The organism is Rhizobium sp. R693 (assembly GCF_002211315.1).
GTDB lineage: Bacteria > Pseudomonadota > Alphaproteobacteria > Rhizobiales > Rhizobiaceae > Rhizobium.
Genome location: NZ_LOKY01000003.1, coordinates 167040 through 224710, shown reverse-complemented (window position 1 = coordinate 224710; position 57671 = coordinate 167040). Strand labels below are relative to the sequence as shown.

Annotated in this window: 48 protein-coding genes and 3 pseudogenes (1 of these 51 only partly in view); 15 read left to right on the top strand and 36 right to left on the bottom strand. The window is 59.1% G+C overall.

Annotation, left to right across the window (positions count from 1 at the left end; all coding sequences use genetic code 11):
• Positions 1 to 56 precede the first annotated feature (56 nt).
• The 7 genes from ATY79_RS05195 to msuE form a co-directional block, all read right to left on the bottom strand.
• Positions 57 to 1388 carry an LLM class flavin-dependent oxidoreductase gene (locus tag ATY79_RS05195; RefSeq protein WP_088694939.1) on the bottom strand — a complete coding sequence of 444 codons (1332 nt, stop codon included), beginning with the start codon at positions 1386 to 1388 and terminating at the stop codon, positions 57 to 59.
• A 39-nt stretch (positions 1389 to 1427) separates the two neighbouring features.
• Positions 1428 to 2087 carry a peroxiredoxin gene (locus ATY79_RS05190; protein WP_088694938.1) on the bottom strand — a complete coding sequence of 220 codons (660 nt, stop codon included), beginning with the start codon at positions 2085 to 2087 and terminating at the stop codon, positions 1428 to 1430.
• A gap of 302 nt (positions 2088 to 2389) precedes the next feature.
• Complete coding sequence (locus tag ATY79_RS05185) at positions 2390 to 2989, bottom strand: alpha/beta hydrolase (RefSeq protein WP_088694971.1); 600 nt, start codon at positions 2987 to 2989, stop codon at positions 2390 to 2392.
• Between the two features lie 40 nt (positions 2990 to 3029).
• The gene (locus tag ATY79_RS31850; RefSeq protein WP_280950865.1) at positions 3030 to 3161 is read right to left on the bottom strand and encodes a hypothetical protein; all 132 of its coding nucleotides are present in this window, start codon (positions 3159 to 3161) and stop codon (positions 3030 to 3032) included.
• Between the two features lie 9 nt (positions 3162 to 3170).
• Positions 3171 to 3326 (bottom strand): hypothetical protein, encoded by a 156-nt coding sequence (locus ATY79_RS30750; RefSeq protein ID WP_189637959.1) that lies wholly within the window; start codon positions 3324 to 3326, stop codon positions 3171 to 3173.
• A gap of 17 nt (positions 3327 to 3343) precedes the next feature.
• A complete protein-coding gene (locus ATY79_RS30745) occupies positions 3344 to 3514 on the bottom strand; it encodes a hypothetical protein (protein WP_189637259.1) in 171 nt (56 codons plus the stop codon).
• A 19-nt stretch (positions 3515 to 3533) separates the two neighbouring features.
• A complete protein-coding gene (gene msuE, locus ATY79_RS05180; RefSeq protein WP_088694937.1) occupies positions 3534 to 4097 on the bottom strand; it encodes an FMN reductase in 564 nt (187 codons plus the stop codon).
• Between the two features lie 535 nt (positions 4098 to 4632).
• Between msuE and ATY79_RS05175 the strand changes: the two genes are divergently transcribed.
• The 4 genes from ATY79_RS05175 to ATY79_RS05160 all read left to right on the top strand — a co-directional run bounded on the left by ATY79_RS05175 (position 4633) and on the right by ATY79_RS05160 (position 6633).
• Positions 4633 to 4788, top strand: coding sequence for an entericidin (locus ATY79_RS05175; RefSeq protein ID WP_088703170.1), 156 nt, complete (start codon positions 4633 to 4635; stop codon positions 4786 to 4788).
• 202 nt (positions 4789 to 4990) lie between these two features.
• Positions 4991 to 5218: a hypothetical protein gene (locus tag ATY79_RS05170; RefSeq protein WP_088694970.1), complete on the top strand. Its 228-nt coding sequence runs from the start codon at positions 4991 to 4993 to the stop codon at positions 5216 to 5218.
• Positions 5219 to 5408: 190 nt separating this feature from the next.
• Positions 5409 to 5696, top strand: a complete 288-nt coding sequence (locus ATY79_RS05165; RefSeq protein ID WP_088694935.1) for a hypothetical protein — start codon at positions 5409 to 5411, stop codon at positions 5694 to 5696.
• 187 nt (positions 5697 to 5883) lie between these two features.
• Positions 5884 to 6633 (top strand): cytochrome c biogenesis CcdA family protein, encoded by a 750-nt coding sequence (locus ATY79_RS05160; protein WP_088694934.1) that lies wholly within the window; start codon positions 5884 to 5886, stop codon positions 6631 to 6633.
• A gap of 626 nt (positions 6634 to 7259) precedes the next feature.
• Here ATY79_RS05160 and ATY79_RS30740 read toward each other — a convergent pair.
• Positions 7260 to 7421 carry a hypothetical protein gene (locus tag ATY79_RS30740; protein WP_189637958.1) on the bottom strand — a complete coding sequence of 54 codons (162 nt, stop codon included), beginning with the start codon at positions 7419 to 7421 and terminating at the stop codon, positions 7260 to 7262.
• Positions 7422 to 8763: 1342 nt separating this feature from the next.
• Between ATY79_RS30740 and ATY79_RS05145 the strand changes: the two genes are divergently transcribed.
• Positions 8764 to 9240 (top strand): hypothetical protein, encoded by a 477-nt coding sequence (locus tag ATY79_RS05145; RefSeq protein ID WP_141105696.1) that lies wholly within the window; start codon positions 8764 to 8766, stop codon positions 9238 to 9240.
• 437 nt (positions 9241 to 9677) lie between these two features.
• Here the strand turns inward: ATY79_RS05145 and ATY79_RS05140 are convergent, their stop codons facing one another.
• Positions 9678 to 9989, bottom strand: coding sequence for a hypothetical protein (locus ATY79_RS05140; protein WP_088703166.1), 312 nt, complete (start codon positions 9987 to 9989; stop codon positions 9678 to 9680).
• Positions 9990 to 10105: 116 nt separating this feature from the next.
• Between ATY79_RS05140 and ATY79_RS05135 the strand changes: the two genes are divergently transcribed.
• A protein-coding gene (locus tag ATY79_RS05135; protein WP_348627561.1) for an IS5 family transposase occupies positions 10106 to 10872 on the top strand; the annotation gives its coding sequence in 2 pieces (ribosomal slippage) (positions 10106 to 10121 and positions 10121 to 10872; 768 coding nt in all).
• A gap of 2450 nt (positions 10873 to 13322) precedes the next feature.
• Positions 13323 to 13452 (top strand): annotated as a pseudogene (locus ATY79_RS30390) (IS3 family transposase); the annotation flags it as partial.
• A gap of 56 nt (positions 13453 to 13508) precedes the next feature.
• On the opposite strand, the gene ATY79_RS05115 reads toward ATY79_RS30390, so the two are convergent.
• From ATY79_RS05115 to ATY79_RS05080, 7 genes are all read right to left on the bottom strand, one after another.
• Positions 13509 to 13994 carry a hypothetical protein gene (locus tag ATY79_RS05115; RefSeq protein WP_088703162.1) on the bottom strand — a complete coding sequence of 162 codons (486 nt, stop codon included), beginning with the start codon at positions 13992 to 13994 and terminating at the stop codon, positions 13509 to 13511.
• A gap of 5 nt (positions 13995 to 13999) precedes the next feature.
• Positions 14000 to 22729, bottom strand: a complete 8730-nt coding sequence (locus tag ATY79_RS05110; RefSeq protein WP_245312315.1) for a hemagglutinin repeat-containing protein — start codon at positions 22727 to 22729, stop codon at positions 14000 to 14002.
• Between the two features lie 70 nt (positions 22730 to 22799).
• A complete protein-coding gene (locus ATY79_RS05100; protein ID WP_088703161.1) occupies positions 22800 to 23354 on the bottom strand; it encodes a hypothetical protein in 555 nt (184 codons plus the stop codon).
• A gap of 56 nt (positions 23355 to 23410) precedes the next feature.
• Positions 23411 to 25102: a ShlB/FhaC/HecB family hemolysin secretion/activation protein gene (locus ATY79_RS05095; protein ID WP_088703160.1), complete on the bottom strand. Its 1692-nt coding sequence runs from the start codon at positions 25100 to 25102 to the stop codon at positions 23411 to 23413.
• A 42-nt stretch (positions 25103 to 25144) separates the two neighbouring features.
• Positions 25145 to 25651 (bottom strand): invasion associated locus B family protein, encoded by a 507-nt coding sequence (locus ATY79_RS05090; RefSeq protein ID WP_245312314.1) that lies wholly within the window; start codon positions 25649 to 25651, stop codon positions 25145 to 25147.
• Between the two features lie 469 nt (positions 25652 to 26120).
• Positions 26121 to 26531, bottom strand: coding sequence for a helix-turn-helix transcriptional regulator (locus tag ATY79_RS05085; protein WP_088703175.1), 411 nt, complete (start codon positions 26529 to 26531; stop codon positions 26121 to 26123).
• 685 nt (positions 26532 to 27216) lie between these two features.
• Positions 27217 to 27597 (bottom strand): hypothetical protein, encoded by a 381-nt coding sequence (locus ATY79_RS05080; protein WP_088703158.1) that lies wholly within the window; start codon positions 27595 to 27597, stop codon positions 27217 to 27219.
• 152 nt (positions 27598 to 27749) lie between these two features.
• On the opposite strand from ATY79_RS05080, the gene dcm reads away from it, so the two are divergent.
• Entirely contained in the window at positions 27750 to 29690 is a 1941-nt protein-coding gene (gene dcm / locus ATY79_RS05075) for a DNA (cytosine-5-)-methyltransferase (RefSeq protein ID WP_088703157.1), read from the top strand.
• A gap of 244 nt (positions 29691 to 29934) precedes the next feature.
• On the opposite strand, the gene ATY79_RS05070 is transcribed toward dcm, so the two are convergent.
• Positions 29935 to 30708 (bottom strand): hypothetical protein, encoded by a 774-nt coding sequence (locus ATY79_RS05070; RefSeq protein WP_141105694.1) that lies wholly within the window; start codon positions 30706 to 30708, stop codon positions 29935 to 29937.
• Between the two features lie 640 nt (positions 30709 to 31348).
• Here ATY79_RS05070 and ATY79_RS05065 point away from each other — a divergent pair.
• From ATY79_RS05065 to ATY79_RS05055, 3 genes and pseudogenes are all read left to right on the top strand, one after another.
• A pseudogene (locus ATY79_RS05065) lies at positions 31349 to 31747 on the top strand (flagellin); the annotation flags it as partial.
• A 75-nt stretch (positions 31748 to 31822) separates the two neighbouring features.
• The gene (locus ATY79_RS05060; RefSeq protein WP_088703154.1) at positions 31823 to 33625 is read left to right on the top strand and encodes a TniQ family protein; all 1803 of its coding nucleotides are present in this window, start codon (positions 31823 to 31825) and stop codon (positions 33623 to 33625) included.
• A 207-nt stretch (positions 33626 to 33832) separates the two neighbouring features.
• Positions 33833 to 34758, top strand: a pseudogene (locus ATY79_RS05055) (AEC family transporter).
• On the opposite strand, the gene ATY79_RS05050 reads toward ATY79_RS05055, so the two are convergent.
• From ATY79_RS05050 to cysG, 5 genes are read right to left on the bottom strand one after another with little or no spacing between them, the layout of a single operon-like run.
• Complete coding sequence (locus tag ATY79_RS05050; RefSeq protein ID WP_088694933.1) at positions 34738 to 35949, bottom strand: UbiH/UbiF family hydroxylase; 1212 nt, start codon at positions 35947 to 35949, stop codon at positions 34738 to 34740. The pseudogene ATY79_RS05055 and the gene ATY79_RS05050 sit on opposite strands and share 21 nt — an antisense overlap.
• Positions 35950 to 35986: 37 nt before the next feature.
• Positions 35987 to 36499, bottom strand: coding sequence for a DUF934 domain-containing protein (locus ATY79_RS05045; protein WP_088694932.1), 513 nt, complete (start codon positions 36497 to 36499; stop codon positions 35987 to 35989).
• Positions 36500 to 36509: 10 nt separating this feature from the next.
• The gene (locus tag ATY79_RS05040; protein ID WP_088694931.1) at positions 36510 to 38180 is read right to left on the bottom strand and encodes a nitrite/sulfite reductase; all 1671 of its coding nucleotides are present in this window, start codon (positions 38178 to 38180) and stop codon (positions 36510 to 36512) included.
• A gap of 8 nt (positions 38181 to 38188) precedes the next feature.
• Positions 38189 to 38503, bottom strand: coding sequence for a DUF2849 domain-containing protein (locus ATY79_RS05035; RefSeq protein ID WP_016553863.1), 315 nt, complete (start codon positions 38501 to 38503; stop codon positions 38189 to 38191).
• A gap of 2 nt (positions 38504 to 38505) precedes the next feature.
• Complete coding sequence (gene cysG, locus ATY79_RS05030; RefSeq protein WP_088703153.1) at positions 38506 to 39942, bottom strand: siroheme synthase CysG; 1437 nt, start codon at positions 39940 to 39942, stop codon at positions 38506 to 38508.
• Between the two features lie 262 nt (positions 39943 to 40204).
• On the opposite strand from cysG, the gene ATY79_RS05025 reads away from it, so the two are divergent.
• Positions 40205 to 40792, top strand: coding sequence for a nucleoside deaminase (locus ATY79_RS05025; RefSeq protein WP_088694929.1), 588 nt, complete (start codon positions 40205 to 40207; stop codon positions 40790 to 40792).
• Positions 40793 to 40798: 6 nt separating this feature from the next.
• Positions 40799 to 41632 (top strand): nucleoside triphosphate pyrophosphohydrolase, encoded by an 834-nt coding sequence (gene mazG, locus ATY79_RS05020; RefSeq protein ID WP_088703152.1) that lies wholly within the window; start codon positions 40799 to 40801, stop codon positions 41630 to 41632.
• A 99-nt stretch (positions 41633 to 41731) separates the two neighbouring features.
• Here mazG and hflX read toward each other — a convergent pair whose 3' ends face one another.
• The 8 genes from hflX to dusB form a co-directional block, all read right to left on the bottom strand.
• Positions 41732 to 43066 (bottom strand): GTPase HflX, encoded by a 1335-nt coding sequence (gene hflX, locus ATY79_RS05015; protein ID WP_088703151.1) that lies wholly within the window; start codon positions 43064 to 43066, stop codon positions 41732 to 41734.
• 77 nt (positions 43067 to 43143) lie between these two features.
• Complete coding sequence (hfq, locus tag ATY79_RS05010) at positions 43144 to 43386, bottom strand: RNA chaperone Hfq (RefSeq protein WP_003539403.1); 243 nt, start codon at positions 43384 to 43386, stop codon at positions 43144 to 43146.
• 110 nt (positions 43387 to 43496) lie between these two features.
• Positions 43497 to 44360, bottom strand: coding sequence for a D-amino-acid transaminase (locus tag ATY79_RS05005; RefSeq protein ID WP_088694926.1), 864 nt, complete (start codon positions 44358 to 44360; stop codon positions 43497 to 43499).
• 65 nt (positions 44361 to 44425) lie between these two features.
• The gene (locus ATY79_RS05000; protein WP_088694925.1) at positions 44426 to 45790 is read right to left on the bottom strand and encodes a sigma-54 dependent transcriptional regulator; all 1365 of its coding nucleotides are present in this window, start codon (positions 45788 to 45790) and stop codon (positions 44426 to 44428) included.
• Positions 45780 to 48050 (bottom strand): PAS domain-containing sensor histidine kinase, encoded by a 2271-nt coding sequence (locus tag ATY79_RS04995; RefSeq protein ID WP_088694924.1) that lies wholly within the window; start codon positions 48048 to 48050, stop codon positions 45780 to 45782. The genes ATY79_RS05000 and ATY79_RS04995 overlap by 11 nt, the downstream gene beginning before the upstream one ends.
• 191 nt (positions 48051 to 48241) lie before the next feature.
• The gene (gene ntrC, locus ATY79_RS04990) at positions 48242 to 49693 is read right to left on the bottom strand and encodes a nitrogen regulation protein NR(I) (protein ID WP_088694923.1); all 1452 of its coding nucleotides are present in this window, start codon (positions 49691 to 49693) and stop codon (positions 48242 to 48244) included.
• Entirely contained in the window at positions 49690 to 50844 is a 1155-nt protein-coding gene (locus ATY79_RS04985) for a nitrogen regulation protein NR(II) (RefSeq protein WP_088694922.1), read from the bottom strand. Before ATY79_RS04985 ends, ntrC begins: the two co-directional genes overlap by 4 nt.
• Positions 50841 to 51842: a tRNA dihydrouridine synthase DusB gene (gene dusB, locus ATY79_RS04980; RefSeq protein ID WP_280950864.1), complete on the bottom strand. Its 1002-nt coding sequence runs from the start codon at positions 51840 to 51842 to the stop codon at positions 50841 to 50843. Before dusB ends, ATY79_RS04985 begins: the two co-directional genes overlap by 4 nt.
• A 160-nt stretch (positions 51843 to 52002) precedes the next feature.
• Between dusB and ATY79_RS04975 the strand changes: the two genes are divergently transcribed.
• Together ATY79_RS04975 and ATY79_RS04970 are read left to right on the top strand one after the other, a co-directional pair.
• Positions 52003 to 53214, top strand: coding sequence for a bifunctional 2-C-methyl-D-erythritol 4-phosphate cytidylyltransferase/2-C-methyl-D-erythritol 2,4-cyclodiphosphate synthase (locus ATY79_RS04975; RefSeq protein WP_088703149.1), 1212 nt, complete (start codon positions 52003 to 52005; stop codon positions 53212 to 53214).
• A gap of 1 nt (position 53215) precedes the next feature.
• The gene (locus ATY79_RS04970; protein WP_088694919.1) at positions 53216 to 53716 is read left to right on the top strand and encodes a CinA family protein; all 501 of its coding nucleotides are present in this window, start codon (positions 53216 to 53218) and stop codon (positions 53714 to 53716) included.
• Here the strand turns inward: ATY79_RS04970 and ATY79_RS04965 are convergent.
• The 6 genes from ATY79_RS04965 to lpdA form a co-directional block, all read right to left on the bottom strand.
• Positions 53707 to 54150, bottom strand: coding sequence for a type II toxin-antitoxin system RatA family toxin (locus ATY79_RS04965; protein ID WP_088694918.1), 444 nt, complete (start codon positions 54148 to 54150; stop codon positions 53707 to 53709). The two genes, ATY79_RS04970 and ATY79_RS04965, sit on opposite strands and share 10 nt — an antisense overlap.
• Before the next feature lie 9 nt (positions 54151 to 54159).
• On the bottom strand, positions 54160 to 54732 hold the full coding sequence (locus ATY79_RS04960; RefSeq protein ID WP_088694917.1) for an AAA family ATPase: 573 nt from the start codon (positions 54730 to 54732) through the stop codon (positions 54160 to 54162).
• A gap of 72 nt (positions 54733 to 54804) precedes the next feature.
• A complete protein-coding gene (gene lipA / locus ATY79_RS04955; RefSeq protein WP_088694916.1) occupies positions 54805 to 55776 on the bottom strand; it encodes a lipoyl synthase in 972 nt (323 codons plus the stop codon).
• A 42-nt stretch (positions 55777 to 55818) separates the two neighbouring features.
• Complete coding sequence (locus tag ATY79_RS04950) at positions 55819 to 56067, bottom strand: GlsB/YeaQ/YmgE family stress response membrane protein (RefSeq protein ID WP_088703148.1); 249 nt, start codon at positions 56065 to 56067, stop codon at positions 55819 to 55821.
• 75 nt (positions 56068 to 56142) lie between these two features.
• Positions 56143 to 56397 (bottom strand): GlsB/YeaQ/YmgE family stress response membrane protein, encoded by a 255-nt coding sequence (locus tag ATY79_RS04945; protein ID WP_007790427.1) that lies wholly within the window; start codon positions 56395 to 56397, stop codon positions 56143 to 56145.
• A gap of 55 nt (positions 56398 to 56452) precedes the next feature.
• Positions 56453 to 57671: the 3' portion of a dihydrolipoyl dehydrogenase gene (gene lpdA, locus ATY79_RS04940; RefSeq protein WP_088703147.1), read on the bottom strand. Its footprint extends 227 nt past the window's final position; only the last 1219 of its 1446 coding nucleotides appear in the window; its start codon lies beyond the right edge, outside the window; its stop codon occupies positions 56453 to 56455.

Genomic DNA, 57671 nt, shown 5'->3' with positions numbered 1-57671 from the left:
GAGACCTATGCGCGTAAATGCGGGCAAACAGAGTTCGAGGCTCCAGACATAGCGTCTCAGGGGCTGACAAAAAAACTGTTGGCGGGTCGAGCAAGGCCGAGGTGCTCACGGAGCGTCGTGCCCTCATAGTCCTGTCTGAAAATCCCGCGCCGTTGCAGCTCGGGTACGAGCTGGTTCACGACATCGTCGAGACCCTGGGGAAGATACGGGAATACGATGTTGAAACCGTCGCTGCCGCGCTCCCCCAGCCATTGCGCCATCTCATCGGCAATTGTTTCCGATGTCCCCACGAAGGCCAGGCCAGAATAACCGCCGTAGCGCTGCGCAAGCTGCCGAACGGTTAACTTCTCTTCTTCAGCGACCTTCACAACCTGGGCGCGGCCAGTCTTGCTGGCATTCGTCTCCGGTATGTCAGGCAGGGGTCCATCGGGATCGAAGCCAGAAGCATCATGACCAAGGGCAATCGAGAGCGAAGCGACGGCACTGTCATAATGAACGAGACTATCGAGCCGTGCCCGCTTCGCGCGCGCCTCCTCGACGCTGTTGCCGATGACGATGAAAGCGGCCGGCAGAATCTTGAGGTTATCGGGACCCCGTCCGATCGCGGACATGCGCCCCTTGATATCCGCATAGAGCCCCTGCGCTGCGCGTAGATCGCGCGGCGAGCAGAAGACAACTTCGGCCGTCTCGGCGGCAAGCTGGCGCCCTGGCTCGGACTGCCCTGCCTGCACGATCACAGGCCAACCTTGCGGCGGCCGAGCGATATTGAGTGGGCCGCGGACGCTGAGTTCTTCACCCTTATGATTGAGGACGTGCATTCTGGCCGGATCGAAGAACTGACCGCTCTCGACATCGCGCGTAAAAGCGTCGTCAGCAAAGCTGTCCCAGAGCCCTGTGACCACGTCGTAGAATTCGCGGGCGCGGTGATAGCGTTCGCCATGCTCGACATGCTCCTCGAGGCCGAAATTCAGCGCGGCATCGGGATTGGCCGTCGTCACGATGTTCCAGCCCGCCCGACCGGCGCTGATATGGTCGAGCGAGGCGAAGCGGCGAGCTACGTGGTAGGGCTCATCGAAGGTTGTCGAGGCAGTCGCAACGAGGCCGATCCGATCAGTGACGGCGGCAAGGGCAGACAGCAGTGTAAACGGCTCGAAAGAGGTTACCGTCTGGCTTCGCTTCAAAGCTTCCACCGGCATGTTGAGCACGGCGAGATGATCCGCCATGAAGAAGGCGTCGAACTTCGCCGCCTCCAGCTTTTGCGCGAACTCCTTCAAGTGCTTGAAGTTGAAGTTCGCGTCGGGATAGGCGCCCGGATAACGCCATGCCCCTGTATGCAGGCTGACGGGGCGCATGAAGGCGCCGAGATGCAATTGTCGCTCCAGTGCCATCAAGCGCTCCCGTCCAGTGCCTAGCCCCTGCCAAAGCGTTTAAGCCTGTGGCTGCTTGGTCTTGCGCAGGTACGGCAACACCGTGTCAAACGAACCGAAGCGGGTTACGGCATCCTCGTTGGAGACGGCGGCCGTAATGATGACGTCCTCGCCCTGCTGCCAATTTGCCGGCGTCGCAACCTGGTGCTTTGCCGTCAACTGGATGGAGTCTATCGCGCGGAGGATCTCGTTGAAGTTTCTGCCGGTCGTCATCGGATAGGTCAGGATCAGTTTGATCTTCTTGTCGGGACCAATGATGAATACGGAACGGACGGTCGCATTGTCTGCGGGCGTGCGGCCTTCGGACGTTTCTCCAGTTCCGGCCGGCAGCATGTCATAGAGCTTGGCAACCTTCAGGTCCTTGTCGCCGATCAACGGATAGTCGACATCGAAGCCGGTCGCCGTCTTGATGTCGCTCTTCCACTTGCTGTGGCTTTCGACCGGGTCGACGGAGATGCCGATAATCTTGGCGCCGCGCTTGCGGAACTCGGGTTCCAGCCCGGCCATCGCGCCAAGTTCGGTCGTGCAGACCGGCGTGAAGTTCTTCGGATGCGAGAAGAGAACAGCCCAGCCGTCACCGATCCAGTCGTGGAACTGGATGGAACCCTGTGTGGTGTCGGCGGTGAAATCCGGTGCAATATCGTTGATACGGAGGCTCATGAGCGGTGATCCTTGTTGGTAAATGGCGTTGGTTTCAATGAACGGCGATTGTGTAGCCGTTTTCTGCCGCTGTTCAAGCACTTGCGCCAAAATGCTGAACTGATGAATGGCCCAAAGCCGCCTGCTCGGCAGTTCAATTATACACATTTATTCTGTCTATGATTCTACAGAACCTCTTAATCCATGGCGCGTTGCACTTTCCGTGAAAGTCGCGCCCATGAAGGAGAACGTCTGCGAGACGAAATAGCTCGGCCGACCACCTTCGCGCGATATTGTCGACGACCGATTGCCAGCGACATTGATTACCACGCCGACGAAGCCGCTCTGCCGAGCGACGGCTTCCTCTGCGGTATCTTATCGAGATGATGAGTTCTTGCTTTCAGCTTCTCAAAGATACGGTAGCCGCCCGGCCAACGGCCGTAGCCGCTGGCGACATTGATGTGTCCGGCCAGACCGGCATTGCGCAACTCGCTGCCCCAGAGACGGGCAAAGAGCGTCAGGCGGTCGAGCGACATGTAATGATCGTTCAGGCTACCGACGATCGCGCTGGGAAACGGCAGTTCGGCCGTTGGCATCGTGCCAAAAGCAATCCGCCCTGGATGTAGTTTGTCGGTCGCCGGCAGGTCGCATGGCGCTACCAGCAAGGCTCCCCTCACCCGGCCCGCTGCGGGCCGCCCAGCGAGACTTGCAGCCAACAGGCATCCGAGGCTATGGGCAACGATGTAGGCGTCTCCGGCATCCTCGAGTGCGGCCTCGAGCCTCGCTCGCCAGGTATTCAGGTTCGGATGATCCCAGTTATCCTGCTGGACGAGACGACTTTCGGGATGATCCCGCAGCCAGGCGCTTTGCCAGTGTGCATCCTCTGATCCAAAGAGCCCGGGGAGAATAAGTACTGGCGTCATCATCAATCCTTATCGCGTCTTAAGAGCGAGCTGTCGGTTCCTAGAGAACGCCTAGCGTGATTGCGAACAGGAACGCGAAGGCGAGGATCGTAACCACGGGAGCGGCCGTATCTGCTGCTGCGCTCACTCGCCGGTCTCGCAGAGCGATGCGGCGATCATCGAAAACGACCATGTCGATCCCTCAGTACCAGGGGCCCGGAGATGGGTTCCAATAATAGATTTCATAGTCGCGGGCTGTCGGCTCGCCGTCCTGAGGCCACTCGATCCGCGCGGCCGCCGGTTGGGAAAGACTGATGCGGAGCACCGATCGGACCCACAGAAGAAGAGACTGCATCATCGTTTTCTCCTTACCCCTCAGATCAACTGGTTCCGCCTCGCATTCGAAAGCAGGTCCGTGGCACTGGCGACGGGACCGAACAGCATCAAGAGGCGATTTTGCTCCCGGATCGTCAGCCGATAGCGGCGAGCGAAGTCGAAGACGCTCCAAAGCTCGCTTCCCATCGCCACTTTCTCCGCACCGTCCATGTCATCATCCCTCCTGCGTTCACTCGGCGGCTTGAAGTGAAGCTCTTGTCGAGGGCACGAAGGAGAAGGCGGCCAGTTCATCGACAACAGCGCCAATACGGCCAGACAGCGCCTCCGAGGCGACTTTGTAGTCGACGAAATCGCGATCCGAAGCATAGATGGCCGTCGGCAGCGTGTGGGCCATGAAGAAGCCGAACAGAGGCCGCAACTGATGCTCTACAATCAGCGCGTGGCGATCCCCGCCACCGGTCGCTGAGATGATGATCGGCTTGGAGCGGAGTTCGTTCGGCTCGATCAGATCGATCAGATGCTTGAACAGACCGGGATACGACCCCTTGTAGGTCGGCGAGCCAATGACGAGAACGTCCGCCTTGACGATATCATCGAGAACCTGGGTCGCCTGGGCATCCAGCTCGCTGCGCCACAGGGCCGTACCAAGCGACGGGCCGACATCCTTGAGATCGTAAATCTTCGTGGAGAAGCCGTAGTTTTCAGCGGCAAGCCCAGCGATATGCTCGACAAGGGTATAGGTTTTTGACGGACGGTTGAAGCTACCGGCAATGCCCACCAATCGTAGCGACATGTATCTCTCCTTCTTTGTTGCATCAAATATTGTCTATAAAATTAGTGAACAAAAGAAATGAAGTTCCGTTGTGACGTGGAAGTTTGAAATTCGATCCCCTCTAACATGCCATCACAGCGGTCTGGCTTCCGCAACGCTAGCAAGCCTATTCAGCGCAAGTCCTTCAAAGCGGCCAGTAAGCCTGCCCCTGGCTGGCTGCATGTTGAAATACGCCCGGCGGCGCAGGCGCTGATGCCGGTCGTCCGCTCAAAATCGCATGGTCCGGCACAAACTTGATAGCGACCTACGCAACATTTGTGGGAACCTTTGCTGGCGTTGCCCGTTTCATAGTTGCAGCGTTTGAAATCCGCGCTGCCGGACCAGCATCGCCTATGTAGGTCCGCAAAAGGCCCGGTGGATTCTATCCCGCCGGGCTTTTTCTTGTGACACTCTCTTCCGTGAACAATCCTCGCATCAACTCAACGCAATTGTGGTTCATTTTGAACAACTTGCGGCCTCGCGCATTACCTATCGACTCCAACTGGGAGACGGGAAAATGACGATCACCGCGAAAGTTGCTGCTGCCTTGTGCGTGCTCATTACATTGAGTTCGTGCGCAAACACGATCAAGGGCTTTGGTCGCGATGCGGCCAATACCGTCAATGCGACGCAGAACGCTGGCAACCGCGTCGCTAACGCAGCGTCCCGCTAGTCTGTTGACGATCTCGCCGTTATTGAGCGCGCGCCCTATGCCTCCCCGCTGAACCCCGCCGAGGCTCATCTTTGGCGGATTCCAAACTGTGTTTCGGCATGCGGCGTCTCAAGCAGCGTCAAATCGCCCGAAATAGCCGGAGGGCCTTGAAATCGCATCGATGGGAGCAAAGATTCCGTTGGAATGCGATGGAGGCCAAGCCATGTCGAACTATAGAGAGGAACGGCGGTTTCGGTGTCAGAACGACGGAGGGAAGACCTACGTCGTCATTCAGCAGATCAGGATTTCCGGCCAGAACGCGGCTTCGCCCAAGACCGATTATATGACGGAGGACGGCGAGATCGTGAATCGTCTCGATGAAGATCATTTCCTCCTCTTGATCGACGGCCAGATACTACACATTCCCCATGTCTCTGACGCGGATCACTGAGCGATGGCGTTCGCCTCTGCGGGTGACTGTGACATACAGACTCGATCGAATCATGACCCTCTTGCGATCATCCGGCGCATGACTGGCAGATGAACGCCGGTTTCAGTGCGCATTCATGCGCCGCATCTAATCTGTCGAACCAACAGCGCTCCAAAGGCGTTAAGTCAGCAGATACAGATGGAGACCGATCATGAGAAAGCTTACTGTTGCAGCCGCCGGACTTGCGACGCTGCTCGTGAGCGCACCGGCTTTCGCGGACGGCGTATACTTCGAGCTCGGCTCCGGGCCGCAGTATTATGACGATCCGCCACCGCCACGCTACTACCGACACGAGCCACGTTATGTCTACGACGATGATGACGACGACAACTATTATCGTCCGCGTTACGCGCAACAGGTGTGCTGGGACCAGCCCTATCAGAAGAAGAGCCACCATCATTACATCACAAAATACAAAACCGTCTGCCGAGACCGCTAAAGTCGTGTGATGGTAGCTTCGGTTGCATGGCGATGGCACGCGATAGTCGCGCCATCGCCATTTTAATGCGGCTACAGAGTTACCCGGCCACCTCTACTTTCTCTTCAAAACGCAAAAAGGTGATTGGCTCGGATGGCTCCGTTACGATAGGACTTCGCACATGCGTGCCTGCCGCCGGAGTGCCTAAGTGTCGATTGCCGATATTTCCTTGTTGAGCGCCCTGTTTGCCGGCGCGCTGTCGTTTCTCTCGCCCTGCGTCCTGCCTCTCGTTCCGCCTTATCTCTGCTACATGGCCGGTATTTCCGTCGAGCAGTTCCGCGGCGGCAGCACGATTGCCGTTGCCCCGGACGCACGGCGCGGCGTGCTATTTTCAGCGCTTTTCTTCACGCTCGGCTTCGCCACCGTTTTCGTAGCACTTGGGGCTGGTGCCTCCAGCATCGGCATGGCGCTTCGCCAGCATCTCGATCTCCTGGCAAAGATCGGCGGCCTGATCATCATCATCATGGGCTTGAATTTTTTGGGAGTCTTCCGGATTGGAATTCTTGCCCGCGAGGCGCGCTTTCAAGGCAGCGGCAAGCCAGCGACGCTGACCGGTGCCTATGTGATGGGCTTGGCTTTCGCTTTCGGCTGGACCCCTTGTATTGGCCCGGTACTCGGCGCGATCCTCGGCGTCGCGGCTTCGCGAGAGACTGTCGGTTCGGGTGCCGGACTTCTGGCGGTCTATTCCCTCGGCCTTGCTATTCCGTTCTGGATTGCCGCCGGCTTCTCCGGTGCCTTCATGGGCTTTCTGATACGCTTCCGCCGGCATCTAGGAACGGTCGAAAAAGTCATGGGCATATTCCTGATCCTCACCGGCCTCGCTTTCATGTTCGGTTTCATCAGTGACGTCGCAATCTGGTTCCAACAGACCTTTCCAATCCTGATGAAAATCGGCTAAGCGCAAATCGCCCCGCCGAAATTTGCATTGGAATAGCTGGTGCGTGGGCGCGCCAGATATAGCACGGTGCCCACAATTCCATGCAAATTGCGCCGATAGAAATGTCAGACTTTCAGGGAAGCGGCCGACGTCGTTCCCCGCGCGGCGTAACGGCTTGCCTGATCGTTCATTCGATGCACCGGTTGTTTTGCGGGGATTGGAGCCAGATTGACAACGGGCGTAGAGGCTTATCGGGTCGGGCTTCTGGTTCTCGATCGTTCACGCTTGGTGTTACGCGCTCAGTCGGTTGCGACAGCACATAAGGCGCAAGATTGTGAAGCCCGGTTACGGTTGTAACGTTTTTGCAGAAACGTTACAACCGGCGGCGACGACCGGGACCGGCCCTCTCCCTCCCAGTTTCCTTGTTCGCAAGCGTGGGCGAGCGGCAGTGATCGCTAAATTACTCTTTAGCGTTCGAACAGACCGCCACCGGTTGAGCCGAAAGCCACATACCTCAACCGTTCAATTTTCCCGAGCCACCTCTTCCGTGCCGGTTTCGAAGTTTGTTGCGAAAATTGGATGAAGCTTGCGCTTTATGGACACTCAAAGGTTGCGCCTTCCATCTCCGCGTAAGCCACGATTCCTAGTCATGGCAGCGGCAGCATGATGCTGTCTGCGTCCTTGTCGCGGGATTGGCTGACTGTTGTCGCAGCGGCAATCCGGGCAAGGGGCACCCAATTGGAGAACAACATGATCAGAAGACAAATCGCCCAGGCAGGAATGTCATTGAGCCGTGAAGAAATCGACATCTGCCAGCGGGCTTTCTACAACGCCTGCGCTGAGAAGCGCATTAGGACCAGGTCCGCTCGGCAGGAACTGGCGCTATCGATAATTGCGCGTTTTCAGAGGCATGATGGAATGCCGCTTTCGGTCACTTACTGACGAGCAAGGTTGCCGAAGCATTTGGGCCACAGCATCCTGCTTGCTCTTCGCATATCGAGGGCGGAGGGGCGTTATGGGCTCTTCCGTATCAATCGAGGAACAGCTCTGTGCCGGATGGCTATAGATTCATGAAGAAGGCCGCAGCCGACCTGACCGCGGCGATGACCAAGCCTTACGTCCCTTCCGAGTGGGACAGGAAGCCAAGCAAGAAACATCGCTCCGTGTCGGATGGCGATAGGTTCATCAACAAAGCCGCTGCCGATCTAACCGCGGTAATGACTGCGCCTGACGTCGGCCCAAAAGCGCGGACGGATGTGCCAGGCCCTCCGCTCGGGTTCGAGAAAGACGATCAAGGATAGGGCCGCTCCTGATGATCGTCGCGTCTCTCTGCGCCCTTATGGTTGTCTGCGTCCTGCGTCACAGAAACAGCCTGCCTGTGATGCTGGCCAACCATATCAAGGCTCTGACTCCTTTTGGGTATCCCTCACCACGTCGATCGGCATGACTGCCCGGCAATGCTCCACCGTGTTGCCGGACGTCGCCGATCCGGCTCCCGCAGTGCAATAAACATCTTCTAAGGTATGACGTGGGCTACGGCTCAAGTGGCTTCTTGAATTGCGTTGTTTTGTGATTTTAACGACTTCGGTGACGAAACTGAAAACAGCGTTCCTGTAAGTTTGCGGCTTTGGAGCCGTGCGATTGATCACAACACGTCACTTCACCTATGCGGTAATTCTGCTCAGCCTCTTTGTCGGCTTGGCCGGGGCTTATTCGCTATGCGGTATGTCGTTCGAAGGAATGGATCGGAGCCGCTTCACCGTCGAGTTCAGGAACTGCTACTATCCGGGCTGTGACCGTAGGATAGTGCATGACAGATGGCTCGATGAAGCTCTAGCAAAAGCACACCGAAGCAGTCATTGATGATCAGGCGGGGCGCTATCGGGCCTGAAGCGTCCATGCGACCGGGATCGCAGCGCCGCCAAAGGCGCCACTGCTCGCGAGCTTGCATCAGACATCGATGCCTTAAATTGCAGAAGCTGGCAGCAAGTGACAGATTTGAGCGCTGTCAGAAGTTGACTATATGGCGACCTACGGACAGATTGTGGGCCCCTTCTGCCCACCGGTATCCTTATGCCCTCATTGCACATTTTATTCCGAACAATGGCATTTGCGTTTGCGCTCACATTTCCAGCAGCGATGGCGCATGCAATGGATGCGGACCTTTCCTGTCTCGACGTCAACAACGCCTATATTGCTGGCCGCAGTACGAACCGATTGAGCACAGAGCTATTTTTCGTCGAGCCTGACGGCGCGATGAAGTTGCTGCAAGAGGCCAAATTCGAAGGCGGGTGGGCTCTAAGCAAATTAGCTGGGTCAAAGGAATGGCAGGAAATTGGCGACGACTGGACATTGGATGGAGGTTCATACCGTAAATTCTCGTCGTGCAAATTATCGCAAGAGGGCGGCAACCCAGGCGACAAAGTGTACGACACCATATGGCAACATGACGAGTACATTGGGCGTGGCACAGTTTGGATTGCGGATGGCAGGCTGAAAAAGATCCGTGTAGTGCGACAGAGTGATGGATGGATGGTCCCACATGACGTTTTAGTAGTGGTGTGGCACTACGACCCGGCGAGAGCCACAATTCCACAAAATTGCCGACACGGATGCGTGGATAAGTGACTGTTCCGAGCGCGACGACGTACCCAACGAGCATAGCTGTAACTCTCCTCAGCAAAATCCTGCTGTCGGACAGTTTTACCGCGCGGGACATGGCCCCTTGTGACGCTGTGGACGGCTCCTCCGCCCGGCATCGCGATGTGCCACATTGCGGTGTTGTTTGGAGCCGCATGTGAGGAGGCCGTCCATAGAAGAGATTACCACGATTGGACTCGACATTCCGAAGTCGCTGTTCATCGACAATTGAAACGCCGCCCGGTCGTCCATTCTTTCGCGGCCCTGCTTGGTTGGCATGGAAGCCTGTGCGAGAATTCCTGACGTAGGCGGGATCGGGCACTGAGGGCTGGAAAGCCCCTCCTAGTTACCGCTTGTAACGGACCCGATGCCGATGGTTTTTGCTAGGCCGTGAACTCATAAAGTCGGCTTTGCCGTAGAGGTCGTTAGCCCGCGGCGCGTTCGAACTGGCTGGCGAACTTAACATTGTATGCGTGGAAATCGCCTTCTGGCGTGATCACCAACTCGGTGATGTTGGCGCGTTGGAAGGCATCCTCAGCGGTTTGATCGTCTATCTTCAGGCTGACGGTCAACGCGCCATCAACTGTATCGACCAGCTTGTAATCATAAGAGATTGTTTCGCCGAAGCAGATGATTTCACTGCCCTGGACTATCAACTCCGAATCTGAATCTTCCACGTCCGTCCACCGGCCCTGCATTTTGACAGGAAATGGTGCATCGCGTTCAAGCCGTTCCATGATTGACCTTTCGATACTGTTTCGTGCCATCCTGTCATTCCCCGATGGGGCGCAGCAATGGTTATTTTCGCGTATGGGGGCTTTCATAAAAGGCCGATTTCTGATTCAGCACCAGAATGAGCCGATATGATCTACCGACTTCGAGTGGAGCTTGATCGAACCCCTTCTACCCAATAAGCCGCGAGGTGTGCCACGCGTTGATGATCGCCGGGTGCTGAACGGCATCTTCTGGGTTCTTCGATCGGGAGCCCCTTGGCGTGATGTCCCTGACCGATATGGACCATATACGACTTGCTATAATCGTTTCAGGCGTTGGACGATGGCTGGAATTTGGGACAGCTTGATGGATGCCGTCACGCGCCCGTCGGATGATGGCATCACGATGATCGACGGCACTTCAGTTCGCGTTCATCATTTAGCGGCAACGCTCAGGGCAGAGCATCAGGATCGCTGCTTTGGGCGAAGTCGGGGTGGTCTTACCACGAAAATCCATGCTGTCACCGATGGAAACGGGCTGCCAATCAAGATTGCCATCACACCCGGTCACGCCCATGACCTAACGGCAGCGAACGAACTGCTCGAAGACCTTCCCTCGGGCGTTATGCTTCTTGCAGATAAAGCTTACGACGCCGATTGGCTCCGAGAAAAGTTGAGAACCAAACGCTCTTGGGCGAACATTCCACCAAAATCCAACCGGAAGAGACCGCTCGTTTTTAGCCCGTGGCTATATAAGAAACGCAATCTCATCGAACGATTCTTCAGTAAACTCAAATGCTTCCGACAAATTGCAACCCGTTATGACAAATTGGGCATGACTTTTCTGGCTATGACCAAACTGGCTTGTGTTCGTCTCACTCTCCGCCATAACGAGTCCACGGCCTAATACTACAGTTGCAATAGCATTCATTTCATGATTCCCTTCAAGTGGTTGTCGCAAACCGTCGTAAACGTTCCCGCTTACAGACGAACACCCTCGACTGGGGCTTTTTGCAACGTAACGGATGCGTCAAGCAGGGAATCTCGGTCGGATCTATTTTCATCCCATTCTTTCAAAAAGCGGTGACGGCTGGCGCTCGTGCATCATGGCCGAAGGCGCTTTGACAAATGGAATTGGCGCCGGGAGCCATGCTGTCCTCTAGCGTCTTGATCCGGGAGATTAGGCCCTCCTTTGTCGAGACCGCGATAACGCATCGTCTCACCTCGTCGTGTTCCGGCACGTAGTACGTCATGGTGACACCGCGCGTGGGGTATTGAGCCCAGTGACCCGGCGCTCGAGCCATGCGTTCATGCTGCCAGGTCAAGACATCCCCATCGGGAGATTCCTTGGTTTTAACTGGCGGACCAAACCTGCGACGGAACTCTGCGACCGGCGCACCACTCCATTGATCGTTGAGCTTGTTAAAGGGCAATGCAAAACTGGTGCTAATAGCCCTGTCTATGCCGATTTTCACGGAACTTGCTGCCGTGCACGCACTGAGTTGGGTGGAAGCGGCAACAATCAAACATAGGGCAGCGGTATTTGATCGCTGCAATGCGGTGCTCGAGTTCCGTTTCGAACGGCCGGTAGTCTTCGTGCTTCCAGAACATGTATCGCGCCACTTTGGTCGCAATCTCATTCCAAGTCTCCCTTCAGTATCAGCAATAGCGTGCCGAACAAGCGCTTCGAGCGCCTGCGGATTGTAGTGATCCATGAATATCCAGTGCCCGACGAAGGTCGGTTCATCCGTCCGATTTTTGGCGAACCGTCGAAACCTCAAAGGAGAAGATCTCTGCCCCTCCTGGCCAGCAATTCCAATCAAGACCTCAGTCGCCAGATAGAAATCATGGGGATCGCCGGGGCGGTAGCTGTTGAACTAGAGCAGCCCGTCATTGTACGGCGCCTCACTCAAGATTGCCTTGATTTCCAGCTCTCTTTTTTTTCTCCATTCGCTTGACGCGAGCGCCAACAACCTGAGCTGCTCTTGAAACATCGGCCTTCTGAAATCCACGCCCGATATTGAATGCGTCGCGGCATAGCTGGAAGCGATATCGTGCGTTATACTTGAAAACACAAAGTACAAGACGTCATCAATCGACGAGCATTTTATTCTCTTCAATTCGACGCCACGTTCTTCAATGACGTAATACATCTCGCCGTTGTCTTTGAGATCGACATATGGAGTTGCCATTCGATCCTGCTCGCAGCGTCGAGGGAATACTCCGCGAGTTCGACGACGTAGTCATTTTCGAGTAGATACTTCTTGGCGTCTTCGATCTCTTTGAGATGAATTTTCACGCATGCGATCGTCCGGCAATTGGCCAAGGCTTCGTCCTGGATATCATCGATCGCCTTGTATTTTTCAGCGACCTTGCCAATGCAGGATTGGTTCTCGTCACACGCAATCATCTCCTCCAGTTGCTTTTCCAACTGCCGATGCGTGAGGTAATTGTACTGGAAGGCATTGCCGGCATAGGCAGCGCCTTCGCTTCCGCCGATACCGGCGCCGATGCCTTCGACAATACCGCTGCTGATCGAATTGATCAGGAAGGTCCGCAGGGCCGGATCCGTGATATTGGCACTGTCGACGATCTCGGCCACGAGTTCGCGGATGTGCGGACCAAGCAAGGCCGAGGAAGCACCGCCAAGCGCGCCCCTGATCATGCCGGTGACATCGGTGACGCCGCCGAGCAGTCCGCCGGCGAGTGCGTGAAGCGCGGCACGCCCAACACCGCCTTCGGCCCAGTAAGCACGCTCCTCTGGCGTCGTTGCCGCCTGCTCGAGCTTCAGCGAGATGTCGCCGATCGCTTTGGAGGCCTTGGCCGCCGCATCCTGATAGAGTTCCTGCGTCTTCAACTGCTCACGCAGGATATTCTGCAGATCCGGAAGTCCGGGAAGCGACGTGTTGGTGTTATCAGTATCACGACGCAGCTCGTCGACGTTCTGGCTCTGGTTCGCCGGGTCGGTGATGATGATCTGACCGGGAGAGACGGCAGCAAGCGCCTTCCCGGTGGCGCTTTCGCCCTCGCTGAGATATGGGGCGAGCGACGGCCCGAGCAGCGACAGGCCGCCGCCATAAGTGTCGGCCTGCCACTTCGAATAGGTGTCGACATCCTGCCATTCGAGCGTGCCGGTCTGAAGCCAATTGTCGTTTGCCGGTGCCTGGCTGCTGATGACGCCGCCAATCAGCGCGGTGTTATTGCCGACGGTGATGTCGAAGCCACCGGAGCCAGCATGGATACCGGATTGCTCCGAGACAACCGCGGCATCGCCATTGGCCTTCTGGTAGCTGCCCGAGAGACCGAAGCCGTCCGAACTGAACCCGCCGCTCGCCGACAGTTGCCGGGGAAGCCGTCGGCCCTGAATACAGCAGCAAACCGATGGAAAAGGCCGAGACGCAGGGAATTGCCTTGAGCCGCATCCAGCCGGGAAAGCCGCAACGTTCATGTCGAATGCTACAAGCGCACCGTCCGACATGAACGGCTCGCCGCCGCCGACATCGCCCAAGGCACGTCCGAGCGCTGGGAAGACACCAACCTTGACTACGGCAGGATGTAGAGTCCCGCCGCGCTCGCTTCTTGGCGGACATGGTTAACCGCATCGATCGTCTTCGCAGCTATCGTATCGGTTCGATCATATCCGGCAATAAGGCGTACTTCGGGTTCGACAAAATACAGATCTGCCAAACGATGCTCTCGCAAGCTATCGATTAGAATCGATTCCAGTTTCTCATTGTAACCTTCGAAGGCAGTTAGCTTACCCGGCCTCCCGCATATCGCGCCACTTCGCGACAGAGAACGGTAGAACGCGAGATACTTCTTCTCACCAGAGAGGTAGCGATCAAGGTTCCCAGTCTTTATCGAGATTGAGTATGAAAGTTTAGTGGAGCGATCTGCCTCCTCCTCCGACAACCAGTGGTCGAAAATTGAGACATGCAACAAACTAAATCCCAGGGCCGGCAGCTCTTCTGCCTGGAACCCAAGTAAAATTGAGTAGGTTTTCAGCTTTTCGTCGAGTCGATTATTCACTGTAGTTATCCTCGGAGATAAACGCCGTCAGAGTTAAGTGTCCCAATGCGACCGCCCGAGCGATCTAGCAGCTTCCACGCACTGCCGCCGTGTGAATTGACGCCAGCCCTGTCCTTGACAATTTGGTATCCAGATTTCGGATCGACGTATCTCGTTTCACCCTCCACCTTAACGCGCTGACTAAACGCATCTAGGTCAATTTTGTCTCCCTTCTGTAGGGTATCATTCGGTCTTTTGTATTGATTATTATCATCATCGTCGGGGTCCGGAGATCCTGAAGATACATCTGAGGTAGTGGGAGAATTGGAGCTAGTGTCGCCTGTCCCACTCTTTTTGTTATAGACAACGCGAACTCCGCTTTCGCTCGAAATCTGCTGAGCCATGCTGTCGAGCAAGAAATCGGACATCGCGGTGCCAAGCGCGGTCCCAGACAGGATTTCGTATCCATCCTCCGTTGCGCGCATCAGCAACGAAACCTTATTCCCGTTCGGCAGGGTTATATGTGCTGTTCGCGAAAAAGAATCGCCGTATCCGGTAAGATGGATGACCGTGCCATCGTCCAGTGTCTTCGTTTGATCGATGGCGCCGCCGGTGGCCGAAGTGGATGCCAGCAGGAAGCCGCCCGTCAAGAGGCCGGCAACAACAGTTCCGCCAAGCGTTGCGTCTCCAATTACCAAGTTGGCCGCATTTTTGAAAAGCTGCAGGCAGTCCAACGCTGCGGTTGGAGTGATCCAGTATTTCTTGCCTCCAATAGAAAGAGCGCAACTGGCAGCCTCGGCGTGAGCGGGGGTGATCAGCCAGTCGAAGAAATGGAACTCGTTCTCGCTGTGATTTTGTCCGCATTGGGCAAGCTGCGCCAGCACTTCGGGATCATTTGCGTAAGGAGCCAGCGCCACCGCAGTTTCTGGTGACAGGACGCCGGCGGCCGTCATCTTGTCGAAGGCCTCGCCGAGCGCCTGTGTGATCGTTTTGCCCGCCTCGACCGCCGCCTTCAAACTGTTACTGGACAGGTACACGTCGAGATCGACATGCTTGTCCTTGGTGATCTCGTAGGCCTTGTCGGGATCGCGGTTGAGCTCGTCGAGCGGGCGCGTGGACCTGCCGTCCTGTTCGAGAGCCGCTTGCTGCTGGTCGTCGCGAATGACGATGTCGCCTGGCCCGACGGTGGCGCGAACCGTCTGGCGCGTGTCGTCGAGCTGATAGGAACCCTCCAGTGTGTGGTTGGTGGTGGAGTTGCCGTTCTCGTCCTTGCCACTGGAAAGATCGATGCCGAGATCGACGCTGAAGCCCTCGTAGCCCTTCCGGCCATCGAAGTTGTCATAGGTCAGCGTGCCGGTATCGAGTATGAGGTCGCCGGATTCGGAGATGATCTTTCCGGCACCCAGATGGGTATTGCCGCCGACCGTGACGTCCATCGTCCCCGTGGAGACGAGGCCCGACTGCTCGGTGATCCAGTTCGTCTGACCCGAGCCGCTGCCGCCACCGATCTGCACGCCGGAAAGAAGCTGCCCGCCGCCCAGGCTGAAGCCGCCGGAAGCGGAGTGGTTGGAACTTGCCCCGGTGTCGGGAACGGAGAGGATGGTCAGATCGCCACCGACATTGGCTGTCACCGTGTCGCCGGAAACCACCGCGCCCGCGAGACGGGTATCGTTTCCTGACTCCATGGTAATGTCACCGGTGCCGTTGACGTGAGTATTGACCTGAGTCGTCCCGTTGGCGTTGGACTTGCCAGCCGACGCGTTCGCGCTACCCGTCAGTCCGCCGCTGACCCCACCGTAGATGTTGACGCCGGCGGAAACGCCGAAGCTTGCTCCTGCTGACGCGCTGCTCGTCGATGAGCTGTTGGTCGCCTCAGCACTTTCGAGAATGATGTCCTTGCCAGCCTTGAGCGTAATATCACCGGCTTTCTCATTGTCGGAGATGACGACCTCGCCATCGGCATCGTAGCCGGCAGCGATCTGCGCTCCATGACTGGTTAGATCCCCGGAGACTGCCTCGATCGTGACCGACTGCCCTGCCCTTATGTCCGTCAAGACCGGAACGGATGATTGAGCTGCTTCCTTTTCCTTCTGATAGGTAAAGCCGACCGTCAGCGATGCCGACGCAACATTGCCGCCCTTGGCAATCTTGTCGAGCGCGTCATAGGCCTTGAGCGAGGCGAAGGCCGCGTTCGCAGCGGAATAGCCATCGGAGATGTTCGTAATCTTCTGCGCCGCGCCGCTCACGCTGTCAGCCGCGCTCACCAGGGAGGTCGACACCGACAGGCTGATGCCTGCGAAGAACTCCTCGTGCAGGTGCTCGTAGTTAGACTTGTCCTGGGCCGAGAGGAGATTGACATCGCGCTCTGCCTGGATCGCCACGTCGCGTTCAGCCTCGACCTTGGCGGCCTGCAGATTGGCGTCACGTCCTGCCGAGATGGTCAGGTCGCGACCAGCGGACAGCGCCGAAGTGGCGTTGGTCTCGGCCGACTGCGCGGTCTTGTCGACCGACTTGCCATAACCGATGCCGATCGAGGCGCCGCCATCGCCGGAACTGTAGGCGATGCCGAAGCCGGAGCGCTTCTCCTGCTCGGAGGCGAAGCTGTTTTCCGCACCGGGCGTGATGTTGACATCGCGGGCGGCATCAAGCGTCATGTCCTGCCCGGCCTTGATGCTGGAACCGATCACATTGACGTCGTTCTCGCGCGCCTTCAGCGTGACGTCGGTGCCGGCCGATAATGCCGAGGCGACGTTGAGTTCGGAGACCTGGTTCTTGTCCTTCTGCTCCTTGCCCCAGAGCGAGATGAAGCCATCGCCGGAACCGGCAAACAGACCGGACTTCTTGCTTTTGCTTTCCAGCTTGTGCTGCTCCTCGGCACCGATGACGGACACGCTATCGCCTTCGACGCCCAGGCTGCCACCTGCCGTCACCTTCGAGCCCGCGATGACGGCATTGCCGTCGGCATTCAGGGTGACATTGCCGGACGCTCCGAGCTCCGAGGCGACAGTCGTCTCGTCATAGGTCTCACGGTGCGAGCTCTTCTTGGAAAGAAAGCCCTTTCGCTTCGAGTCGACCTCAGTTGCCGTGGTGTCCGTGCCGGACGCGATCAAGAGATCGCCCCCTGCTTTCATGGTCAGGTCGGCACTATGCCCATCACTACCCGCTTGAAGCTTCGAGGCCGAGACCAGGGTGTCGCCGCCCGAGGTCGTCGAGACGCCGTCACCGCCCAATATGGAGGAGCCGACTGTCGTCTCGGTTTCGAAATGGCCGTGGTTCTTCGTGCGTCCCGATTTCCAGGACGCATCACGCGTGGTGCTGTTTTCGACCTCCGCAATGGTGATGTCGTCGGAAGCATTCAGCTCGACCTTGCCGCCAGCAGAGATGCTGCTGCCAATAATGCTGAGATCATGGTCGCCAGCGCCAGAGCCGGAACCCGCTGTAACCGACACCGATCCGCCGGCTTGGATTTCCGATCCGGTATGGGTTGTCGCCGTCGCCGTATTCTTGCCAAAGCTGCTGTCGGAGCGTTCCTGGGTGGCGACGATGCTGACATCATCGCCAGCTTCAAGCTTGGCACTGCCCACAGCCTTCAGCGAGGAACCGGCGACAAGGATGTCATCACCAGCTTTAATTGTCGCATCGGTGCCGGCAGAGAGCTGCGACTGCTGCTGGTCCGTCGACACGGTGGTCGTATAGCCGTCGCTGGTCTTGTGGGCGACACCAGCGGAAACGACATTGACGGACCCCTTGTCGGCGGTGACGCTGAGCGCCTTACCGGCCTTTGCCGCACTGCCGATGACGTTGACATTGTCATCGGCCGATATCGTCAGGTTGCCACCGGATGAAACCGAACTCCCCGTGGCATTTTCCTGGCCGCCATTCTCAGCCTTGGCGACATCCAGGGTGACGGTCTGGCCTGACAGCGTCGTGTTGGCGCCAGCCGAGACGCTGGCGCCTTTCAATGTCAGATCCGAGTCGGCCGACAGGTTTGCGTCGCCACCAGCCTGAACGGACGCAGCGGGAACGACAAGTGTCTGGCCGCCGAGATTGACCGACTGGGCGCTGAGCGTCAGCGTACCGGTCGAGGCAAGCGTGACGTTGCCGCCAGCTTTGAAGCTGCCGCCATTGGCGGCAATCGAGGTGCCGGAAACGGACAGATTGTTTTTGGCCAGCATCGTGCCGGAGTTGTTGATGGAGCCGCCGTTGATGGTGACGCTGTCGCCTGCCATCAGCGCGCCGGAGGCGGTAAGCTTGGCCATCTCGGTGCTCGGGATATAGACGACCGGCACCAGCACCTCGATGCCGTTGACGACTTTCTTCTCGTACCAGACGAGCGGTTCGGTCAGAGCTGCGACCTGCTCGGGCGACAGAACCTGACCCATGGCGAGCTTATGGCTTTTGGCAAAGGCGACGCCCTGGTCGAGGAGTTCCTTGACCTGCTCTACGGCGTCGCTGCCCGGAATGAAGGAGTGTGAGCCGAGACCCTGACCGGCGAGCTGGCGCAGTTGCTGGTCGATGAACTGGTTCTCGAAGTAGGCGTCGCCGAGAAAGGGAACGTCACGGTCAGGCTTGTAACCGATATTGTTTGCGAAATACCCCGAACCGTAGAACGTGCCGATGTCGAGGTAGGCCGCGCGCGTCTCATAGAGGAAAGACAGACCGGGCACGTCGCCATCAAAGCCACCCGACTTTGGATTGGGTAATCCACTCGGAAGCGCGGCCGTCAGTGCCGCCCTCGTGGTCACCGCGGCATTGCCTGATATGCCTGAGATTGCGGCATTGACGGTAAAGAGCGCCGATCCTGACGTCATCGACGCAAGGACGGACGTCGGGTCGGCCAATCCAGCCGGTCTCGCGACACTGGTCGCCTCTGCGGTGGAGGCGGCGCCGATATTGTCGAGATCGACACGAGAGGTGTCGAGGGCGCCACCGGCCCTGATGATCGCCGACGCTCCTCCAATCGATTCCACCTTGCTGACGATCGCGGTGCCGTTGGCGATGTCCTTCGATGGATTGCGATTGCCGGCAGCGTCATAGGCCTGGCAGCCGCCCTGCGCGTTGCAGGTCGTCGTCGTCGTGCGGTTGAGCGACATGCCCTTGTTGGTGAGCTTGTCGCCCTTGAACGTGGCGTTGCCTTCCGCTTCGATGGTGCTGTATTCGTTGGTCGCCGTGGTTGCGTCGACGGTAAGATTGCCGCCGGCGTGGATCAGCGCCTCGGGCGTCAGTGCGCTGGTCAATCGATCCTCGTAGACCGACTGGATGAGGTTGGCGCTATAGTCCCAGGTGTATGTGGTACTGTAGTCCGCTACCCCTCCATGCACGACCTGGTCGACAATGAAATATCGTGACGGATTGTTCGGATCGAGGATCGGGTTGCCGTTCGCATCTTTCGGAACCCGGTCCTTGATCCAGTTGAAGATCGGGCCGACGGCCGTCGGTCCGTTGCCGCTGATCCAGGTCCAGGCATGGTAGCTCGTGCCGTCGCCGAGTGTGGCGACCGACCAGAGAAGCGGCTGGTATTCGGAAAACTGCGGCGCGTCCATGCCCGGATACAGTTGGAACATGTTCTGTTCCTCCGATTCCATGTAGGCAAACGGCAGGCCGGCAGCAGCAGGATTGAGGGTGAAGCCGGTGGCGAGCCCGGAGGAGACGAGCACATTGGTCCAGGTCGGCGTTGTCAGGCGACGGTTGGTCAGGCTGTCGGTCAGGATCGACAGATCGCCGTCCGCCCGGATCATCCCGGAGATATTGGTGAGCGCGTGGTTGCGCTGGCTGGCGGTTGCGCCCGCGATGGCAAGATCATCACCGACGATAATGGCGCCCTGGTTGTTGGTGAGGCTGCCGGCGACAAGCAGGTTGGCGTCCCCGCCGGCATAGATCAGGCCAGTTGGGCCATTGGTGAGATTGCCGGTGACCTTGACGTTGAGATCGTTTTTGGCGGCGATCTGCCCGGCATTGCTAAAGTCTGCGAGCGTCAAGTTCAGATTGTGCCCAGCCAGCAGCGCCGTCGAACCTGATGTCGTCACGCTCGAGGCTTCAATCGACAGGTCACCCGTGCCGCCTGATGTCGTCACCGTGTTGATCTTCGCACCGGTGACATTGGCAGTACCCGACAGTTTGGCGTCGAGGCCACCGAAGGTCAGCGTGCTGCCGGAGAAGTTGGCGGTGTCGGCATTGACGGTCAGCGTTCCCGATGTCGCCAGGCCGCTCTTCCCATTGCTGAGATCGAATGTGTGGGCGCTGACGGTAATGTCGCCTGCCGCTCGCGTCGTCTTGTCGAGACTGATCGTTCCACTCGTTGCCGACAGCGATGCATCGGCATTGCTCTGCAGGCTCTGGTAGGACAGATTCTGACTGGCCTTTGCCGTCAGGTCACCAGCACTGATCAGATAGTTGCTGGCGACGGAGCCCTGGGTTGCCTCGACCGACAAGGTGCCGTCGAGGCCGAGGACGACGTTGCCTGAGGCGGCGGCGCTTGTGCCCGCGAAATCAACGCCGGAGATCAGCGTATCGATGTTGACGCTGTCGGCCTTCAGCTTGACGGACGAGCCAGAGAGCGACTGCCCGGAGAGTGTGATGGCATCGCCAGCGTCAAGGGTAAGTGCCTTGTGGCTGACCGCGTTGCCGGTGATGCTGCCGGCCGCAGTCGCAGTCAGCTTGCCAGCCGACAGCATCGTTGCAATGGCGATGTCATCGGACGAAGCGGTTAGCGTCATGTCACCAGCACTGCCGAGGACGACGTCGCCGGAGGTTGACGTGGCAGTCGCATCAAAGTCGACACCCGAGGCGACGGCCCCGGCGCGAATGCCGGCACCGGCGATTGTCACGTCGGAACCGCCAAGGATCTGGCCGCTGACATTCACGCCGGTGTTGAGCGCAATGCGTTGACGACCGCTGATCGATTGGCCGCGTAGCATGTCTGCGGCAATATCGATGCCTCCGGCCGAAAGCACGCTGGCGACATCAATATCGCGGGTGGCCGTCAGCCTGATATCGCCGGCTGCGGTGAGGACGATGTTATGAGAAGCCGACTGGGCGCTCGCCGCAAAGTCGACGCCGGAGACGATCGCGCCTGCCTTGATCGCGTTGCCTGCCACCGAGATGTCGGAGCCGCCGAGAACCTGGCCGCTGACATCGAGATCACCGTGGAGGTCGATCACGCCGCGGCTGGTGATCGATCCGGCCTGGACAAGGTTCGCCGTTGCCTGGGTCTTTCCGGCTGAGGCAAGCGAGGTGGCTGCGACTGCCCCGGAGCGGGCGACCAGGTTGAGATCACCGGCGCCAGCGAAGACGACCACTCCTCCCGGTGATGCGGCCGTGGCAGCGATATCGACGCCGGATGTGACTGCGCGGGCACTCACCGAGGATGCATCGGCCGTAATGTTGCCGGCTGCTGTGACATTGCCTGCGACCGTCAGATTGCTGCCCGCCGTCAGGCTGATATTGTTGTAGCTGAGGAGCGAATTGGCGGTGATCGCGCCGCTGGTCGCCGATAGTGTCAGCGCGCCGCGGCTTCTCGCATCACCGATCGCGACCGGCCCGGAAGAGCTCGCGAGGTCAATGAGATCTCCGGCATCGAGATTGCCAGTGGAAACGCCGGCGGATGAGATCTGGATGGCGCCAAGCGTCGAGAGGTCACCAGCAACCGACAGCAGTCCACTGCCACCAGCAAGGACGACGTCACCGTCGGCTGCCACCGTCTGCAGCGTGATGCCGCGGTTGGCCTGGACGCTGACACGCGCCTTCGACGTGAGTTTGTTTGCCTGAACACTCGACCCCGATTTTATCGTCACGCCCTGGCTGCCCGACGCATTGCCGATCGAGATCTTGCCGTCGGATGACAGCGACAGTTCCCCGGCGTTGGCCGCCATGTCGCCGCGCATGCGAACGCCGGCGCCCTTCTCGGTGACGACCATCTTGATGCGGCCAGCCTGCATGGCCCCGAGGGCCGATCCATCGATCGCATATTCCGGCGTTCCCGAGGTCGCCTCGAGTGCGGTCGCCTCGCCGGTGGCATAGTTGAACTTCGATGCTCCTGCCGTCAGCCGCAGGTCCTTGCCATAGACGGGACCATCGATCTTCACCGTGCGTGACACGATGTCGAAGAGGTCGACGGCGCCGTCCCCGGCGGCAAGATTGGCACCCTTCGAACCGAAGGTGACATCCCCGCCCCTGACGGTGAAGCCATCAAGCCGTCCATCGGCACCGATATCGGGGACACCTGTGGTCAGCGTGGCGCGCGGTGTGTTGATGAAGCCGCAGCCGTCGCAGGTAATGCCGTTCGGATTCGCGATGATCACATCCGCCCGACCGCCGAACACTTCGGTCGGTCCGTTCAGCGCCGAACGATTGCCGCTCGTGACCTCATTCAAAATGACCGAAGCCGGGCCTGACGTCTTCAGATTGGCGTTGCCGGGGGTGATGCCACCGAGCTTCGAGGTGCCGACCTCGCCGTTGAAGTTGTTGAGGATGAGGCCCTGCGTGCCGACGTTGAAGCTGTTGTATTTGTTGTGCGACAGGCCCTGGCTATTGGGGGTGACGATATCGATCAGAGGCACGCCGTTCGGGGCCGCCCCGACGCCTGGACGATTGATCGCGGCCGCCCCCCCATCCGGTGCGATCTCCTGCGCGCGCAGCAACACAGGCTGCAAGATTAGCAGCGCACTCAGCAACGATGCCAGCGATTGGTTGGCGACTTCGCCAACCCGACCGGTCCAGTTGCCCCGCTTCGAATTTCGCTCGCTTGTCTTGCTCATCGTTTCGTCCATTTCCTGGCGCTCCGATTTTTGGGTGTGTGCCGGCAGCTATGGGAGTTGGTGGGTGCAGCTATTTTTGGGTGAGCCAGGTCTTGACCTTGCGCGTGAAGGATGTGGAAAGGCGCTGGACCAGGACGTCCGGCGCTCCTGCTGTCGTCGCAGCGTTGATTGCGACGGCGACAATCACGCCGTAACCGCTCCCGCGCATGGAGAGATCTTCACCGTGGATATTTTGCGCCTCGGCGATCAATTCCCCGGTCTTGGCGTTCTCAAGACGCACAGTCCCATCGATGAGGCTGTCGTGACCGCCGATGATCCGCGCCTGCTTCGTGCTGACATCGAAGACATGCAGCGTTACAACCAGCCTGCCGGCGGCAGGACCGCCAGGCAGTCCGATCAATTCTTTCGACATCGTCGCGTGTAGGGTTCGCACAGCCTCGGCCACCTGCGGATCGGACTTGCCTGGGAATCCGAAGGTCTTGATATCGGGCGCCATTTCGACGCGGATCTCGCGAACGGACGTCTTCTGTAGAGCGGCAATCAACCGAGGATCGGTCCTTGTCGTTACGCATGACGTGAGCAAAACAAGCAGGACCGGGGCGATGAGAAGCTGAAGAACGCGCATGATAACTCTCTGAGAAGGTTGAGGTAAGAATCTGAATGAGGGCTGACGCATGGGGATCACCAGCGCACCGTCGCGCTGGCGAAAATGAGATTGCCGCGTCCTTCATCGACGCTGCTGGCAAAGGTTTTCGAGTAACCGAAGTCGGCGCTCACGGTTCCGCCGACGAGCTTTGCGCCGACCGTCCAACTGGCGAGATGCCCGCCCTCGATGTCGAAGCGGCGTTGCGAGAAGACCCGCCCGAAATCGAGCCCGAGATAGGGTCTGACTTCACCGAGGATCGCGGCCGCCTGACCGCCTTCGAACGGCGCCGTCCGCCAGGCAACTTCATTGTGGCTGAACAGGCCATTATTGCCGAAGATGACGCTCTGCCTGATGCCGCGAACATTGCTGTAGCCGCCAAGCCCGATCTGCTCCGCCCCGAAGAGGTTGTCCGGTGAATACTGTCCGCTAAGGAGTGTCGTGAGCTCGAAGCGCTCACCTGAAATCTCGAATGGACGCGTACCGCTGACCGTTGCGCCAAACTTCGAAAACCGGGGATCGGCCGTGCCGGCGCCTGGCTCTCCCGCCTCCACCGCGTCGAAGAGATCGAGCCCTTGATCGAGCGTCAGGTCGAAGGCAAAGACGCCGCCGAGCATCTGCCTCGAATGAGAAATCCCGATCGTGCCGACACTGTATCTGCGGCTGCCCACTTCGATGCGGTTGCCGAGCAGGAAGTTGTCGGTCTGCTTGTAGGTAAGGCCGCCCCTGATCGTCGTGATCGAATTCTTGTTTCGGTTGACGACGCGATCGACGCCAAGCCCGAGTTCCGCGGAATCACCTGACGTCTCGATCGGTCCGAAGCTGCCTGGAACGGAACTGTCGTATTCGTACCAGGAGCCATTCGCAGAAAGGGTCCAGTAGCCGTAGGGGATGCTGGCGTTGCCGGAATAGCTGTTGCTGCGACCATCACCGTCGCCGCCCCAAGGATAGTCAGGACCGGAGTGGCCGTAAGACAATCCGAGCTGGTCGTTGAGGCCAAGGAGATCATCGAAGCCGAGCGAGACGTTACTCTGCGAGTAGCCGGTGCTTTCCTGACCGAGATTGTTGTTGGCAAGGGTCAAGTGCCATCGCTTGCCCGGCTTGTTTTCGACATTGAGGATGGAGGTCCCCTGCGTCATGCCCGGAAGCATCGAGGTCTTTGCGTCATTTGACGACAAACGGTTCATCTGGTCGAGCCCCTGCTCGACATCGCGGATGTCGGCGATCTTTGCCTTCATGCCGGGAAAGGCGGTCGCAAGCGCGCCGTTACGCTCGGTCGGTTTGCCGTTCAGGTAGATGTCGGAAATAGTCCCTTCGACGACCGTCAGTTTCAACAGGCGCGTGCCGGCGATGTCCTGCGGCGGCACATAGGCGCGCGAGGTGACGAACCCCTTGTCGAGATAGAGGTTGGTCAGCGCCTTGAGCAATCCGCTGATATCGGCAACGCCCATGCAACGGTCCTGATAAGGCTGCGTCAGACGATCGATCTCCTGAGGAGAAACGTTCGCCGCTCCATCGACGACGACGCGTGAAATGGGAAAGCAGCGACCCGCCGCTTCGCCGACGGGTAAGCCAGGCATCCCCTCTCCGATATCCGGCTCATCGGGTGTTGCCTGCTTCAACCGGTCGAGCCGTTGTGCTTGCGCCTTCTCGTCCTGCCGGCGGGAAAAATCGTCTGCCGGGGACTGCGCCTGTGCGACGCCACCTATGGCAACGGCGAGCACTGCCATCACTGCGGAAAACGCGCGAGCCGACTTCACCTCTCAACCCCGCTACTTCGAAGCCTGGCCTTGAAGGGCAGACAGCGCCGCCTTCAAGCCCTTCAGCGAAAACCGGATTTTGATGTCCTGGCCGTCCATCAGCCGCAGCGAAGCCTCGCCGGTCGTGCCTTTCGAGAGAGCGGCCAACATTGCGGGCTCCAGCGGCAACTCTGCCCAGCATCCCGCCTGATTGCAATTGCGATAGGCGAGCCTGGCGACGGGCTTTCCCTCGGCTGCGATGGAGAGACCTGCCTGCAGCGCCACGTTCAGCGGGAGAAGCGCGGTCAAAATCAGCGACCGCGCGGCCTTCTTGCTACCTTTCGGCGTAGTTTCCGGAACCGGCGCGATGGCAAGCGTCAGCACATTAACGCTCTTTTCCTCCCGCATGACTTGCGCAACCTGCGCGATCTCGCAACTGCGTGATTGCAAGCCGGACGGCGCGCAGCGATAATACCAATCATCGAATTTTTGCACGACCACGGACGTAGCGGCTTCGACAGCGGTTGCGACGGGTGCCACCTGACCCTTGGCGTTGTCTTGACTTATCGATGGCGAAACAATGTTTTGTCCGAAAACAGCAGGCGCTATCCAAATTGCGCAACATGCTGCCCAAGCAAGAACCTTCACTTGAACGAAAGGAAATCTTGCGGACGAAGAATGACGGCGGGACATCGAAAAAATACAACTTCAGCGGATATTTGTTGATAAATCTCCTTTCACGTATTCGCGGAATAAGTCAACGCATGCTTGTATAAAATGGTGAATGATTGTTCATTTTGATACAATCCATTCTAGCAAAGCCCTCGTCCGAGCCCGCTCCCGCGCCCTTATCTTAACGCGCTGCCTGATGGAGCCGATGGTCCGCCCGTCCGATTTTCTTCCGATCTGCCAGCGCGTCTGAGGAGACCACTACGGCTGTCGAGCACGGTGAGGCGTGCCGCAGAGAAAGCGTCCCTAGCGCTTCCGCACCGCCGCTGCTGTTCCGGCGTTACTCGACAGGCTCTCTCGCCAGGGTCTTTACAAGGCTGACGATCTTCCTTCGCAGATTCGCGTCCTCAACCTTCCGGAAGGCATTGACCAGATCGAGCGCTTCGGCCGTGTACAAAAATTGCCGGAAGTGATCGTCGGCGGCTGGAGGCGGTGTATCGGCTTCAGCGCCCTGCCCTTCGTCAAAGAAGAACGCGACGGGAACGCCAAGCATATCGGCGATCCGCTGTAGCCGGCTGGAGCCAACCCGATTTCTCCCCTGCTCGTATTTTTGGACCTGCTGGAACGATACGCCGATCCCATCCGCCAATTCCGTCTGGCTCAATCCCATCAGCTTTCGTTTCAGCCGGATGCGACCGCCGACGCGGACATCGACTGCATCCGGCGTCTTGGGCATGGATTGGTCGAGCATCATTATCCTCAAATAGAATGTGGAGCCGCAAGCCCGGCTGCTGGATGAAAAAGGCAAAATCGTCTGCTCCCGTTCCGAGGCGGCCTGGTCGCAGTGCATCAGGCTCCTAGCGCAACAGCCAATGTCAGGGCAAGATGGATCAATAGCCCCGCAAGCGCGCTCATATTGATGCCATTGGGCGCCATCCACCCTTAGCATTACAATTGGATATTAGACAGTTGAGCTCGTGGAGCGACAGCCGGATGGCGCGCCTCGTGTGGATGACGATGACGAATCCATCGAGAGGCGGTGCAGGGAAGCTCATGTCGAACACGCAGTTGCGCCGGCTAGCCGACCAATCCACGCTGAAGAGACTTCATGATGGAACCAATCAGAATGGCCAAGACAGACGATGGCGCCTGGAGCGCAGACTGCCACACCCGCCAAGGCGAACTGTTCGTCACGACAGGCAACGTTCCGGCGTTGCGAAACCTCTTGGAGAGATGGACTGGAAATCCGAGCTGCAACAAGGATGTCAGACTTCGAAAATTTCGGGACAGGTTGGCGGAAATGCTGGAAATAGAACGGGTTCATGGCGGAAGCTCACTTACAATTTTTCTTGCGACGACTCCCAGAGCCTCCGCGCCGAAGCTGGAGCGCGACAGATTTGAAGCGAGAGTTCGACGGGCATCCGCGCTCATCGAACTTAAGGGGAAGGAATGGTGGGCGTGGGCTCACAGGCCTTGCCTGGGATGAAGCTCGCTTCGACGTCCGCAGCATCTGCGAAAGATCGTACTGGGTATCCCAAGCCTGCAATCATGACTGTTGAGAAGGCGCCTATCCGAAGGATGTTGACTTCGATGGAATTGCCGGCGTGCAAGCGGCCAAGACGGTCCGAAAGGATGGCGTAGAGTTTCTCGGCTTCCTGTTTCAGCAGACGTCGTAGGTTAGCAGCGCCAATCGCGACAAGGACCTCCTCGAGAGTTCCCCTGACAACATCGCCTTCGATCCGGACGAAGAACTCGACCTCGAATTCGATCACGTCATCTGTTTCGACAACGGTTATTACAAATCCAATATTGTGCATGCGGAGCTCCAATTCTCAGGCATCGGTAGCAGTGCATCTGTTTACATTCAGTGAACCGCAGAATCCATTGAGATCGCTCGCATTTTATCGATCCGCTTACCGGCCCTGAAAGATCTGATGCCGTACGAGACGTCCCGAAAGGGGACGCTCTCATGGCGGACGTCGACATCAAGGCAAAGGCGCTCTCGGACGCGAAGAAGCGGATCGTCGACCTTCACGAACAGATGACTGACCGCGTCCTGCAGATGGCCGCCGAAGTCGAAAAGCTGATGGCCGTCGTCTCTCCCTCGGAAGCGCGGTCCTTCTTGAAGGCAAGATGCAATCTCCCCGCAGTCGAGCTTTCGACCTACATAAGATTCGCTGCGACCCTGAAAGGTTCCGAAGACGTCCTTCGCGTGGCGCGGGCTTCCTTCCCTGTGGTGAAGGCTCTCGTCTCGGCCGACGCCGAATCCCGACAGGAAGTCCTAGAGCGGATGCAGATCGGGGCCCAAATCGACACGAAGGACGTCGCCGCCATACGTCGGCGGCTTTCCGATGCCAAGCTGACGGTCGCCGAATCCTTGGCTGTGCGGAATCGCAAGCTCGTGGCGGCGGCAGCACGGATGCAGGTGAAATCCGCGATCGCCGCCTTCGAAGAAAGGGTATCCTCGTTCGTGCACGAGGTCCGGAAGCTGCCGACCGACAGCAATGCGGTGTCGGCCAACCTTCGCGAGCGCGCTGGCCACCTTCTCGGCGAGTTTGAAGTCCTGTTCGGGAAGGAGCACCCTCCCCTTGATAATCGGAAGGAAAATACGTCTGCATATCGGGTGGGCCGCGCCCATCACGCGCTAAAGCTCTTCCGGGACGACAACTTCGAGAACAAGTTCGGCTTCGGTCTGAAGCGCTCCGACATCGGGCCGACGGCGGTCGATGCGTTGCGAGCGTTGACCGGCCGGCCTCAGCCGGTACACGGTCCGGTTCGCTTGCCCAAAGGCATGACGGAGCTTCCGCCGAAGCGGTACCACCTACGGGTTCTAGAGTTGTGCGCCGGCGCTGGTGGCATGGCTCTCGGTTTCGAGCGTGCCGGCTTTCAGCCGGTGGGACTCGTCGAGTTTAACAAGCAGGCTGCGGCGACGCTCAGAAGGAATCGGCCGAACTGGCCGGTCATCGAGGCCGATGTCAGGAAGGTGGACTTCACCAAGTTCAGAGGCAAGGTCGATCTGCTGGCTGGCGGTATTCCGTGCACTCCGTTCTCGACGGCAGGCGAACGCAAGGGCAAGAACGACGAAAACGATCTCCTCCCGGAAGCAGTTCGGGCCGTCAAAGAAGTGGGTCCGAAGGCGTTCATCTTCGAAAACGTCGACGGATTCCTCCACGCGAAACATGCCGACCATGTCGCGGCGGCGCTTCGGCAGTTTTCGAAGGCCGGCTACGAGACCGTCATCGAACGTATCGACACGAGCGACTACGGTCTTGCACAGAACCGGTCGCGTGTACTCATCGTGGGCATTCTGAAGGAAATGTCCGGCTCCTTCCGAATGCCTCCGAGGTTCCCAGAGGTGGCTACCAACATGGGCGACGCCCTTGCCGACCTGATGGGCGCAAACTGCTGGAGCGGCGCCAACGACTGGGTCCGCCGGATGCGAGAGATGGCTATCGTCGACAAGAGCGGAAACCTAGTCCGCACTGGAATCCTCGCCGACACCATCCGCCGCTACAAGGGCAGCGGACTGCCAGGCGAGAAGGCGCGTTGGTTGCGGAATGGCGTCGCGTACGCTCCGATCGCGAAGATGGCACCGACCGATGAGGGCGCCCTGGCGAAGGAGTTCGTCCCCTGCCTGACCAACGAGATGCGCGCCAGACTGCAGGGCTTCCCGCCTGATTGGGAATTCGTCGGCGGCATTCCGACCGTAGCCGATCAGATTGGCAATGCCGTCGCGCCGATTGTCGCGCAGGCCGTCGGGCTGGCGATGTTCTCTGCCTTGCAGGGGATGGAGTTCGATTGGGAAGCGATCCTGACACCATGTCATCGTCGTCAGATCGATCCGCCTCCTCTAGCACCGCATGAATTCTCTATTGCATCGGCGGGCGACGTCGCCGAGCTACAGGCCTGAACGAATCATAGAATGGGTCCCTTCATATTTTGTCCCTAGCTCTTGATCTTGCACCAGGAACGTGGACGCTGAGAATACCGACAACCAATGACGGCGTAGGGTTAGCGCGATTTGAGAGCAGCCACCTCGTCCTCCTTCACCCGAGCAAGAAGGGTGTCGATCTGCTGTGCTGCGTGTCGTCCCTTCTTTTGCAAGCACCGAAATGGCCTCTCCTGATGAGATGTGGTCAGCATGCTCCCGTGATCTATTGAATTGGCGAAACAGAGAGTTCCCAGTCATGCAGAAGGCGTCGCATGATCGAGACGATAGTGGCTTGCATGTACATTCCCCGACCGGGGACGGTCAGATAGACAGCCAAGTGTTTGTCCTTCATGTTCAGATAGCCTTGGCAGAGACGCCGCTCATCTGAGCCGAGGCACGAGAAGAACAAGCTCTGGTCAGGCTCGATACGAAACCAATCCCTCTTTCGATCGGGATGTTCGCTGGATCTGATCAGCGTGAGATCCCCATCCTTGTCCAGCAAGGTGTGCGCTCCGTATTGCCTTAAGGCGTTGTTGATCCGCAGATCCGGGTTGTCGTTCGTTGACGGTGCGTCTTCATAGTAGACTATGTGTTCGGCACTAATGACCCATTCATCCGGACCGGGATTGGAACGGCCTTTCTCAGGCGGATTAAATTCGGGCCGCCAGAACATGTCACGTTCAGGCGCCTTTCCGTCTGGGATCCAAAACTGAACACCTAAGCCCTTGGAATTGATCTTGCATGCAGCCAAATCATGTGCCGGTCGGGGCTGAAGATATTTCCACGGCACGGCAAAACGATAAGGCCCGACGTCGATGCGGAACTTTCTATCCGGATCGAGGGCCTTCCGATCACCCCAATAAATGATGGGGCTCCGGCACGCTGCTTCTTCGCTTGGCAACCCGCCTTGCAGAAGAATCGTTCCCCACATCCATGCGCAAAATGCAAGCGCTGATAGTGTCATCAAACATATCGCCGCCAGTCTTTTCTTGCGCATCGCCAGAAGAACCTTACAAACTATGCAATAGAAACCCAATGCACGAACCGACGTGCGAGTTCATCCAACCGTCAATTCGGTGCAGCCTTCGAAAATCAGCTTTCAATCTTTGTTGCACAATCAATGCGACTGCCTCCTACGGCAAAGTGTACAGGAAATTGCGCTCCGTATCGCATTCCTGAAAATCTACAATCATTGAGAGTATTTCTCAAGCGATGCGGGCGATTGTTCACTACTCAAAAGTTGCACAAATCGCGATTTTTGCGCTTTTCGGATATATTCCCGTCAATATGGATGTTGTGCACCGCGTAGGCGACTCCTGATAGCGTAGCGGGTTGATACCTTGAAGTGACAACATCAGACGTGGGCGAAGAGAGCGTAGCCGATGAAAGTCTCTTGGCAATAATAGCAATGTCATTGGTGCACGGAAGCACGCCGTTGCACGCTCAATTAGATCGAACCATCGGTCCTTCCTCCCGCTTCGCAATTGCGCAGAAGCCTAAAGTTGCAAATAGGGTAGTTTCCCTCATCGGCTTTACCATCTTCGCTAACCAATTTTAACCATGTTGAGGGCGCGGAGTTTCCGCGACCGCGTTCATGACGACGCCACTTTCCAGCAATCGATTTCCAGCGACGGGTCATGACGAGCATATTGACGAATCTTTCCGCCATGTCAGCGCTCCAAGCCTTGCGGTCGGCTTCCGGCAAATTGCAGGAAACGCAAATTCAGGTCAGTTCCGGCCTCCGGATCTCGAAGGCCTCGGACAACGCCGCCTACTGGTCCATCGCCACGACCATGAGGTCCGACCGGCGCGCCGTCGCCGCCGCTAACGACGCGCTGGCCGTCGGGGCCGCCAAGGTTGACACGGCCTACTCGGCGATGACTTCGGTGGTCGACGTCCTCGCCGAGTTCAAGGCCAAGATAGTCGCCGCCAAGGAAAAGGGGATTGACCTCAACAAGGTCCAGGACGAGCTCGACCAGCTCAAGGCGCAGGTCGTCTCGATCTCGCAGTCGGCGAGCTTCAACGGACAAAACTGGCTCAACACCAACGTCGCCGACATCTACGACCCCGACCTGAACAAGGCCAAGGCCGCCAGGAAGAAGGTGAAGTAAATGGAAAATTCATTTCCCATCAAATCCTCCGAAACGCTGCTAGGCTTCGCCTCGCGCTATGCTCGTGAACGCAGCACACGGCTGCCCCAGTTCATGCGCCTTACCGGCATCAAGATCTGGCACTACGCGAGTTTCGAGGGAGCCGTCGCTCGTCTTGCGAAGATGAGTGGCAACGCACCGGAAGACCTCGCCTTCCATGCGTTACGCATGGAGGACGGGTGGCATCACAAGCTGCACGGCGAGTTGATCGACCGTCGCGACTCTGTTCGCGACGCAGCTCGCTACTGCCCGCACTGCGTAGTTGAGGATTACACGCAGGGAGGTCGCCGCCCGTTCTCCAACGTGTTCTGCCGAGCCGCATGGATGCACAGACGCCTCGTGGTGTGCGCCGACCACGCAATTGGCCTGGTCTCCATCTCGCAGAAGTATGCCGGCTATGCCTATGAAGACTTCACAAGCGCGATTATGGACAACTGGAGCGAGGTTCTGGCCGCCGCGGAGTCGGCCATGCCAGTTGAGGTAAGCGGCTATGACCGTTACTTCTGCGACCGCCTCAACGGCGAGCCTGCGTCGAACGAGGTCTTGGATGATCTCCCCTACGATGGCGCTCTCCGCGTCTGCGACATCCTGGGCGCCATGGTATCCGGTGGTGATCGCAAAGCGCTATCGAAGCATTCGTTCGAGGAGCTCCAGAGCATGGCAAAGACCGGTTTCGATCTGCTTGCCGGCGGCTATGACAGTCTTCGCACGTTCCTCGAAAAGTTGGACCTCCGTCGTGTGGGGAGCTATGATAAGTCTGTTGGCAGCAAGCTTTACGGCAAGCTCTACGAATATCTGCATGACAATGCGGAGGTGGCCGGCTTCGCCCCTATCGTGAATTTTGTTCGCGACCATGCTTTCAGCGTCCATCCGCTTGGTCCCGAAAACAAGTTCCTTGGTCGCGGCGGCGTCCGTAAGTTCCACAGCGTCCGTAGCGCTTTCACGGAATATGGCATCCATCCGGCTACCCTGCGCAAGCTTTTGAAGGCAGGGGGCCTTCTGGAGAACGAAACAACCCCGGTCCGCGACCTCAAAGTTTCCATCGAGGTGAGCGTGATGGACGAAATCATCGAGAACTGGAAAGACAGCGTGCCGACGATGTTCGCCCGCGAACGCCTCGACGCCTCTCCTCAGGTAATCCACCAGCTCGTTGCCGCCGGTATTCTCTCGGCCGCGACCGAGAAGTCGAATCATGCCTTGAAGAATCTGCTCTCGCGCAAGCAGATCGAAGGCATTATCGCTAAACTTGAAAGCTTGGCGACGTCGGACGGGGATGCGCCTGGGATGGTGCCGTTAAGAAACTGCGTTCCCTTCATGTCCTTCGCCGATCAGCTTCGCGCGATTCTGGACCGGAAAATCCCGTTGGGTATCTCGAAGTCGGCTGAAGAGCTCACAACGCTTGAACACCTTCGTGTGGATGTCGCTTCCGTGAAGGCGGTCGCTGGCATTGGACTTCCCGCCGGATATGTTAGCGCAGACTTCCTTACTACTCGACTGGTGGTACTGATGAGTACGGTCCACCTCCTGACCCGCGAGGGCGTCTTCGATACCGTCGAATATCGCAGCGGTAATGGTTTCGTCGTCTTGGGGTACTCGGAATTGTCGGTAAAGGCATTCATCAAGCGCCACATCACGTTCCGGAAGTTGGCGCGCGGAGTGGAACACTGGGAGAAAACTGAGAAGCGCTTGGTCAACGTTGTGCCCGCCTATAATTTTGGCCGCACCGAGCGCATTTACCGAAGGGCCGACGTTCTCCGCGGCTAGCGGCTGATCCAACATAACCTGGAGAATTTGAACCCGCTTCGGCGGGTTTTTTTGTGTCTGAAATTTGTATGGGTGAATCCGAACAATGACATTTTTAACGGGACAAGTGTCACCTATTCTGCAATACCGCAGAAAAATAACCCTTTCTCTTCAATGCCGACAAATGGCAAAACTGACATTTGTGGCGAGCCCGAGCAGCTGGCAGCCGTGTCCGATATCGTCAGTCTGCTTCTGCCGTTCTTCGGTCTGATCTTCATTGGCTATATCGCGGGGAAAGTGACGAAGCAGCCGGCAGAGGCGCTCGGCTGGATGAACACCTTCATCATCTATGCAGCCCTGCCCGCGCTCTTCTTCAAACTCGTCTCACGCATGCCCTTCGAGGATCTGACACGCGTCGACTTCATCGCCACCGATCTCGCGGCAACCTATTCGATCTTCATCGTACTGTTTGCGATTCGTCGCTGGATCCGGGGCAACTCGCTCGCTGACTGCACGATTCAGTCCTTTGCCGGCGACGGCGACATCGGCTATATGGGGCCCGGGCTCGCCTTGCTGGCGCTCGGCGAAGGTGCGGCCGGTGGCGCTGATCGTCTGCCTCGAGAATGCGCTGCATTTCATCGTTGCGCCTGCACTCATGGCAGCGGCTGGCGATGACCGCCTAGCGATCGATATTGCTCGGAAAGTGGCTTCCACCCCTTCATACTGTCAACGGCGCTCGGCTTCGTTGCCGCCCGCTTACACATCGATCAGCCGCTCCAATTCCAACGCTTCGTTGACTATCTCGCGCAGGCTGCCGCGCCGTGCGCGTTGTTTGCGATGGGAGTCACGCTGGCGCTTCGACCACTCAAGCGCATACCGGCCGAGATCGGCTACATTGTTCCGGCCAAGCTCATCATCCATCCGATCGTCGTCTATCTCGCGCTGACGACCGTCGGTGGCTTTGATCCGATTTGGATCTACGCGGCGGTGCTGCTCGCAGCCTTGCCAACGGCGACCAATGTCTTCGTCATTGGGCACAATGCGGGGTCTGGCAGGAGCGCGCCTCGGCGACGATCCTGATCACGACGGCGCTTTCCGTCGTGACCGTCTCGGCCGTCCTGATTGCGATCAAATCAGGCTTTCTTCCGGCTTAGCTTCCCCTTGATCGCGCCCGGAATATCCCGGAAGCTGCGTCCGGGTTCGATACCCTCGCGCATGACGATGCTGCGCAGCGGCGGCAGCGCCGACAGGATATGAAGGCCCGCGGCGCGCATCATCTGCACAGGCAGGAAATCGGACAAAAGCGAGCGGTTGAGAAGATCGACGCTTGCCGTGCGTGTCATGATATCGGCGCGGCGCTTGCGATCGAAACGGTCGCCAGCGTCGGCGGCAATCGGTAGTTCGGGCCGTGCGCAGAGAATATCCGAAAGTACCATGACATCACGCAGGCTGAGGTTCAGCCCCTGTGCGCCGATTGGCGGAAAAACGTGCGAAGCCTCGCCGATCAAGGCAACTCGGCCTCTGCCGGAGCGATGGGCCATCATGCCGGAAAGCGGCCACAACTGCACGCCTTCTTCGACGGTCACGTTGCCGAGCAACGACTGCATTCGCTCCTCGACGACATTGCTCAGCTCGGCGAGTGAGAGTTCATTGCGCGCCACCGCATCCGAAGGGTTCTGGACCCATACGAGGCTAGAACGATTGCCCGGAAGCGGCACCTGAGTGAACGGTCCGCTTTCGGTATGAAACTCGGTCGAGACATTCTCATGTGGCAGCGAATGTTCGAAGTTCAACACCATGGCCGATTGCGGATAGGACCAGGTTCTCACATCGATGCCGGCCCTTTCGCGCAGCTTCGACTTGCGCCCGTCAGCGCCAACGGCGAAGGCCGCCGAGAGGACTTCGCCATCGGCGAGCGTGATGGTCACCGATTCCGCGCCGATATCGATCAGGTCGGCAAACGATGTGAAGCGGGTGATATTGCCTTCGGCCGCAATCGCGGCCTCCAACACCTCCATCAGCGCCTTGTTCGGGAAGTTGTAGCCGAAGGCGTCAAGATCGAGTTCGACGGAACGGAAAGTGGTGATCGGCGCTCGCAGCAGGCGATTCGTACCGTCGATAATGCGCATGGTGGAAAGCGGAGCGGCAGCAGGCCGCAGCTTTTCCCACAAGGTCAGCCTGTCGAGGAAACGGATCGACTGATCCATGAGCGCGGTCGTGCGCCGGTCCTGGCTGGATGACGGCGGCGCAACAAGAGCCAAGTTGCGTCCGCCGCGAGCCAAGGCGATAGCGGCGATCATGCCGGCAAGGCCGCCGCCGATCACCACGATTTCAAAAGTCTTCATTGCACCGTTCCGTCAATTCTTGACGGCGATCCGGTGCTTATGCAGCCGGCTTCGCCTGACGGCGCCAACTATAGCCCTTGCCGGCGTCCGCGTCACGCACAGCCGGTTGATAATGATGCGGAATTCCCGGCAGGCGGTGCTCCGTGAGACGCTTTATCGCAGTCTCGTTGGTCACCGCAAAGCTGTCGATGCCGACGCGCTGCATCAGCGGAATCTGGTCGATCAGCACGTCGCCGACGGCGCGCAGTTCGTTGGTGTAGCCAAGGCGGTCACGCAGCAGGGATGCATGGCTGAAGGCTCGGCCGTCGTTGAAGGCCGGGAAGGCAACAGCAACAATCTCCAGGCGGTAGAGGTAGGGCTCAAGCTTGCGAACATCGTCCGCCGGCCTGATCAGCACGCCGAAGCCGATCTCGTTGCTCTCGTCCGCCTTGGCGATCAGTTCGGCCAAGCCAAGAAGGGCCTTCTGCCCCTCGCCTGCCTTTACCTCTTGCGTCTCGATCACCCAGGGATCGTTCTCGACGAAGCCGGTTTCTCTCCAGATCTTGGTCATCGTCCCCTCCTTACGCCGCTTCTGCCGCTGACCCATACAGCGCGTCCTTGAACGGCTGCGGACCAACGCGACGATAGGTTTCGAGGAAGATTTCCGACGGCTCCTTGCGGATTGTCAGATAGGTGTTGACGATCGTTTCGATCGCATCGGTCACCTTGTCCGGCTCGAAGCCGCGACCGATGATCTCGCCGATCGACGTATGCTCGTCGCCCGAACCGCCGAGCGTGATCTGATAGAGCTCAGCGCCCTTCTTTTCCACGCCAAGCAGGCCGATATGGCCGACATGGTGATGGCCGCAGGCATTGATGCAGCCCGAGATCTTGATCTTCAGCTCGCCGATTTCAGCCTGACGATCCGGATCGCCGAAGCGCCTGGAGATTTCCTGCGCAACGGGAATGGAGCGCGCATTCGCGAGCGCGCAATAGTCGAGCCCGGGACAGGCAATGATGTCAGTGATGAGACCGGCATTGGCCTCGGCAAGGCCGATGGCAACCAGGCCGCGGTAAACAGCTTCGAGATCAGCAAGCGCGACATGCGGCAGGATCAGGTTCTGTTCGTGGCTGACGCGGATTTCGTCGAAGGCATATTCCTCGGCGATATCGGCGACGGCATCCATCTGGCTATCGGAAGCATCGCCCGGAATGCCACCGATCGGCTTCAGGGAGATCGTCACCATGCCGTAATCGGGATGCTTGTGCGGCTGCACGTTCTGCTGGACCCACCGGGCGAAAGCCGGGTCGGCCTTCTTCCAGCGCGCGAGGTTTTCCCATCCTTCGGCACGATCGGGCAGAGCCGGCGGCGCGAAATAGGCAGCGATGGCCTCGACGTCTGTCTCCGGCAGCTTCAGTTCGGAATCCTTGAGTTCAACGAACTCTGCCTCGACCTGACGCGTCAGCTCTTCCGTGCCCGTTTCGTGCACGAGGATCTTGATGCGAGCCTTGTACTTGTTGTCGCGACGGCCGTTGAGGTTATAAACGCGGACGATCGCTGTTGTGTAGGACAGCAGGTCCTCTTCCGGCAGGAAGTCGCGGATCAGCTTGGCGATCATCGGCGTGCGACCCTGGCCACCACCGACGTAAACTGCAAAGCCGATCTCCCCCTTTTCGTTCTTCTTCAGATGCAGTCCGATGTCGTGGACCTGGATCGCCGCGCGATCGCGTTCGGCGCCGGTGACGGCGATCTTGAACTTGCGCGGCAGGAACGAGAATTCCGGATGCACGGAGGACCATTGGCGCAGGATCTCGGCGTAAGGACGCGGATCCGCAATTTCGTCGGCCGCAGCACCGGCAAAATGGTCGGCGGTCACGTTGCGAATGCAGTTGCCCGATGTCTGCAGCGCGTGCATTTCGACGGAGGCAAGCTCGGCCAGCGCATCCGGGATCTCGGACAGCTTCGGCCAATTGAACTGCAGGTTCTGCCGGGTCGTGAAATGGCCGTAACCACGGTCATACTTGCGCGCTATATGTGCGAGCATCCGCACCTGGCGTGAGCTCAACGTTCCATAAGGAATCGCGATGCGGAGCATATAGGCGTGAAGCTGCAGATAGACACCGTTCATCAGGCGCAGCGGCTTGAACGCATCCTCGGCGAGTTCACCGGAAAGGCGGCGCTGGACCTGGTCGCGAAACTGCTCGACGCGCTCGGCGACAAAAGCGTGGTCAAATTCGTCGTAACGATACATCTGCTTCCTCAGACTGCGATGAATGCGGGGTCGGCGGGCTGGTAGCCCGGCGCGTATTCCATGGTCGGACCCTGGGCGCGAATGCGCTCGCGAAGACGCAGCGGCCAGAGCACGCCATCGGTCTCCTGAACCTCGACAACGGCGACGTCCACCACCTGGTTGTCGGCATAGGACTTCTTGCCGATCGCTTCCAGAGCCGCGACGGCCTCGGCGTGACGGGCAACAAGGGCTTCCTGCAGCGAGGTAACCCATTCGCCGTTGGCGTTCAGCCAGACGGCAATGCCATCCGTCAATCGGTTGGCGGTGAGAACCTTGTCCACCATGTTCAGCTCCTTGCAAATTCCTCGGACCGGGCGCGTTCGCGCACAAGCGGTTCCGACAGTTCGAAATTGGCGCCTGCGACCGCATCGCCGATAATGACCATGACCGGGCCGGTCAACTCGTCACGGTGCTGCAGGTCGGGAAGATCCCGCAGAATCCCGTGCAACAGCCGGCGATCGGAGCGGCTGGCATTCTCGATGACGGCAACTGTTGTCTCCGCCGGAAGGCCGGCCTGCATCAAGCGTTCGGCCACCGACGCGGCGACAGTGCGGCCCATATAGACAGCGATCGTCGCACCCGAAACAGCCAAACTTGCCCAATCCGGCAAGACATCGCCCGTCAGATCGTGGCCGGTCGTGAAGACCAGCGACGATGCCACGCCGCGCAGCGTCAGCGGCAGTTCGAAATCGGCGGCAGCGGCGAAAGCCGAGGTGATTCCCGGAACCACGTCATAGGAAATGCCCGCAGCCCGCAATGCCGCCATCTCCTCGCCTGCCCGACCGTAGACAAGCGGATCGCCGGACTTCAGGCGAACCACGCGCTTGCCTTCGCGACCGAGGTACACCAGCAGATCGTTGATCTCTTCCTGAGACTTCGAATGGCATCCCTTGCGCTTGCCGACCGACAGACGCTCGGCGTCGCGGCGACCCATGTCGACAATTTCTTGCGGCACGAGGGCATCATATACGATGACGTCGGCTTCCATCATCACCCGCTGGGCACGCAGCGTCAGCAGATCCGCGGCACCTGGGCCGGCGCCGACGAGCCAGACGTGGCCCTCCACCTTTTCAGCAGACTGCAGCAGACTGTTGGCTGCACGACGCGCCTGCGGCAGGTTCTCGTTAGCGACAGCGTCGGCGACCGAGCCCGAGAAGAACCGGCGCCAGAACAGGCGGCGCGCAGCACCCTTCGGCACGAGATGCTCGACGGTCTTGCGATAGCCGATCGCGAGATCCGCCAGGCGCCCTAGCGACGGAGCAAGAAGCTGGTCGATTTGTGCACGGATCATCTGTGCCAACACCGGGCCAGCGCCCTCCGTGCCGATCGCGACCGCCACGGGCGCGCGATTGACGAGCGCTGGCGTGAAGAAATCGCAGTAGTCAGGCTGATCGACGGCGTTGGCGGGCACCTTCTCTGCGCGGGCTGCATCGACAATCGCGCGATCCACTGCCGCGCCTCCAGTCGCCGCAAAGACGAGTGTTGCTCCGCGGACCTGCTCCGCTGCAAAGCTGGTGCACACCGTCTCGATCCGATTGGCGATCAGAAAGGCGTGGTAGTCGGCCCGAGGGCGATCGGCATAGGCAACAATCGTCGCCTGCGTGTTCAAGAGTAGGCGAACCTTCGCGAATGCCTCGTCCCCGTTGCCGAAGACGGCCGCAATCTTGCCCTCAACGCGAAAGAAGGCAGGAAATACCGACAGTTGTTCAGTCTTGGGAGACATCGTCAATCCAGTTCGAAGCTGCCGGAATATGCACTCTCTGCTCAGGCAAATGAAGAAACAGAAATTCCAAAGCCCGCGCGGGCGCGTATTCTTTTACTCGGTCTCCCAATGATTTGAGTAAAAGTCACCGGTGCGGCGCAACGAACACACCCGGACCTGTCGCAACGCAGCGGAAAGCCTGTGACAAACACGGCAACGCGGCCTGATCGGCATTTTCCTTGACCGCCGCTGGCGCTAGAGTGCAGCCTTCAAGGAGAAATTCATGTCTGACAAGACCATCGCCGCCCGCCTGCTCAACGTCATGGAACACGACATCCTGCCGATGACCGAGCGCGGCGTCGCTGCGGGCAACAAGGTGTTCGGTGCCGCGATCCTGCGCAAATCCGACCTCTCGCTCGTCATTGCGGAGACCAACAACGAGCTTGAGAACCCGCTGTGGCACGGCGAGGTGCACACGCTGAAGCGCTTTTACGAGCTTGGCGAAAAGCCGGCTACGAAGGACCTGATCTTTCTATCGACCCACGAACCCTGCACCATGTGCATGTCGGCTATCACCTGGGCCGGGTTCGACAATTTCTGCTATTTCTTCAGCCACGAAGATTCGCGCGACGCCTTCGCCATTCCCCACGACCTGAAGATCCTGAAGGAAGTCTTCGGCTTGGAACCGGGTGGTTACCGACGCAGCAATGCGTTCTGGAACAGCTTTGCCATCGCCGACCTCGTGGAGACCGAGGACGATCACCTGAAAGCCGAACTGAAGTCACAGACGGCACGCATCAAGGCGCGCTACGACGCGCTCTCAGACAGCTACCAGGCATCTAAGAGCAACAACGATATCCCACTGAACTGAGTGATCATGGAAGCCTCCAAAGACATTTCGCGCCTGATCGAGATCATGGCCGCGCTCCGCAATCCGGAAACCGGGTGCCCCTGGGACGTCGTCCAGACCTTCGAGACGATCAAGCCCTATACGATCGAGGAGGCCTACGAGGTCTCCGATGCCATCGAACGCAACGACATGGACGACCTCTGCGACGAGTTGGGCGACCTACTGCTGCAGGTGGTGTTCCATGCGCGAATGGCCGAGGAAGCCGGCGAATTCTCCTTCGGCGATGTCGTCGAGGCGATCACTAGGAAGATGATCCGCCGGCATCCACATGTCTTCGCCCGCTCCGATGCCGACACGCCGGATGCCGTGAAGAAGCAGTGGGACGACATCAAGCAGGCCGAAAAGCGCGAGCGCGCCGAACGTCGCGCCAAGCGCGGTATCAGCGCGGATTTCAAAGCCGGGTTCCTAGGGTCGGTCCAGCGGAGCTTCCCTGCCCTGACTGAAGCGCTGAAGCTGCAGGAGCGTGCTGCAAAGGTGGGCTTCGACTGGTCCGCTCCCGAACCGATCCTCGACAAAATCGAGGAAGAAATTGGCGAGCTGCGCGTCGCCTTAGCCGAAGGCGATCAGGCGAAGGTCAGCGATGAGCTCGGCGACCTCATCTTTGCCGTGGTCAACATCGGCAGGCATGTGAAGACCGACCCAGAGCAGTCCCTTCGCGGGACGAATACGAAGTTTCGCCGCAGATTCAATTACATCGAGACCGTTCTTGATGCAGGAGGTGAGACGCTGGAGGCAGCAAGCCTGGAACGGATGGAGGAAATCTGGCAAGCAGCAAAGGCAATCGAACGGCAACTCGGCTGAGCCGATTTAGCCTCGCCTTACGAAATCACCGGCGTAAGCTCAGACACCGCGGTCGCCTGTCAGCATTGACGGGGCCACGGGCAGATCTTAGCCACTGGACTAGCGCTCCCAGTCCTCTTTAGCGGCTTTCGGCCCATTGCCCAAGCGGCGCTCCAGCTCAACCGCCTCGGTTTCCGACAGGCGCACATCCAAGGTGATCGAACCGTCCTCGTTGTCTTCGCGGCTATCGACAATAGCATGGTCGTAGAGCCAAGGCAGCAGCGCCAACTTGTCGACCGGCAAGCGTACAGTCGCTTCGGTCAGCACGCCGGAAAGCCTGCGGCTGATCTCGCCCATCAGCGTATCGATACCTTCGCCACTGATTGCGGATAGGGCAACGACGTTTTCGGCACCGCTCGCCTTCTGCACGATGGCGCCGTGGGCTTCCGGCTCTAAGCGATCGATCTTGTTCCAGACTTCGATGATCCGCTTGTCGCCCTCTTCCTCATCGATGCCGAGGTCCTTCAAGATGCGCAGTACGTCCGCGCTCTGCGCCTGATTGTCGACGTCGGATATGTCGCGGACATGAAGGATGAGATCTGCTTCCAGCACTTCTTCCAACGTAGCGCGGAAAGCGGCGACCAGATGGGTCGGGAGGTCCGAAATGAAGCCAACCGTGTCGGAGAGGATCACGGTGCGCCCATGCGGCAGCTTCATCCGCCGCAGCGTCGGGTCGAGGGTTGCGAAGAGCATATCTTCTGCCAGCACGCCGGCCCCGGTGATCCGGTTGAACAGCGTCGATTTGCCAGCGTTGGTATAGCCAACGAGCGCCACAATCGGATGCGGCACCTTCCTGCGCTTGGCGCGATGCAGCTGGCGCGTGCGCACAACCTGTTCCAGCTCGCGCTCGAGCTTGACGATACGGTCTTGCAGCAAGCGACGGTCGGCTTCGATCTGGGTTTCACCAGGACCGCCCATGAATCCACCGCCGCCACGCTGACGTTCAAGGTGGGTCCAGCTGCGGACCAGTCGGCCTTTCTGATAGTTCAGATGCGCGAGGTCGACCTGCAGCGTACCTTCCTTGGTGGAAGCACGGCGGCCGAAGATCTCGAGGATGAGACCGGTGCGGTCGATGACCTTGGCGTTCCATTCCTTTTCGAGATTGCGCTGCTGCACCGGTGTCAGCGGATGGTCGACGATGACGAGGCCTGAATCATTCGCATCCAGCGTCGCCTTGATCTCTTCGATCTTGCCCGTGCCCATCAGCGTTGCAGGCCGCGGATCGTTGACGGTGACGATAGCGCCATTCACCACATCGAGGTCGATCGCCTGGGCGAGACCAGTCGCCTCTTCCAGACGACTCTCCGCCGTACGAGTTACAACCGGCACCCCATCACCCGCGCCGCGCCCGGCACGCGCCTGCTTGAGAACAGGCACGACAACAGTCGCGCGCATATCATCCCGGTGCTTGGCGGCCTCCGGGATGATCGAATCGTTCTTGGTATCGCGTGTCGAGATAATTGCAGGTCCTGTTAGGAAGCAGCTTCTTCGCTTTCGAACATCTGCATCGGCTGGCCGGGCATGATGGTCGAGATTGCGTGTTTATACACGAGTTGCGAATGGCCGTCACGGCGAAGCAGAACGCAAAAATTGTCGAACGAGGTGACAACCCCGGTCAGCTTAACGCCATTAATCAAGAAAATTGTCAGTGAAATCTTTTGCTTGCGAACAGTATTGAGAAATAAGTCCTGCAAATTCTGAGAACGTTCCGCCATCGCGCCGCTTCTTTCTTTATTGCCGGCTTGATTCCGCCGGTGAAATACTAATCAACCTCGCCTGCAGGCAGCCGACAACCCTCATCCCATCTGCCCAGAAAGTCTTGGTATCAAATCGCAATCTTTTCCGCAACGTCGAAAAAGGCCTCCCTAATTTTCTGGGAGACGCTGCCTGGATGGCCGTTTGCGATCGGCTGACCATCGATCGAGACAACCGGAAAGCAGATGCTGGTAGCAGCCGTAATAAAGACTTCCCGCGCAGCGAGCATCTCTTCGACCGAGAATTTTCGTTCCTCGATCTTCAACCCAAGCTTGGCCCCGACATCGATCAGCGTCGTGCGCGTGATGCCGCGCAGAATGCCATGTTCGGCCGGACGCGTAACAAGCGTGCCGTAGCGATCAACGATCCAGACATTGGTGGCGGCGCCCTCCTTCACCATGCCGTCGGCGTCGACATAGATCGCCTCCTGCGCCCCTGCCTCCTTCGCCTGCTGGCGCGCCATGGCGTTCGGCAACAGACCGACGGACTTGATGTCGACCCGGTCCCAGCGATTGTCGAGAACGGTGATCGCCTTGATGCCTGTCGCATTCTTCCGGGCGATGATCGACGGGTCCGTGCTCTTGGCCGTAATCACCAGCGAGGGCGGGGTTCCTTCCACGGGGAATACATGATCGCGCCGCGCGACGCCGCGCGTGATCTGCAAGTAAAAGAGACCGTTGCGTACCCGATTGCGGCGCAGCGTTTCGCGAATAACGCGGGTCAAGGCATTGCGACTCATCGGCCAAGCGATGCGCAACTCGCCAAGCGACCGATCCAGCCTGTTCAGGTGGCGCGTAAGGTCGACGATATAGCCGTGCCTGATTTCACAGACCTCGTAAACGCCGTCCGCGAACTGATAGCCTCGATCCTCGATATGGACCATCGCATTCGAGTGCGTGACATAGCGGCCGTTCACATAGGCTATTCTGGGCATGGAGAACCTGGGCGTAGAGATACAAGCAGGGGAATGAGTGACGGCGCAGCAGCGCCGCCCTGATATCAGACGCCGAGCGACTTCAGCTTGCGGTGCAGCGCCGAACGCTCCATGCCGACGAACTCCGCCGTGCGCGAGATGTTACCGCCGAAACGATTGATCTGCGCAATCAGGTAGTCCTTCTCGAACATCTCGCGTGCTTCGCGAAGTGGCAAGGTCATGATGTGGTAATCGTTCTTGGCCGAAACTTTCGGCAGCATGTCGCCGAGATCGGTCGGCAGCATTTCGGCGGTGATCGGCGCATCCGGGCCATCGGAGCGAGCAAGGATCATCAGCCGCTCAATGTTGTTGCGCAGCTGGCGGATGTTGCCCGGCCAATCATGTGCCTGAAGTACAGCCATCGCGTCGTCACCGATGCGGCGTGGACGGATGCCGGCCTGCTCGGAAATCTGCCGCATCAACTGATCAACGAGGAACGGGATATCCTCACGACGCTCTGCCAGCGCCGGCACGCGCACCGGCACGACCGCAAGACGATGGTAGAGATCTTCGCGGAACCAACCCTCGGCGATGCGGTTCTCGAGATTGTAGGCCGTCGACGAGATAATGCGTACATCGACCTTGACCCGCTTAGAGCCGCCGACCCGCTCGAACTGCTGATCGACGAGGACGCGCAGGATTTTGTTCTGCGTCTCACGCGGCATCTCGCCGACTTCGTCGAGGTAGAGGATGCCTCGGTGGGACTCTTCCAGCGCGCCGATCTTGCGCGCCTGTCCGGGAGAGCCTTCCGTACCGAACAGCGCAATTTCCATGCGGTCCGGTGTGATGTTGGCAGCATTTAGCGCCACGAAGGGACCGTTCGCGCGCGTCGATTTCTTATGGATCATGCGGGCAACGAGTTCCTTCCCGGAACCCGATGAACCGAAAATCATGATGCGGCTGTTTGTCGGCGAGACCTTTTCGATCGTCTGGCGCAACTGCGAGACGGCAACGGAGGTACCGATGAGTTCGACCGGGTCCCCGGCCTTGCGCTTGAGCTCGGAGACTTCGCGCTTCAGCTTCGAATTCTCAAGCGCGCGTTCGGCGATCAGGATCAGTCGGTCGGCCTTGAACGGCTTCTCGATGAAGTCGAACGCGCCCCGCTTGATGGCGGAAACGGCCGTCTCGATGTTACCGTGACCTGAGATCATGACGACGGGAATATCCGGATGGCGTGCCTTGATCTCGTCGAGCAATGACAGACCGTCGAGCTTGCTCCCCTGCATCCAGATGTCGAGAAAGATCAGCCTCGGCGCACGATCGGAGATCGCAGCCAGAGCGCTGTCGCTGTCGTGCGCCGTGCGGGTCTCATGTCCTTCGTCAGACAGGATACCGGAGACGATCTCGCGGATGTCGTGCTCGTCGTCAACGACCAGAATATCAGAGGCCATAAACACTTTCCTTGTCACTTGTGGCCGAGGCAGAAGGCGCGGTTTCCAGACGTGGCAGATGCACGCGGATCATGGCCCCTCTTCCCTGGTCAAAATCGGCGGGCGCGTCATGCAGTTCGAGCTGCCCGCCGTGTTCCTCAATAATCTTCTTGACGATTGCCAGACCGAGGCCGGTACCCTTCTCGCGCATCGTCATGTAGGGTTCCAGAATGCTGTGGCGGTTCTCCACCGGCAGACCGCGACCGTTGTCGACCACGTCCACGGTGAAGCGATCGCGCACCGGGTCGAGCGAAGCCCGAACCAGGATCTTGCGCTCGTCGCGCTCGCCAGTCGGCACCGCTTCGATGGCCTCCACGGCATTCTTGATTAGGTTGCCGAAGGCCTGACCGAGCATGCGGCTGTCAAACTGTCCTTCCAGCGGCTGGTCGCCCAGTTCCTGCAGGAAGGTGACGTGGCTATTGCCCATCTCGCGTAGGAATACCGCGTCGTGCAGGATCTTACGCAGATCGCTAGGCTCCTTGATCGGCTTCGGCATCCGGGCAAAGGACGAGAACTCGTCAACCATGCGGCCAATGTCGCCAACCTGCCGGATGATGGTCTCCGTGCACTGGTCAAACACGCTGCGATCATTCTGGTCGATCTGCTTCCCATAGCGGCGCTGAATCCGCTCCGCCGATAGCTGGATCGGCGTCAGCGGATTCTTGATCTCGTGAGCGATGCGACGGGCGACGTCGCCCCACGCGGTCGAGCGCTGTGCAATGACGAGATCGGTGATGTCATCGAGCGTGATGACGTAGGATTCACTCATGTCGCGCACTTCCTCGCGTGTCACCTGGACACTCAGAGTTCGCACGGTACCGGCCCGTACAAGGGCAATCTGCTTGCGGAAATCACCGCGATAACGGGAGGCGGCTTCCGTCAGGACCTGATCGACTTCGGGCGCGATCTCGGAGAGCTGCTTACCGAGCATGTCCGACGCCGGCAACGCCATCAGCGCTTCCGCTGAACTGTTGACGATGGTGATCCTGCGGTCATGCTCGACGCCGATGACCGACGCGGTTACGCCTGACAGAACCGCCTCGATGAAACGACGGCGGTCGTCCACCTCGTCCTTGGCCTCGAGAATCTCGTCGCGCTGTGTGCGAATTTCCGAGATCATCTTGTTGAAGGTGCGCGAGAGGTTGGCAACGTCGCCGTCCACAGCATGGACCGGCACGACGATATCCATATTGCCGGAGGCCACGCTGTCAGCGGCGGTAATCAGCAAGCGGATCGGACGCACGATACGGTCAGCCACGGCAATTGCAGTCCAAATTGCAGCCAGCAGAACGATCAGGGCAAAGCCGATGTAAAGAACCGCGAAAGCGATCTGCAGCGAGAAGCGCCCTGCCTCCATGGATTTGTACTCGGTCGCGTTCTCCTCCATGAGACGCATCGCGCCCATGACCTTGGGATCGACCGCACGGACCGTGTAAAGGAACGCTCCGTCGATAGCATCGAGCTTGATGATGGCGCCGACCAAATTCGTGACACCCGGCGGGATCAAGGTTGGCTGCCCGGCCGCGGCTTTATCCAACGCGTCCTGGGGAATTGCCGGTAGCGGCTTCTCGGTCTTGATGTCAGCCTGGGTAATAACCGAGCCGTCAGACTTCACGAGGAAGGCGCCGAGCAGCCCACGGCCGCGCGCCTGTCGCGTCATCAAATCGGAAAAGCCCGTGCGATCGAGATTGAACAGCGCCCTGTTACGTTCGAGGTCGTTCGCCATCGACACAGTCTGGCCCTGCAGGTAGCTCGCATTCTCCATCATGTAGGCCTGCCCGATGTTGCGGGAGGAACTGATGATCGACTGCGTACGAAGGGCAAACCACCGATCGAGGCCGGCGTTCAGCGTTATACTGGCGAAAATTGCGACAAGGATCGCCGGCGTGATCGCGACGATCGAGAAAAGCACGACGATACGGATATGAAGGCGCGCCGCGGCGCGCCCGCGTTTGCGTGCCTTTAACAGGCGGGACACCTCACGTGCGATGAGGGCCATCAAGCCGAGCACGAAGAACGAGTTCACGACGACCGAGGTGACGACGACATGGTAGGTCGGCGCGATCGGCGTCAGCCCCAGCAGCACGAAGAGCGTCAGTGTGGCGCAGAGAAGCGCACCACCGGCAAGGATCAGGCCCGGCAGCGCAAACAGGGCACGGCGATCGGTCACGGCCGTGACAGCTTCGCCTTCCGCCGCAGGCGGCATTGCATCCTGTTCCATTCGCTTAATTCTCCTGGCGGCAGACACTCGCTTCCGCCGCTCCCCGCAGACAGGCGCGGAAGCCGCCAACCTGCCTGCAAGACGCAACGACGAGTGCCGCTACGCTCTTGGACAGCTGCGAAAACCCGAGCCCCATGCGTGACTTCTAAGCAACGCATTGTGGCGAAAATGCAACGTCGCCAGTCACATTGTCAAGCAGTACGGGAGCTTCTATACACCGATACGCCAAGCTCTCTGATCTTCTTGCGCAGCGTATTGCGGTTCAGTCCCAAGAGGTCGGCGGCCTTGATCTGGTTGCCGCGTGTTGCCGTCAGCGCGGCGAGAATCAGGGGATACTCCATTTCCGTCAGCACTCGATCGTAAAGCCCGGGCGGCGGCAGGCCATCGCCGAAACCGGCGAAGTATGTGCGCATGTTTTCCTCGACAGCCTGGGCGATCGTCATGTTGCCAGAACGGATCGGACCCTTATCTATTGGGCTGTCCGGCACATCGGACCGAAGCTCGGCTTCGATGATTTCCCGGGTGATCACATCCTGTGGATAAAGTGCCATCAGCCGGCGAATGAGGTTCTCCAATTCGCGCACGTTCCCCGGCCAGGCGTAGGCTTTCATCAGATCGAGCGCTTCCTGATCGAAGCGCTTGGAACCGAGCCCTTCCTTTTCCGCCTGCTGAACGAAGTGGCGCACCAAATCCGGGATATCCTCCGCGCGATCACGCAGCGGCGGCAAACGCAACGGTACGACGTTCAGGCGGTAGTACAGATCCTCGCGGAAAAGCCCCTGATTGATCGCTTGTTTCAGATCCTTATTCGTCGCGGCGACGATGCGAACGTCGGTGCGGATCGGTGTGCGACCGCCGACGGTGGTGTATTCGCCCTGCTGCAGCACACGCAGGAGACGCGTCTGCGCATCCATCGGCATATCACCGATTTCATCGAGGAACAGCGTACCGCCCTCGGCCTGCTCGAAGCGACCGGTGGAACGTGTCTGGGCGCCGGTGAAAGCGCCCTTCTCGTGGCCGAACAGCTCGGATTCGATGAGGTCGCGCGGGATCGCCGCCATGTTGATCGCGACGAACGGCCCGTTGCGGCGCTTGCCGTAGTCGTGCAGCGCCCGGGCCACGAGTTCCTTGCCGGTGCCGGACTCGCCGGTAATCATCAGCGTCAGGTCGGTCTGCATGAGGCGCGCAAGGACACGGTAGATTTCCTGCATCGCAGCCGAACGGCCGACAAGCGGCATTCCGTCCTGCATATCCTCGTCAAGCTTGGCCGGCCTGCGCTTCGGCTCGGCCAGCGCACGACCGATGATGCCGATCAGTTCCGTCAGGTCGAACGGCTTCGGCAAGTAATCGTAGGCGCCTTTCTCGGAAGCCTTGATCGCCGTCATGAAGGTGTTTTGTGCGCTCATGACGAGGACGGGGAGGTCCGGGCGCGCCTTCTTGATCCGCGGCAGCAGGTCAAACGCATTTTCGTCCGGCATCACGACATCGGTTACGACAAGATCGCCCTCGCCTGCCGACACCCAACGCCAGAGCGTGGCGGCGTTGGAGGTAATTCGCACATCATAGCCGGCGCGGCTCAGAGCCTGATTAAGCACGGTACGAATTGCCGCATCATCATCCGCGACGAGGATCGTTGCTGTCATCGAGTAGGTCCTGTGGGAGTTATGGTCGTTGCGTCTTCCATCGATGCGTCCTTGGAGGCGGGCATCAAGACGCGGAATGTCGTGCGGTTGTTCTGGCTGTCGCATTCAATAATGCCGCCATGATCTCCGATAATCTTCGCGACGAGCGCCAGGCCGAGGCCACTGCCGTTCGTCTTGGTCGTAATGAATGGATCAAACAGATGCGGCAGTAGGTCCGCCGGCACGCCGGGACCGTTGTCCTGAACACAAAACTCCAGCGGCAACGAAATCTTTTCGCGAGTCCCGGCGACCGATAGGCGAATGCCCGAGCGGTAGGCCGTCGTCAAAACGATCTCGCCATCCGGACGATCGCCGACCGCTTCAGCGGCATTCTTCACGAGATTGAGAAACACTTGAACAAGCTGATCGCGGTTTGCGTAGACCGATGGCAGTGACGGGTCATAGTTCTCGGTGATGCGGAGGTGCCGCGCAAATCCCGCCTTCGCCACGGCCTTCACGTGATCGAGAACGGAGTGGATATTGACCGGCATCCGATCGACGGGGCGCTCGTCCGAGAATACTTCCATGCGATCCACGAGCGAGACGATGCGGTCCGTTTCGTCGCAGATCAGCCGCGTCAAGGCGCGGTCGTCATCGACGACCGATTGCTCCAGCAGCTGTGCCGCACCACGAATCCCGGAAAGCGGATTTTTGATCTCATGCGCCAGCATGGAGGCAAGCCCGGTAACCGAGCGGGCAGCCGCGCGATGCGTCAGCTGCCGATCGATCTTGTCCGCCATGGATCGCTCCTGGAAGACGATGACCACCGACCCGGGATCGCTGACCACAGGGGCGACATATAAGTCGACAAGCTTGTCCTGTCCGAGGCGCGGCGAACTCAAGTCGACTCGGTACTCATTGATCGGCGCGCGGCGTTCGCGAACCTGATCGATCAGGGCCAGTAGCGGACTGCCGAACGGGATGAAGGTCGAGATCTTGTAGCGGGCAAGGTGGGCGGCGCTGGCGCCAAAGAAGGCTTCCGCCTCCCAATTGGCGAAAGCGACGAGGCCAGCCTCGTTGACCATAACAACCGGATTCTGGATCGCGTTGAGTACAGCGATCGCAACTGCGCTACCGCCGTTGTCGATCGACGATGGCACGTCATTCGTCATGCAGCCTCCCGGGTCTGCGTGTTCGATGCCGCAGCCATCAATGCATCATAAAATCTTGCAGCGACGTCGTTGGGCTCGCGCGCAGTCATAATCGCAGCCCTCTCCTGCCCTGCGAGACCAGGCGCAAAGCGGCCGAGATACCAGCCAAGGTGCTTCCTCGCATGGCGGACGGCGACTGCCTCACCGTAGAATTCGAGCATCATTCTGTAGTGCTCGGTGGCAATTTCCGGGATGTCCCACGTTTTCGGTCCCGTCCGGCCAGCCAGTACGCCAGCGTGCCATGGCCTGCCCTGACAGCCTCTGCCGATCATCACAGCATCAGCTCCCGAGCGACGCAGAATCTCGTACGCGTCTTCAACGGTTTCGACATCGCCGTTCGCGACCAGAGGCACGGCGACAGCATCGCGGACGGCCCGTATTGCATCCCAATCCGCCCGGCCTTCGTAAAACTGCATGCGCGTACGGCCGTGGATCGTAATCAATTGGACGCCCGCCTCTTCCGCGCGACGCGCAATCTCGGGCGCGTTGATCGAGTCCTCATCCCAACCAAGCCGCATCTTCAGTGTCACGGGAACGCTGACCGCCTTGACTGACGCCTCAATAAGGCTGAGGGCGTGATCGGGATCGCGCATCAAGGCGGAGCCGGAATAACCGCCAATCACCTTCTTGGCCGGGCATCCCATGTTGATGTCAATGATATCAGCGCCGTGATCAGCCGCGATTTTCGCAGCCTCAGCCATCCAATGCGCTTCGCGGCCAGCGAGCTGCACCATGTGCGGCTCAAAACCCGCGCTCTCAAGCCGGGCCCATGATTCGGCGGTACTGTTAACCAGTTCACGGCTCGCGACCATCTCTGTGACAACAAGCCCGGCGCCATGACGCCACGCCAGTTGCCGGAACGGCATGTCCGTCACGCCGGACATAGGCGCCAGGACGACACGGTTCCTGACTTCCACAGGTCCGATCCGCAAAGGTGATGCGAGGTCAAAGTCCAACAATTGATTATCTTTCAGGCACGCAAAATGCGTGCACTATTTTTAGACATGTTTGAATGGCTTGCCAAGAGGGCACTGCGCGAATTGACATTTTTCGGGCAAATGCTGGAATTCGAAGCGTCAAGCCGCTAAGCACCAGTGCAAAATCGCGCTTTGAGGATTTATGCCGCAAATGCATCAAAAGCAACCAGCAATAGGTATTGTCGTCGTGGCGGCGGGGCGTGGCGAACGCGCAGGCGCATCCGAAGAAGGCCCGAAGCAATATCGGGCAATTGGCGGCAAGCCGGTCATCACTCATACACTGGAGAAGTTCGCCAGCTGGAACCTCGCGAGCCACATCGTCGTGGTCATTCACCCCGACGACGAAGCCCTGTTCGCCAAAGCTGCCGGTCAAGTCCGGTCTGGCAGGCCGATCGATGCCGTTCACGGCGGCTCGACGCGCCAGCAATCCGTTCTAGCCGGACTGCGCCATTTGCGAAGCAAGAACGTCTCGCACGTTCTGATCCACGACGCTGTGCGACCCTTCTTCGACCATGCCCTTCTCGATCGCATCGCTGGCATGCTCCTGCAGGGCGTGCCGGCAATTCTCCCGGCCATGCCCGTCGCCGATACGCTGAAGCGAGCCGACCTCGACGGAACGGTGCTCGATACCGTTTCCCGCTCTCAGCTCTACGCAGCGCAGACGCCACAGTCGTTCGCATTCGAACCTATCCTCGCCGCCCACGAAAAGGCGGCCACCGCAAACCTGACGGATTTCACAGACGATGCCGCCATCGCCGAATGGGCCGGCGTGCCGGTGCGGATCGTCGAAGGTCTGGCGGACAACGTGAAACTGACGGTCAAACGGGACATTGCAATGGCAGACAGCAAACTTTCTGGACAGGCGCTCCCCGATGTTCGCACCGGCAACGGCTATGATGTTCATCAGCTCGAGCCCGGCGATGGCGTGACGCTCTGCGGCGTTTTCATTCCCCACGACCAGAAACTCAAGGGACACTCGGACGCCGACGTGGCCCTGCACGCCTTGACCGACGCGCTTCTGGCCACCTGTGGGGCGGGCGACATCGGCGATCATTTTCCGCCGTCGGATTCACAATGGAAGGGTGCGCCATCGCGCATCTTCATCGAACATGCGGCGAAGATCGTCCGCGAACGCGGTGGCACGATCATGAACGCTGACGTGTCGCTGATCGCCGAGGCGCCGAAAGTCGGGCCGCATCGCGACGAGATGCGTGCCAAGCTGTCGGAGTTCCTAGGCATTTCCATCGATCGTTGCTCGGTCAAAGCGACGACGAACGAGAAGATCGGCTTTGTTGGTCGCCGCGAGGGCATAGCCGCAATCGCCACTGCAACCGTCGTCTACCGGGAAAGCTGAGATGAGCATCTTCCCGGCCGATATCGTCGCGCAAGCCGAAGCCATCGTTCGCGACTTCACGGCTGCCGGGCTGATGATCTCGACGGCAGAATCCTGCACCGGCGGATTGATAGCAAGCGCGCTTACGGAGATTTCAGGATCGTCCGCGGTCGTGGACAGAGGTTTCGTCACCTATACCAATGCCGCCAAGATGGAGATGCTTGGCGTGCAGGAAGAGACGCTGATCCGCTTCGGCGCTGTCTCGGAAGAGACGGCACGGCAGATGGTGCATGGCGCCCTCTTCCGCTCTCAAGCGGTCATCGCTGTTGCCGTGACGGGCATTGCCGGCCCCGGAGGCGGGTCGGCCGAGAAGCCGGTCGGTCTCGTCCACCTCGCCGCCAAGTCGCGCAGGGGGAGCCTCGTTCATCGGAAGATGCTCTACGGCGATATCGGTCGCGATGAGGTGCGCCTTGCAACTGTCAGGACCGCCCTTGGCATGATCCAGCAACTGGCTCAGTCATAAATCTTCGTCGCCCGAGTTTCAAAGGCTTCGGAGAACATGCGGAAGGCACGGTCAAACATCGAGCCCATGACAGCCCCCAGGATGCGGCTCTTGAACTCGTAGTCGATGAAGAAGTGGACGTTGCTACCCGTTGCCGTTTCTTCGAAGCGCCAGCGATTGTCGAGATAGCGAAACGGCCCGTCGATATACTTGACCTCGATGAGGCGTTCAGCCCTGTTCAATAGAACCTGTGTCGTGAAGGTTTCGCGGATCGCCTTGTAACCGACGGTCATATCGGCGATCAGCAGAACCTTGCCGTCACGCTCCTTCCGGCTGCGAACGCTCAGCGCCTCGCAGAGTGGCAGGAACTGCGGATAGTGCTCGACGTCGGCAACGAGGTCGAACATCTGGTCGGCGGAATGCGGGACGGAGTGATGCGTTTCGAACTGGGGCATGATCGGCAGTTAAGTGGGAGCGCCGAGAAGATCAAGAAGGTGGTCCACCTCTCGCCGGCTTTTCAGCTGAAAAACCGGGACATCAGGTCCGTGCCTGTCGAGTCCGGCAATTACCAGAGGCGTGAATCGCTTCTCGAACGTCCATATGTAGCTGAGGAACTCCCGGTCCGGCAGGCGCTCCAGGCATCCGGGTGCCATGTCCGGCCGCGTCCTGCCGAAATGGAACAAAGCGCGTTTGCAGATGCCCCACAGGCAAAGCCAGCGCGGCATGCGTACCCAGATGACCAGTTGCGCGCGTGGCACACGAATATCGAAGGTCGACGGGCCGGTTCCGTCCATGAGCCAACGTTCGCCGGCGACAACCTCGGTGATCAGGCGGCGTTCTTCATCTTTCGAGCGCTTGACCCAGCCCGGCAGCCAGAAGAACTCTTTGTCCATGGAGAAATAGGGAAGATCGAGCCGGCTGCTGAACTTTCGCGACAAGGTGCTCTTGCCGCCGCCCGAGCAGCCGATGACCATAATGCGCTCGGATTGCCGCAGCAGTCCGGCGGCTTCCCGTGTATCGTCGATATAGGCGGGCATCCTCGTCGCCTCCGCAAACAAAAAGCCGCGGAAAATTCGGCGCGGCTTTCGAAAATTGCAAACGCTCGTTGATTATTCCGCTGCGATCAGCAGCTTTTTCTCGCGTGCGGCCTTGAGGCGCGCGAAATCGTCACCTGCATGATGCGACGAGCGGGTCAGCGGGCTCGAAGCCACCATCAGGAAGCCCTTGGTGTAGGCAACCGTTTCGTACGACTTGAACTCATCGGGAGTGACGAAGCTCATCACCTTGTGGTGCTTGCGGGTCGGCTGCAGGTATTGGCCGATCGTCAGGAAGTCGACGTCGGCGGTCCTAAGGTCGTCCATCAGCTGCAACACTTCGTTTCGCTCTTCGCCGAGGCCGACCATGATGCCCGATTTGGTGAACATGGTAGGGTCCAGTTCCTTCACGCGCTGCAGCAGGCGGATGGAGTGGAAATAGCGAGCGCCGGGGCGAACCGTCAGGTAGTTGCCGGCGACCGTCTCCATGTTGTGATTGAAGACGTCGGGCTTGGCGGCAACGACGCGCTCCAGGGCACCCGGCTTCTTCAGGAAGTCAGGCGTCAGGATCTCGATGGTGGTCGTCGGCGATGCTGCGCGGATCGCCCAGATCACCTTCTCGAAATGTTCGGCACCACCGTCTTCCAGATCGTCACGGTCGACTGATGTAATGACTACGTGGCTGAGGCCCATCTGCTTGACGGCCTTGGCGACGTTCTCGGGCTCTGCCATGTCGAGCGCGTTCGGCTTGCCGGTCGCAACATTGCAGAAGGCGCAGGCGCGGGTACAGATCTCGCCCATTATCATGAAGGTCGCGTGCTTCTTGTCCCAGCACTCGCCGATATTGGGGCAGCCGGCTTCCTCGCAGACGGTGACGAGCTTGTGCTCCTTCACGATCGAGCGCGTCTCCGCGTATCCTTTGGAGGTCGGCGCCTTGACGCGGATCCAATCCGGCTTGCGCATGACTTCCGTATCCGGGCGATGCGCCTTTTCCGGATGCCGCACACGCTTGGTGTCAGGATTGATCGTATCGAGAATGGTTACCATGGCAGTTCAAATCTCCGCCGCTCCATGCGGCAAAAGCCCTATCTATCGGCGGACGAGCCGCGCGACGAATATCAGCAAGCAGGCACCAAGAAAACCCGTAATGAAGTAGCCGAGCCTGCCGCCGGCCACCTCTATATGAAATTGCGCGAGAATCGCGGTTGAAACGACGGAGCCGACGATGCCGAGCACGATGTTCAGCAATATACCGTAACGGGCCTCCATCAGCTTGCCTGCGAGCCAACCCGCAAAACCGCCGATGATGATCGCCGCGATCCAGCCTATACCTTCCATCCTGCCCTCGCACCTTAAAGTCTCATGTTCAGCCTGCGTCCTATCCGAAAACCGCTTTGCGTTCTTCAGGACACGCTATGCTATCGCCCTTGCGATCAGAACCACGATGATGGCTCCGACCGTTGCGTGAATGATCTGCACCACAAGCGCATTGTCGATACCAAGCGATATTCCGAGCGCGTTGAAGAGAAAGCCTCCGACGAACGCGCCGATGATGCCGCTCAGCAGGCACCGTATCAAGCCACCTCCCCCGACAACCAGGCTTGCGAGGAACCCCGCCACCAGGCCGATCAGGAGAAAGATAAGCAGTGCCTGCGTACCCATAGACATGATGATTTTCCTCCATTCTTTCCAGCCCCGAAATAGAGAGCGGGAAAGGAAACTATCAAGCGTTCAGCACCCGACCGTAGGCATCGAGCACTGCTTCCTTCATGGTTTCGGAAACCGTCGGATGCGGGAAGATGGTGTGCATCAGCTCTTCTTCCGTGGTCTCGAGGTTCATGGCGACAACGAAGCCCTGGATGAGTTCGGTGACTTCGGCACCGACCATGTGGGCGCCGAGCAATTCGCCGGTCTTCTTGTCGAAAATCACCTTGCAGAGGCCCTGATCTTCGCCGAGCGCAATCGCCTTGCCGTTTGCGGCAAAGGAGAAGCGGCCGACGCGGATGTCGCGGCCCAGTTCCTTGGCCTTCGCCTCGGTCAGACCGACGGAAGCGACCTGCGGGTTGCAGTAGGTGCAGCCCGGGACCTTGCCCTTGTCGGTCGGATGAACGTTCGGCAGGCCGGCGATCTTCTCGATGCAGACGACGCCCTCGTGCTCGGCCTTGTGGGCGAGCATCGGCGGGCCGGCGACGTCGCCAATGGCATAGATGCCAGCGACATTGGTCTTGCCGTAGCCGTCGATGACGACGCAGCCGCGATCCGTCTTGACGCCGACAGCCTCGAGGCCGAGGTTTTCGATGTTGCCCTGGACGCCGACAGCCGAGATCATCCGGTCGGCCGTGATCTGCTGGACCTTGCTATCGGACGTCTCGACATGCGCGGTGATGCTGTTGGCGGACTTTTCGACCTTGGCGACCTTGGCGCTGGTGAAGATCTTCAAGCCACGCTTTTCCAGCTGCTTGCGCGCGATCGCAGTGACTTCGGCATCCTCGACCGGCATGATGGTGGGCATGACTTCGACGACAGTGACGTCGACGCCCATGGAACGGTAGAAGCTTGCGAACTCGATGCCGATCGCGCCCGAGCCCATGACGATCAGGGACTTCGGCAGCACATCCGGCTTCAGGGCCTCGAAATAGGTCCAGATCAGCTTGCCATCTGGCTCGATGCCCGGCAGGGCGCGCGGGCGCGCACCCGTTGCAACGATGATATGCTTGGCGGTGTAGGTGCCCTCGCCTTTGACGCCCTTCGGCACAGGATGCTGCGGCTCGACCACTGGCTTTGACGACTTGCCGACGACGATTTCGCCCGGCTTGGTAATCTTGGCTTCACCCCAGATCACGTCGACCTTGTTCTTTTTCATCAGGAAGCCAACACCGCCGTTGAGGCGGGCGGAAACACCGCGCGAACGGGCAACCACGGCCTTCACGTCTGCGCTCATC

Excerpts from the sequence above, each read along its gene's own strand:
- ATY79_RS05195 (WP_088694939.1), bottom strand. The coding sequence starts at position 1,388 with ATGGCACTGGAGCGACAATTGCATCTCGGCGCCTTCATGCGCCCCGTC.
- ATY79_RS05190 (WP_088694938.1), bottom strand. The coding sequence starts at position 2,087 with ATGAGCCTCCGTATCAACGATATTGCACCGGATTTCACCGCCGACACC.
- ATY79_RS05185 (WP_088694971.1), bottom strand. The coding sequence starts at position 2,989 with ATGACGCCAGTACTTATTCTCCCCGGGCTCTTTGGATCAGAGGATGCA.
- ATY79_RS31850 (WP_280950865.1), bottom strand. The coding sequence starts at position 3,161 with ATGGTCGTTTTCGATGATCGCCGCATCGCTCTGCGAGACCGGCGAGTG.
- ATY79_RS30750 (WP_189637959.1), bottom strand. The coding sequence starts at position 3,326 with ATGATGCAGTCTCTTCTTCTGTGGGTCCGATCGGTGCTCCGCATCAGT.
- ATY79_RS30745 (WP_189637259.1), bottom strand. The coding sequence starts at position 3,514 with ATGGACGGTGCGGAGAAAGTGGCGATGGGAAGCGAGCTTTGGAGCGTC.
- msuE (WP_088694937.1), bottom strand. The coding sequence starts at position 4,097 with ATGTCGCTACGATTGGTGGGCATTGCCGGTAGCTTCAACCGTCCGTCA.
- ATY79_RS05175 (WP_088703170.1), top strand. The coding sequence starts at position 4,633 with ATGACGATCACCGCGAAAGTTGCTGCTGCCTTGTGCGTGCTCATTACA.
- ATY79_RS05170 (WP_088694970.1), top strand. The coding sequence starts at position 4,991 with ATGTCGAACTATAGAGAGGAACGGCGGTTTCGGTGTCAGAACGACGGA.
- ATY79_RS05165 (WP_088694935.1), top strand. The coding sequence starts at position 5,409 with ATGAGAAAGCTTACTGTTGCAGCCGCCGGACTTGCGACGCTGCTCGTG.
- ATY79_RS30740 (WP_189637958.1), bottom strand. The coding sequence starts at position 7,421 with ATGTCGATTTCTTCACGGCTCAATGACATTCCTGCCTGGGCGATTTGT.
- ATY79_RS05145 (WP_141105696.1), top strand. The coding sequence starts at position 8,764 with ATGGATGCGGACCTTTCCTGTCTCGACGTCAACAACGCCTATATTGCT.
- ATY79_RS05140 (WP_088703166.1), bottom strand. The coding sequence starts at position 9,989 with ATGGAACGGCTTGAACGCGATGCACCATTTCCTGTCAAAATGCAGGGC.
- ATY79_RS05110 (WP_245312315.1), bottom strand. The coding sequence starts at position 22,729 with ATGAGCAAGACAAGCGAGCGAAATTCGAAGCGGGGCAACTGGACCGGT.
- ATY79_RS05100 (WP_088703161.1), bottom strand. The coding sequence starts at position 23,354 with ATGCGCGTTCTTCAGCTTCTCATCGCCCCGGTCCTGCTTGTTTTGCTC.
- ATY79_RS05095 (WP_088703160.1), bottom strand. The coding sequence starts at position 25,102 with ATGGCAGTGCTCGCCGTTGCCATAGGTGGCGTCGCACAGGCGCAGTCC.
- ATY79_RS05085 (WP_088703175.1), bottom strand. The coding sequence starts at position 26,531 with ATGCTCGACCAATCCATGCCCAAGACGCCGGATGCAGTCGATGTCCGC.
- ATY79_RS05080 (WP_088703158.1), bottom strand. The coding sequence starts at position 27,597 with ATGCACAATATTGGATTTGTAATAACCGTTGTCGAAACAGATGACGTG.
- dcm (WP_088703157.1), top strand. The coding sequence starts at position 27,750 with ATGGCGGACGTCGACATCAAGGCAAAGGCGCTCTCGGACGCGAAGAAG.
- ATY79_RS05070 (WP_141105694.1), bottom strand. The coding sequence starts at position 30,708 with ATGCGCAAGAAAAGACTGGCGGCGATATGTTTGATGACACTATCAGCG.
- ATY79_RS05060 (WP_088703154.1), top strand. The coding sequence starts at position 31,823 with ATGGAAAATTCATTTCCCATCAAATCCTCCGAAACGCTGCTAGGCTTC.
- ATY79_RS05050 (WP_088694933.1), bottom strand. The coding sequence starts at position 35,949 with ATGAAGACTTTTGAAATCGTGGTGATCGGCGGCGGCCTTGCCGGCATG.
- ATY79_RS05045 (WP_088694932.1), bottom strand. The coding sequence starts at position 36,499 with ATGACCAAGATCTGGAGAGAAACCGGCTTCGTCGAGAACGATCCCTGG.
- ATY79_RS05040 (WP_088694931.1), bottom strand. The coding sequence starts at position 38,180 with ATGTATCGTTACGACGAATTTGACCACGCTTTTGTCGCCGAGCGCGTC.
- ATY79_RS05035 (WP_016553863.1), bottom strand. The coding sequence starts at position 38,503 with ATGGTGGACAAGGTTCTCACCGCCAACCGATTGACGGATGGCATTGCC.
- cysG (WP_088703153.1), bottom strand. The coding sequence starts at position 39,942 with ATGTCTCCCAAGACTGAACAACTGTCGGTATTTCCTGCCTTCTTTCGC.
- ATY79_RS05025 (WP_088694929.1), top strand. The coding sequence starts at position 40,205 with ATGTCTGACAAGACCATCGCCGCCCGCCTGCTCAACGTCATGGAACAC.
- mazG (WP_088703152.1), top strand. The coding sequence starts at position 40,799 with ATGGAAGCCTCCAAAGACATTTCGCGCCTGATCGAGATCATGGCCGCG.
- hflX (WP_088703151.1), bottom strand. The coding sequence starts at position 43,066 with ATGCGCGCGACTGTTGTCGTGCCTGTTCTCAAGCAGGCGCGTGCCGGG.
- hfq (WP_003539403.1), bottom strand. The coding sequence starts at position 43,386 with ATGGCGGAACGTTCTCAGAATTTGCAGGACTTATTTCTCAATACTGTT.
- ATY79_RS05005 (WP_088694926.1), bottom strand. The coding sequence starts at position 44,360 with ATGCCCAGAATAGCCTATGTGAACGGCCGCTATGTCACGCACTCGAAT.
- ATY79_RS05000 (WP_088694925.1), bottom strand. The coding sequence starts at position 45,790 with ATGGCCTCTGATATTCTGGTCGTTGACGACGAGCACGACATCCGCGAG.
- ATY79_RS04995 (WP_088694924.1), bottom strand. The coding sequence starts at position 48,050 with ATGGAACAGGATGCAATGCCGCCTGCGGCGGAAGGCGAAGCTGTCACG.
- ntrC (WP_088694923.1), bottom strand. The coding sequence starts at position 49,693 with ATGACAGCAACGATCCTCGTCGCGGATGATGATGCGGCAATTCGTACC.
- ATY79_RS04985 (WP_088694922.1), bottom strand. The coding sequence starts at position 50,844 with ATGACGAATGACGTGCCATCGTCGATCGACAACGGCGGTAGCGCAGTT.
- ATY79_RS04975 (WP_088703149.1), top strand. The coding sequence starts at position 52,003 with ATGCCGCAAATGCATCAAAAGCAACCAGCAATAGGTATTGTCGTCGTG.
- ATY79_RS04970 (WP_088694919.1), top strand. The coding sequence starts at position 53,216 with ATGAGCATCTTCCCGGCCGATATCGTCGCGCAAGCCGAAGCCATCGTT.
- ATY79_RS04965 (WP_088694918.1), bottom strand. The coding sequence starts at position 54,150 with ATGCCCCAGTTCGAAACGCATCACTCCGTCCCGCATTCCGCCGACCAG.
- ATY79_RS04960 (WP_088694917.1), bottom strand. The coding sequence starts at position 54,732 with ATGCCCGCCTATATCGACGATACACGGGAAGCCGCCGGACTGCTGCGG.
- lipA (WP_088694916.1), bottom strand. The coding sequence starts at position 55,776 with ATGGTAACCATTCTCGATACGATCAATCCTGACACCAAGCGTGTGCGG.
- ATY79_RS04950 (WP_088703148.1), bottom strand. The coding sequence starts at position 56,067 with ATGGAAGGTATAGGCTGGATCGCGGCGATCATCATCGGCGGTTTTGCG.
- ATY79_RS04945 (WP_007790427.1), bottom strand. The coding sequence starts at position 56,397 with ATGTCTATGGGTACGCAGGCACTGCTTATCTTTCTCCTGATCGGCCTG.